Here is a 55,646-nt window from a genome sequence, read left to right as displayed (position 1 = left end):
CGGAGATCATGAACGCGGGGATGAGGGTCTGCAAAGGAACCGATTGCGGGTTGGCCGGGTTATCCAGCTTGGCGGCCCGGGTCATGAGGGCAATGTCTTCCTGCCGGGTGTGGGCCACCATGAAGTGCTGGAGTGGCGCGGATCCGGCCGAAACGGCTCCGTTGAAATCCAGCGTGCCGTTCAGGTAGGGCTGGATGCCGACGTTGTTGATCTCCGAAATCACGGGCCACATCACGAACAGGGAAAGGAAGAGCGCCAGCCCGGCCAGCACTTGGTTGGGCGGGATGGACGGGAGGGACAAGGCGTTGCGGGTCATGGCCAGCACCACGAAGATCTTGGTGAACGAGGTCATCATGAGCAGCAGGGCAGGAGCTACGGAGAGCAGCGTGATCCCGATCAGCGTCACTACCGCGGTGGATGGCTTTCCGTCCAGCCCATTGATGTTGATGCTGACGTTGCCGTTGGATGGTTGGGCAGGTGCCGTGGGAGCTGCGGGCGCCGTGGGTGGCGTGGGGCTGACCGGTGCCGCATGTCCACTTGCCGTGCCCAGCCACAGGAACAGGGCCGTCAGCACGAGGACACAGAGCACCGCTGGCAGCGTCCTGCGCACAGCCAGCAACTTCCTGCCGGTGCGGTGGGCATCGGCAGGCCCCAGAGTCGCGATCAATTCCGGCGTCCCCTGATGGCCTCGGCGGCCTGCCGCCAAGTGGAACCGGCAAGGATGGATCCGTGCATGGGCTGTGCTTTGTCGAGCCCGCTGCGCCGGTGGATCTCGCTGCGGCGGGTGTGTCCGGCAGCTTGGAGTCCACTGCCTTGGGATGACGTTTGGGGCCCGTTGTCCGGAAGCGACGTTCCTCCGGCGTCACGGAAGATATCGGCGAAGCTCTCGGGTGCCGTCGCGACTTCAGGAAGTTCCACGGGGACGTCACCACTGTGCAGGACGTTGATGGCGTGTTCGGTGACGCCCAAAAGGAATCGCTTGTCACCGGCGTCGACCACCACAACGGAGGCCTTTTGGCCGACAGTCTGCCGGCTGACCACCGTCAGGGTGGTGTTGGCCCGGCGTCGTCCCTTGGCCTTTCCTTTGAGCAGGCGGCGCTGCAGGACCCATATGAGCCCGAGCACCGCACCCAGGGCCACGAGCACGCGCAGCCCGAGGATGACGGAATCCATCTAGTAGATTCCCTCGGCGACGTCCAGGATGCGGGTGATGCGCACTGCGTAGTCCTGGTCCACGACGACGACCTCACCGTGCGCGATCAGGCGCCCGTTGAGGAGGACATCGGCGGGCGCACCGGCCGAGCGGTCCAGTTCGATCACCTTGCCCGGTTCCAGGGCGAGGGCGTCGCGCACGGACATGCGGGTGCGGCCGATTTCCACGGTGAGGGCCATTTCGACGTTGCTGATCAATCCGAGGCGGGACGAAACCGCCGCGGGTTGAATGCTTCGCGCGGCGGCAGCGTCCTGCACGGTCCCGTGTTCGCGGACCCGGACGGCGAACCAGCCAAACGCCTGCCCGCCGTCCATCGCTTGCCGCTGGCGCAGTTCAAAAACAGCGGTCTCGGGGTCGGACAGCAGCCCGGCGGCGTCTTCCTCGCGCAACTCCCCCAGCACGCCGGCGTCGAACGCGTCGGCCGCGTGTTCCATCGCGGGACGCAGGACGTCGATGGCCGACACGACGGCGGAGTGCCCTTGCTGGGTGCCGCCGGCAGCGGCCAGGAAGGAACGGTCCGTGAGGATGAGCGCGAAGTCCGCCGTCACGGCGCCCACGAACGTGGCGGTGACCGCGAGCGGTGCGTATGCCGCTGCGGCGTGGGGCGGGACAATGCCGGCGACGTGCAGCGTGGCAGGAGCCGGCAGCTGCGTGGCCAAACGCTCGGCCGCGGACTCGTGCAGGGTCAGGGTGATGCTCATCGCTGGTTCTCCTCGATTGTGACGATGACGGCGGCTGCACGGGAGCCGTTGCGGGCAGGTGCCGCGGTGGCCAGGCGGGTGCCATTGATGGCGACGTCGAACGGCCGGTTCTCCAGGTGCGGCAGCTGAATGACGTCCCCGACGGCGAGGCCCAGGATCTGTGCCGGCGTCACCGGAGTGGGGCTCAACTGGATGGCTATGTCTACCGGTACCTGGGTGACCTGGGCGCGGACCAGCGCCTCGGCGTCGCGGCTGTGGACGGTGGGGTTCACGTCGCCGAGCCCGGAAAGGAGGACGTCGGCGGGAATCGCGAGACTGGCCGCAGCAAGGCTTTCGCCCACCTTCACGGTGAATGAGGCCACGATCATGAGTTCCGCCGGAGCCGCGGCTTGGGCGAACTGGGAGTTGTACTGTATGACGTCCATGCGCACCGGGGTGGTCAGCAGGGCACCAAGCGAATAGCTCAGGTCCTCCAGCCCGTCTTCCACCATGCGGCTGATGAGGGCCTGCTCGATCTGGGTGAACTTGCGGTCCGGGACTGCCGTTTCGCTCGCCCCGCCCAGCATGCGGGTGACCCAGGACAAGGCCGCGGTGGCGGGAAACTGCATGACCAGCCGCGACTCGCTTCCGTCGATGCGGCACAACACCATCGAGGTGACGGAAGGGAGGGACGCGGCGTATTCGTCGTAGCTCTGCATGATGAGCTGTTCAAGGGTCGCGGTGGACTTCACGCGGACCTTGGCCGTGAGCTGTGTTCCCCACTGGCGGGCGAACGTCTCGAACGCGACTTCCAGGACGCGGCTGTGCTGGCGAGGCAAGGTGGTGGGCCTGCGGAAGTCATAGACGTCCACGGTGCGCTGCCGTACCGCCGATTGATCTTCCTGTTCACTCACGGTTGCCACTATCGGCAAGGAAAGTGCAGGCGTAAGTGACGAGTTTTCGGGCGGCTGGCGGGTGTGGCCCGGGGCCGCACCCACCAGCGCGGGCGCAGGCTATGCGGCCGGAGCCTGGGAATCCTCACCATGTTGCCCGAAGGATCACGGAAGGCGCAGTCGCGGGGACCCCATGGCTGGTCGATTGGCTCCTGCATGACCTCAGCGCCGGAAGCCCTGACCTTCTCGAAGAGCGTGTCGACGTCGTCGGAACGGAAGACGATCGGCCCCAGGACGCCCTTGGTGAGCAGCTCCTGGAGGGAGTCGCCGTCGGCCTTGGACCGGCCCGCGTGCGGTTCGGAAAGCACGATTTCAACACCCGGCTGGTCCGTGCTGCCGAGCGTCACCCAACGGAATCCGCCTTGTGCCACGTCGTTGAGCACCTCGAGGCCGAGGGCATCCCGATAGAAGGTGAGTGCTTCGTCGGGATCGTTAACAGTGATGTGTGAGTACTGCAGTGAAATAGTCATGGCAACGACGCTAGTCCGCTGCGCCCGCACGCGCTTCTCGAATCCTGCTCGCTTCCCGCGGGAGGCTACGGAGTCCCGAAGCCGGCGTCGCCGAGAACCTTCTTGCCTTCGCTTCCCGTCACCAATGCGATGAATGCCGCGGCCAGGTCCTTGTTCTTGCTGGTGCCCACGGTGCCGATCGGGTACGTGTTGACGGCCTTGTCCGCCTCGGGGAAGGTGATGCCCTTGACTTTGTCCCCGGCGCCCTTGACGTCGGTGACGTAGACGAGTCCGGCGTCGGCCTCGCCGGAGGCCACCTTGCCCAGGACGTCAGTCACGGATGACTCTTCACTGACGGGCTTCAAGGTTGTACCGGTGGCCTTTTCGATGGTTTGCGCCGCGGAGCCGCACGGCACTTGGCTGGCGCAGACCACCACCTTGACGCCCGGCTTGGCCAGATCCGCGAAGGAACTGATCGACGCCGGGTTCGACGGCGGGACGGCGATGGTCAGGACGTTGGTGGCGAAGTTCTTGGCCGTTCCGTCGAGCAGCTTGGCGTCGGAGAGCTTGGCCATGTTCTTGGTGTCGGCCGAGGCAAAGACGTCCGCCGGAGCGCCTTGGGTGATCTGCGTGACGAGATCAGATGACCCCGCGAAACTCAGTGCCACTTTGGTACCCGGGTTCGCTGCCTCGAATTCGCTCGCCAGCTTGGTGAATGTTGCCTTCAGCGAGGCAGCCGCGTAGACCGTCACCGTGCCCGAAAGCCTAGGCGTCGCGCTGGCGCTGTCGGATCCGCTGCTGACAGTGCTGGCGGGACTTCCTGAACCGCAGCCTGCCAGGCTGGCCGCGAGGGCGCCGGCAACGAGCAATGCGGCGAAGGGCTTGCGGGTGATCCTCATATGGCGCTCTTTCCTTGGGGTGTTTCGATCATGACTGTGGTGGCCTTGACCACGGCTGTGGCGACCGAGCCGAGTTCGAGTCCGAGCTCCCGGACGGCCTCGCTGCTCATGAGGGATACGACACGGAAGGGACCGCATTGCAGTTCCACTTTTGCCATGACCGTGTCGGCCGTGATGCCGGTGACCAGTCCGACGAAGCGGTTGCGTGCAGAGCGGCCCACCCTGGTGGGATCCTCGGGCAGCTGCGCCTGGTCCCGCGCGAGGTGGGCAAGTTCCAGCCCGTCCACGGCCAGCCGCCCGGAATCATCCTTTACCGGGGTCAGGATGCCGTTCTCGGTCCAGCGCCGGACGGTATCGTCACTGACGCCCAGGAAACGAGCTGCTTCAGATACTCGAATATTTGGCATGGCATCAGAATAATCCTCAAATGCGGTAATGACGGCATGTATCTTCCGCAAATCAAATGTGACTGTTTTCCCGCGGTGATCCCGCGGTGATGCTGTCCCGCCCGGCAAGCGTCCAGGACGCAGCAGAGGTCCCGCCCTGTCAGGACGGAACCTCTGGCGTATATCTGCCGGCTACGGCGTATCAAGCAGTCAGTCGGCGGCAACCGCAAGCGCTTCGCGGCTCTTGCTGGCTTCGTTCCGGCTGGGCCGCGTGCGTATCTTCGCCACGCACGCGGGCATGGCGGCCACGGCCAGGTGTTCGCGGGCGCGGTACGTGCTGGGCGGCACCCCCACAAGTTCGGTGAACCGCGAGCTGAAAGAGCCAAGTGACGTACAACCGACCTCCATGCACGCGTCGGTCACGCTCATTCCGCCGCGCAGCAGTGCCATCGCGCGCTCGATGCGGCGGGTCATCAGGTAGTTGTAAGGGGTCTCGCCATAAGCGGCCCGGAACTGCCGGGAGAAGTGTGCCGGTGACATGAACGCATGGCTGGCCATGGTGGGTACGTCGAGGGGTTTGGCGTACTCGCGGTCGATCAGGTCACGGGCCTTTCGCAAGTACGTGAGCCGGGCGATGTCTTCCGGGGTCATGCCACGAGCGTACCTCGGCACGCCGACCACTTCCATGGTGTCCGACGCCGTTCGGTCACCGACCGCTCATGCTACACGGCCGCTACTGGCCACCGGCCCTCGCCTTGAGCGCCTCGGGGATCAGGGCGCGGACCACTTCGGGCTTGTCCGAGAGGACGACGACGTCGACCCTGCGGTTGAGTTCCATGAGCGCCTCGGTGGAATCGTCGTTGACCTGCCGGGCGGATCCGTACGCGACTGCGCCGATGTGCCCTGCCGAAATGCCCCCGTGGTCGACGAGGTACCTGAGGACGTTGACGGAACGCGCGGACGAAAGCTCCCACGTGGAGGGATACGAGGTGACCCCGTTGGCGGCATGGCCTTCCACCATGATTTCGAGGGCCGCCTTGGCCATGGTCGGGGCAATCATGCCAAGAACCTGGCTCGCGCGGGGCGTGAGGTCCGGCCGGTCGGGTTCGAAGAAGGTCTGCGATCCTACGAGTTTCACGGTGAGCCCGCGTTCGTTGATCTGGAACTGCACATTGGCACCCAGCCCCGCGGCGTCGAGCTTGGACTTCATGTCGTCGCGCAAAGCGGTGAGCCGGGCCGCTTCCTTCAGCGCGAGGTCCAAGTTGGAGAATCCCTGGGCGTCGGCGCTGGTGTATTCCGGCGGAACGACGGTCCCGGTGGCGGTGTCCACCTTCTGGCTGACCACCGTGCCGAATCCCGTGGCCAGCGAGTTGCGGAGCTTGTCGAATTTGGCCTGGTCCACGGTGGACATTGCGAAGAGCACGATGAACATGCACATGAGCACGGTGACCATGTCCATGTAGGACGCCATCCAGCGTTCGTCGACGTGCTCTTCGGCGGGAGGTGAGCCGCGGCGGCGTCGGGACCTCATGCGGCCTTGGACGAAGCGAATTTGCCGGGGCGCGTTTCGTCGTCGTCGCCCTTGCTTGCTGTTTTCGCGTTGCCGAGCCGGTCCGGGGGAACCATGGCGCGGAGCCGTTCGGCGAGGAGGAGGGGCTGGGTCCCGTTCTGCACCGCCAGCATGCCCTCCATCAGGAGGGTCATGCGTTCGATTTCCAGCTCGGAAAGTCGCTTGAGCCTCGAGCTGAAAGGCAGCCAGATGAAGTTCGCGGACAACAAACCCCACAGGGTTGCCACGAAAGCGGAGGCGATCATCGGCCCCAGATGATCGGGCGAGGAAAGGTTCTCAAGGACGTGGGTCAGCGATACCACGGTGCCGATAATGCCGATGGTCGGCGCGTAGCCCCCCAGGCTGGCGAAGAATTTGGCGGAGACGTGGTCGCTGCGCATCTTGGAGTCGATCTCGTCTTCCATGAGGATGCGCAGCTCTTCGGCATCCGTGCCGTCGGCGATGTTCTGCAGTGCACGGGCCAGAAAGGGATCTTTCTCCTCCGTGGCCGCCTCTTCGAGGGAGAGGAGACCCTCGCTGCGCGCCTTCTCGGCGAAGCCGATCAGTTGGTCGATGCTGTCCTGGGGCTTGTCCGTCTTTCCCTTGAACGCCTTGGGGAGGTCCTTGAACGCCCGGACGGTATCGCGGAACGTGTTCCCGGCCAGTCCCACGGCCAAGGTGGCCCCGAAAACCAGGACCATGGGCGCGGGAAGCAGGAGGGCCATGAGGTTGGCGTCTTCGAGGGTCACCATGGCGACCACCGAACCGAAGGCCAGGAACAGGCCGATTATTGTCGAGGGATCCATGGCTTACCTTCCGTCCGTGTCCGGGGTGCGCACGAGGCTCAGCGGATAGCCCGTCACGATGGGGAGATCCTGTGCCCGCCGAAGAATATAGGCCCGGTAGTTCGCAATCAGGTCCACGACCTCCGAGAGGCTTTCCCGCACGACATACGTGGCGCCGTCGAGCGTCACCAGATGGGTGTCCGGGCTTTCGTGGATCCGTTCAATGATGTCCGGATTCACGGCAAAGCGGGTGCCGTTCAGGCGGGTGACAACGATCATGGGCCGTTTCTGCTTTAGGTAGGGAGGCGCTGTGAGGAGGGCGGTTCAGTCCCTACTGTCGGCCGGAGGGAGCCTCCCGTTAGGCAGTGTCAGCGCAACGTCGCTGGGCGCACGCGTACCGGGGCGAGGATTCCGATGATCATGACGGCGGTCACCGAACCTGCCGCCATGATCGCCGCGAGCACCACTATTTGGAAGCGGCCTGCCTCAAAGGGAGAAACGCCACCGAAGATGGCCCCGACAAAGGCCCCGGGCAGCGTGACAAGTCCTGTCGTCTTGGTTTGATCGGTTGACGGGATCAGAGCCGAATAGACCGTCCGCCGGGCAAGATCAAGGGTGGCCTGCCTCGGGGTGGCGCCGAGCGCAAGCCACCCCTCAACTTCCTCCCAGTGCTCGTAAACGGATTCCTTGAAGCGCCGGCCGGCCAGGACTGCGATGGTCATGCCGTTGCCGATGACGATCCCGCCAATCGCGAGCGCGTAGCGGGGAGTGAACGCGATGGCTCCCGTCGCGAAGATGACGGCAAGGGTTATTCCGATGCCCGTGGCCATTGAGCTGCTGACAAGGCCCAAATGCGGCAGGCTCCAGCCAATGCGTCGCGTGGCACTTATCGCGGCTACCGCAAACATCACCAGAAGTGCGACGGCCACCCATAGCGGGCTGGTGATCACACCCCCCAAAACAAAGCTGATCGCGGCGAGCTGTATGGCCCCGCGGAGGATGGCTAGTGCAGGCGCGAAAGGGTGCGGGGTCCGGAACACCAAGAGCAGTGCCAACGTGGCCGCCATCAGGATGCCGACGCCGAGGAAGGTCGGCAGGAATTCGGCGAGACCGGGCATGGAGCCAGCTTATCGACTGCCGCAAGGGCACCCGCCCAAGGGGCACATCCACCATCCGCGCATTAGGGCACGTAAATCTTGCGTAATGCGTGTGATTCCGGTCACGATGGGGCTTTCTGGATGGAAATTTAGGTATGGCTAACCTAAAGTTTCAAGCTGTGAGCCCGCTTTTACTTCCCCCGGGCTCCCTTGGATTTGCTCGCAGAAAGAAGCCCTCATGAAGATTCGCGCTAACGCGCTGGCCGGCATCGCACTCGCCGCCACTGCAGCCCTGAGCCTGGCCGCGTGCGGCAACGGCACCGCCTCCTCCGCAGCCCCCGAGTCTGCTGCCGCCGACGCTGCTACTTCCACTAAAGTGGCTGGCGAAATCACCGTCTACAACGCCCAGCACGACACGCTGACCAAGGAATGGGTGGACGCGTTCACCAAGCAGACCGGCGTCAAGGTCACGCTCCGCCAGGGTTCCGACTCCGAGCTCTCGAACCAGATCATCCAGGAAGGCGCGGCATCCCCGGCCGACGTCTTCCTCACGGAGAACTCCCCCGCCATGGCCCAGGTTGAGAACGCCGGCCTCTTCGCGGACATCGACAAGGCCACCGTGGACCAGGTCCCGGCCGCATACCGCCCGTCCACCAACAAGTGGACCGGCATCGCCGCCCGCTCCACCGTCCTGGTGTACGACAAGACCAAGATCAGCGACGACAAGCTGCCCAAGTCCATGCTGGACCTGGCCAAGCCGGAGTGGAAGGGCCGGTGGGCCGCTTCGCCGTCCGGGGCTGACTTCCAGGCCATCGTTGCAGCCCTCCTCGAACAAAAGGGCGAGGCAGCCACGACTGAGTGGCTCAAGGGCATGAAGGACAACTTCAAGGCCTACAAGGGCAACAGCACAGCCATGAAGGCAGTCAATGCCGGCGAAGTCGACGCCGCATTGATCTACCACTACTACTACTATGGCGACCAGGCCAAGACCGGCGAGAACTCCAACAAGGTCACCCCGTACTTCTTCAAGAACCAGGATCCGGGCGCCTTCCTGTCCGTCTCCGGCGGCGGCGTGCTGAAATCCTCCAAGAACTCGGCGGCTGCCCAGACCTTCATCAAGTTCATCACCGGCAAGCAAGGCCAGGAAGTCCTCAAGAACGGCACCTCCTACGAATACGCGATCGCTTCCAACGTGGACTCGAACGCTAAACTCGTTCCCATCAGGGATCTGCAGGCTCCCACCGTCGATCCGGCCAAATTGAACTCCGCAAAGGTCACCGACCTGATGACCAAGGCAGGACTGCTGTAATTCCGTGACCACTGATCTATCGGCTCGCATCTCTCCGGACATCCCGGAAGCTTCGGCGAGCACGACGACGGCGGGCAGGGGCAAGCGCCCCCGCCCGCCTTTCGGCGTTTCCGCAATATCCCTCCTGGCGGTGCTGATCGCACTGTTTTCGCTCATCCCGCTGGGGTACGTCGCTTACATGACGGCCGCGACCGGGTGGGACACCGCCGTCGCGCTCATCGTCCGGCCGCGCGTCGGCGAGTTGCTCCTCAATACCGTCATGCTGGTGGTCTTCACGGTGCCCATATGCCTGGTGTTGGGGGTTGGCGGAGCGTGGCTCGTGGAGCGGACCAGGCTGCGCGGGCATCGCTGGTGGGCCGTTGCCTTGGCAGCCCCGCTGGCCATCCCGGCGTTCGTCAACAGCTATGCGTGGGTGACCGCCGTTCCCTCCCTGGAGGGCATCTGGTCCGGCGTTCTCATCGCCACGCTGTCCTATTTCCCCCTCGTCTACATTCCAGCCGCGGCGACCCTGGGGCGTCTCGACCCCGCGATTGAGCAGTCGGCGGCGTCCCTTGGCTTGGGTCCGTGGGCCATCTTCTTCCGGGTGGTGCTGCCACAACTGCGGATCGCCATGACGGGTGGCGCACTCCTGGTGTCGCTGCACCTGCTGGCCGAATACGGTGCGTTCGCGATGATCCGCTTCGACACCTTCACCACCGCGATCATGACCCAGTTCCAGTCCACGTTCAACGGCACGGCCGGGAACATGTTGGCAAGCGTCCTGGTGTTCTTCTGCCTCATCCTGCTCCTCGCGGAGGTCAGGAGCAGGGGAACCGCACGCTACGCACGCGTCGGTTCCGGCGCCCAGGCCAAGCCGACCAAACTGCCCCTGGGCCTCTACGAACTTCCCTCACAGCTCGGCCTGCTTGCCCTTACGGTGTTGGCCTTCGGATTGCCGATTTTCTTCGTCCTGCGCTGGGTGATAGCTGGAGGCGCCCAGGTCTGGTCGGCCGACGAGTTCCTTCCGGCGCTGCTCCAGACCCTCGCATACGGCACCGTGGGCGCCGCGGCGACAATCGTCGTCGGCTTCCCCATGGCCTATCTGGCCGTGCGGCACCCGAGCTGGTTCACCAAGATGCTGGAACTGTCCAACTACGTCACCAGCTCCCTGCCCGGCATCGTGGTGGGCCTCGCCTTCGTCACGGTGAGCATCCGCATGGTGCCTGGGATCTACCAGACCTCCGGGGTCCTGATTGCCGCCTACGTTCTGTTGTTCCTCCCGCGGGCGCTGGTCAATATCCGCACCGGACTGGCCCAAGCCCCCAAGGAACTCGACGAAGCCGCGCAATCGCTCGGCAAGGCTCCTCTGGTGTCCTTCCTGAAAGTGACGCTCCGCCTCACGGCTCCAGCCGCCGCCGGCGGTGCCGCGCTGGTGTTCCTCGCCATCGTGAACGAACTGACGGCAACGCTGCTGCTGTCCCCCAACGGCACGCATACCCTCGCCACGGAATTCTGGAGCAAGAGCAGCGAGATCGACTATGCGGGCGCGGCACCCTATGCCCTGCTCATGATCTTGTTGTCTGCCCCCATGACGTACCTGCTTTTCCAACAGTCCAAGAAAGTAGCCGGACAGTGACTGAACAATCCCCCTCAAGGCTTCCGTCACCGCGTGTGGCGGCCTCTGTGGCTCCCACTACCAACACGCATCTGGACATCGCCGAGGTCACCAAGAACTTCGGCTCCCAGGCTGTGCTGAAGGGCGTGAACCTCTCCGTGGCCAAGGGCGGAACAACTGCCATCGTCGGGCCCTCCGGTTCCGGCAAGACCACCCTGTTGCGCCTGATCGCCGGATTCGAGCACCCGGACACCGGTTCCATCAGCCTCGGTGGAAACAAGGTAGCCGGCGACGGTATTTGGGTACCTGCCCACAAGCGGCACGTTGGCTATGTTGCCCAGGACGGCGCGCTCTTCCCGCACCTGACGGTGGGGCAGAACATCGCGTTCGGACTGGACAGGTCAGCGCTCGACGGCGGCCGCCGCGCCGTCAAGACGCGCGTCCAGGAACTGCTCGACATGGTTTCCCTCGATGCGGACATGGCGAAAAGGCGGCCCCACCAGCTCTCGGGAGGCCAGCAGCAGCGGGTGGCTCTCGCCCGTGCCTTGGCCCGCGAACCGCAACTGATGCTGCTCGACGAACCGTTCTCCGCGCTCGACGCCGGCCTCCGCGTGGCCACCCGGCGTGCCGTGGCCAAGGTCCTGAACGAAGCCGGGGTCACCACCATCCTGGTGACCCACGATCAAGCCGAGGCCCTTTCCTTCGCGGACCAGGTGGCGATCATGCGCGGCGGAAAGCTGGCGCAGATCGGCAATCCGTTCGTTGTGTACACGCGTCCCGCCGACCGGGCCACGGCCGAATTCCTCGGTGATGCGGTCATCCTGGACGCCTGGATGGAAGGCTCCCTCGCCACGTGTTCCCTGGGTGGCATCCCCGTACGCCGTCCCCCCGCGCAGGGCCTGGTGCAATTGATGCTCCGTCCGGAACAGATCCGGATTGCTCCGGATGGTCCCATCCGCGGCGTCGTGGTCGATACCGACTACTTCGGCCCGGAGACCACCGTGCGGATCAAGCTCGCTCCCCGCGTTCCCGCCGAAGGTGCCGCCAGGACCTACCCAGGAGGCGGAGAGGTCATCACCATCCGCCACTGGAACGCGTCCATCACCAGGCCAGGCACGGAACTGAGCCTCCGCGTTGTAGGCGAAGGCGTGGCCTTCCCGATGGAGGACTAGGAAGACAGCACGACGCCGATGGCGCGCCGCCGAGCGCCGTGCTAGCATCGTGGCGATCGTGATCAATCGGCAGGAGGTGAGTCCCATGAACGCAGTATCCGCAATGGGTGCTCCCCTGCAGTCCACGATCTCGCGACCGAAATAGTCGCCACTGGGAGCGCCAAACAGGCAATTCGCGAAAGGCGACTCCCATGAACACAACTTCTTCCATACCTTTGCACTCCCGCGAGCGCGCGCTGGTCCTCGGCGGCGGCGGATCGACAGGCAATGCCTGGCTGATCGGCGTCCTCGCTGGCCTCTTCGAGGCCGGGCTGGATGTGACCGATGCCGATCTGACCATCGGCACGTCGGCCGGATCGACGGCCGCGGCCCAGGTTGCAGGCGCAAGCCCGACTGAACTGTTCGCCAACATCCTTGACGCCGTCCCCCTGCAACGGCCCGCGCCGGTCGGGTCCGGAGCCGGACGCGCATCAGCCAGGCCGGTGGTGAACCACCTTGATCGGATCAACAAGATCATCGCCGATGCCCAGGACGTGGCTGACATGCGTCGGCGACTGGGCGCGGCGGCGCTCGAGATGGATGCGGCGTCGGACGGCGCCTGGTCAACTCAATGGCGCAACACGGTCGCCACGCGGCTGCCCAGCCAGCACTGGCCTGAACGGGCGGTGCTCATCACCGCGGTCGATGCGCGAACCGGTGAGCCGGTCGCATTCGACCGCCATAGTGGGGTCGATTTGGTGGACGCAATCGCCGCCAGCTGTTCGAGTGGCCTGCCCTACAAAATCGGAGACAACCTCTACCTCGACGGCGGTTACCGATCCAACGCCGAGAATGCCGATCTGGCAGCCGGATACGAGCGCGTCCTGGTGCTCTCGCCCTTCGGTGGCAGATCCCTGCAACCGTTCGAGTGGCGCACGCATCTAGCAACGCAGGTCGACGAACTCCGGGCACGCGGAAGCCGGGTCGAAACGATCTTCCCGGACAGCAACTCCGAGCACATGTTCGGTGCGAATGCCATGGATCTGTCGCTGCGTCCGCCCGCCGCCAAGGCGGGTTACGAGCAAGGCAAAACCCTTGCCGGGCAGCTCACCGTGTTCTGGAGCTGAGCGCCTTGGGTTGCTGACCCGGGAGAGGCATAGCCTTATGGCATGACCGCAAGCGACAGATACGACGTGGAGATCCTGCATCTCCTCGTGTCATCCGGCCACGCCTACTTCGGCCGGGCACGTGATGGTGCCGCCGAGGTGCCCACCACGGATGCCGGGCAGGTCGACGTCGTCAGCGGAAAGGGCATCGTCGGTGACCGGTTCTTCGGCAAGGCCGCGCACATGGATGCCGCAGTCACCCTGATAGCCATCGAGTCGCTCGAAGCGATGGCTGCTGAGCTGGGGGTCGCACCTTTTGATCCGCTCCTCACCCGCCGCAATGTAGTCCTCAGGGGAGCCCACTTGGCTCCCCTGCTGGGCGAGGAGTTCGCGTTGGAATCCGGCGGCAGCGTTGCGCGGTTCCGTGGCGGGCGGCCTGCCCATCCCTGCGCTTGGATGGACCAAGTCCTGGCTCCGGGCGCGCACGCCGCCATGCGCGGACGCGGCGGCGTGCGCTGCCAACCGCTTTCGGATGGCATCCTGCGTCGTGGCCCAGCCGTGTTAATTAGCCCTGTGCCGCTTGATCCCGACAAGGCCGGTACGGCCACGCTCCTCCGGGCTTCACGGCTTCCCTAGCTCAGTTCCTGCCGGGGGTTCCGCGTCGGAGGCAGCGATCGAGGCGTTGGCCTGATCAGCCGATGAACGCTGCCGACGACTCGCCAAGAGGAACGGCACCGCGATCAACTCGATGACCCCGCTGATCGCCAACGAGGCGGGGTAGCCGTACACATCGGCGGCCCGGCCGAGCAGCGGCTGCACCACCACTCCCCCGCTCGATCCCATGAGCGAGTCGAAGCTAAGGACTGTCGCGCGCTGCTTCGACGGGATCATGTCGTTCACGTAGGCCTGCCGCACCGGTGTGGCAGCCGAGGCGACCATGGCCCAGAACGTCAACAGCGCCAAAGCGACCAAGAAGACACCCGTGGACCCGAGCACCACCAGAATCGATGCGCTGGCCACTCCGCTCAGAATCAACACTGTGGTGCGTTTACGAACCAGGCGCCGGATGCGCGGTGCAATCCACCCGCCCAGTACCTGTGCTCCTGCCACGATGGCCGCAGCCAGGCCGGCAACGGAGTATGCGTGCGGGTCTCCGAAGAGCTGAAGCAGGTACGGCTGCAGGGCATAGAACACGTAGATCCCGACGCCGGCGCTGAACGGGGCTGCCAGCATCACGTAGCGTACGGGAGGATTCTTCAAACCGTTCTCGATCGAGGCGTCGACGACGGCGCGGCTCGCCTTGAGCGGATGGGCAGATTGCTCCGGGGTGAATCCGACGTCGCGCATGAGAAAGAAGGCCACGACGAACATAGCGAGGAGCACCCCGACGCGAATCAAGAACGGCACTCCGAGATTGGTGGCCTGCGCGATCACCCCGCCAGCCACCGAGCCCGCAAGCATGGCAGCACCTGACACCATCTGCCCGCGCCCGAGCACCGTCTCCAGGCCGCCCTCATATCCGGTGAAGCGCAACGCGTCCACGAGCCAAGCCTCCACCGCACCCGAGAAGAAGGTGAAGCCCAGGCCGAGCAGCAGCGACACCACGGCCCACCACCAGAACGGGGCCGAAAACTGCCACAGCAGATAGTAAAGGTAGGTGGAACCGGCCAGCGTCACGGTGCCCAGGAGGAACGAAACGCGGCGTCCCCAACCGTCGGCCACCACTCCGGTGGGCACTTCGAACACCACCATTCCGGCCGTGAAGAAGGCGTTCGCCGCGAAGGCCTCGAGGTTGCTGAGTCCCGCATCCAGCAGGAAGAGGGTGTTGATCCCCCAGATGAACGAGGCCGCAAGGGTATTGCCAAGGGTCAACGTGAGAAAGATGCTTTGGATCTTTCGGGCGGCAGGGTTCATCGGGGCGACGTCCCCGCCTTGACGAGGGGCAACCACGTGGCCATTCTCGTCCGCTTCGGCAGCGCGCGCCAGAGCCCGAGGAGGCTGGTCCGCTAGCCGGGCGATACCGCGAAACCCCATAGGTGCGCCCGGACGGCGGCCCCGCAAGGTCCGTTCTCGAAAAATTCCGTCGAATTCCGGGATTTTCGGCGGGCAGACGATCTTCGAGCTAATAATGTCGTAGGTCCCTGGAATGCTTTGGTTATGGTCGAGAACCGGGGAACGCAGCTGATCGGATCGGGTGCGCCTTCGGGCGGCGCGGGTCCGGAGGCTGCCGTGCCGGGCGCCCGGGTCCACGAGCTGACCGGCGCCGTTGCTTCGCTTCGGCCAGGTTCCGACCGCGCCGAATTGATTGACCAGTTGCGTGCCCTGGAGGACTTGAAGTCCGCGGCAGCGGCCGCGCAGGCCAGGATCGCCGTCGCGTTCGATGCCGTCCAGCGCAGCGCCGACGCCGCGGCCGGGGTCCCGGCCGAGGAACGCGGACGCGGCGTCGCAGCCCAGGTGGCTTTGGCCCGGCGGGAATCCCCCGCCAAAGGATCCCGGCTCCTCGGACTCGCGAAGGCGCTGGTCACCGAAATGCCACGCACCCTCGCCGCCCTCGACACCGGGCAGTTGAACGAATGGCGCGCCACCCTGCTCGTGAAGGAAACAGCCTGCCTGTCCGCCGAAGACCGCTGCGCCGTGGACGAGGAACTCGCCGCCGACACCGGAACCTTCGACGGCGCCGGAGACAAGGCCATCCTCGCGGCCGCCCGGGCCGCGGCCTACCGGCGGGACCCCCGCACCGTCACCGAACGCGCCAGCCACGCCGCCACCGAACGGCACGTCAGCCTCCGCCCGGCACCGGACACCATGACCTACCTGACCGCGCTGCTTCCCGTCGCCCACGGGGTGGCCGTGCACGCTGCCCTGTCCCGGCACGCCGACACCCTCCGCAACGCCGGAGAGGACACCCGCACCCGGGGACAGATCATGGCCGACACCTTGGTCGAACGCACCACCGGCACCCCCGCAGGAATCAGCGGCGTGGAGATCCAGCTCGTCATGACCGACCGCACCCTCTTCCAAAGCGACGCAGAACCAGCCCGGCTCCCCGGCTACGGCATCGTCCCCGCCCGCTGGGCACGGTCACTGCTCAGCGGCAGCAGCGGCCATGGAACGTCCGCTCCAGGTCAGACCGAGGACGGACAAGCAGGTCCCGGCCACAATCACGATTTGAAGGTCTGGCTCCGGCGCCTCTACACCGCCCCCGGAACCGGGGAACTGGTCGGCGTCGACTCCCGCGCCCGGCTGTACCCGCCCGGGCTGCGGCGCTTCATCCAGGCCCGCGACGACACCTGCCGCACCCCCTACTGCGACGCACCCATCAGACACATCGACCACATCATCCCCTGGCACCACGGCGGCACCACCAACCTGACCAACGGGGCAGGACTCTGCGAAGCCTGCAACCACACCAAAGAACTCCCCGGCTGGACAGCGCGAACCGGTATCGGAACACGGCACGTCCTCGACATCCGCACCCCCACCGGCCATACCTACCGATCAACAGCCCCGCCCTTGCCAGGAGACGGGATGCGGGGCACAGATCCGCCCTATACCGTCGCTTCAGATTCCAGGCGCCACCGACGCAAGGTACGGCACCACGCCAAAGCGCTCAAATACGGCCAACCCGCCAAACCGCAGGCCGCGTGAGTAAACTATGCCGGGCCCGGCGCCGTGTCTTTCGGAGAGGCGTCCTTCGCAGCCGTATCTTTCCCAGCAAGCGGCAGCGTGATCTTCATGACCGTTCCCTGTGGCCCGCTGCGTTGAACCTCCACGGCACCGCGGGCTGCCGTGATGATTTCACGGACCAACGCCAAGCCGATTCCGAAGCTGCGCTGCCCAGGTGCGGCCTCAGGACTGTGTGTCCTCACGAAGCGGTCAAAGATGCGGGTCTGGTCCACTCCCTTGATCCCGGCCCCGGAATCCGCGACCGTGACCACCGCACGGTTGCCGAGTACCGCCGTCGTAATTCCTACTTCGCCGCCGGCAGGGGTGTGCGCCAGCGCGTTGTCGGCCAGGGCAAGGAGGGCGCGGCGGAAGCCATTGCCGTCTATGAGCGCGAAAGGGCGGTCCTTTTCCGTCAGGATGACGCGGACGTTTTTCTCCCCCGCGAGTTGTTGCAGGCTCTCGACGACGGCGCGCGCCACCTTGGCGAGATCGCTCGGCTCTGCGGGGGCATCCGCGGGCGAGCCTGTCGCCGCGACAAGCAATTCGTTGACGATGCCGGTGAGGGTCGCGGTGTCATTGCGGATGCGAGCGAGTGCTTCCCCGGTTTTGGAGTCCGCGGGGGCATCGCGCTGGGCGAGCTGGACGCGTGCGTCGAGGATGGCGAGGGGTGTGCGCAATTCGTGGCTGGCGTCCTGCACGAACCTTCGTTGCAAGGCCAACGCTTCTCCCAGGGGCCTGATGGCACTCCGAGCGCTGAGCCAGCCGATGGCCCCGGCAAGAAGGATCCCCGCAATCCCGGCAACGATCATGGCCTTCAGGAGGTCCTTGGTGTCCAGATACGCGTAGACGGAGTTGGATTCGCCTGGTCCAGGCAGGGATGGATGCTGTGCTTGGTTGAAGAGGTAGATCGCCGCGGCCGCCAGCAGGCAAAGAACCAAAACCGCACACGCCGCGCTGATACGCACCGCGATCTTGAGCGACGCTTTGCGGAGCGTCGCCTGGTCCGGGTTCTCACTCATGGGAATGGTCCTCAATCATGGGGCTCGCCGATCTGGTATCCGAGGCCGTGGACCGTCCGGACCACCGATTTGGAGATCTTGCGGCGCAAGTGGTGGACGTAGGTGTCGATCACGCCGGGCTGGTCCGTGGGGTGGAACAAGGTGTTGATGAGGTCTTCACGGGTGAAGACACGTTCGGGTTCGCCCGCCAAGGTTTCGAGGAGCCCGGCTTCCTTCGCCGTCAGCGTGACGACAGAACCGTACACGGAGCGCATGGAGCGTGCACCGGCGTCGAGCTCCCAATCCCCTATTTCCAGGGTCTGGGGCGGCTGGGCGTACGTCCTGGTGAGGGCACGCAAGCGCGCGGCAAGTTCCATGGCATCGAACGGCTTGCTCATGTAGTCGTTCGCACCCGCGTCGAGGCCCCGGATCTTCTCATCGGTGGCACCGAGCGCCGTCAGGATGAGGATCGGGGTGGCAATCCCTTTGGCACGAATGGCCTTGATCAGTGCGATGCCGTCCATGACCGGCAGCCCCCGGTCGATGACCATCGCATCCCAACCCTGGGTCAACGCGAGGTGGAGCCCATCGCCCCCATTCACAGCCAAGTGGACAGCGAAGTCCGGCTCCAGGAGTTCGCTGATAAGCGGCCCCAGAGCGGCGTCGTCTTCGACCAGGAGGAGGCACGGCCGCTCAGCTGTTGTCATGCTGTCTATTGTTCCCCGGCGTGCCCGTTTGCGGCCCCCACTTTGACCTTGCGTCGCTTTTTGAGGAACTCGACTCCCCACGGAAGGACTGAGATCAGGACCATGATGACGGCGATCGCATCAATGTTCTTGGCAACGAACTCGTAGTGTCCCAGCCAGGAGCCCAGGAGTGTCACGGAGGTCGCCCAAATGACGGCACCGGCGATGTTCCATAGGGTGAAGGATTTGTAGTTGTAGCGGGCGATGCCTGCACTCAGCGGCGCGAAAGTCCGCACAATGGGGACAAAGCGGGCCAAGACGATCGCCGGGCCGCCACGGCGTTTGAAGAAATCTTCGGCCGTGTCCAGGTGGGCGGTCTTCAGCACGCGTGCGTCGTCCTTGAACCAGCGCCGTCCGAACTTGCGCCCGAGCATGTAGCCGATCTGGTCTCCGGCGATGGCGGCGGCCGATACGACGGCGATCAATACCGGCAATTCAAGCTGCAATTGCTGGTGAAGCAAGCCGGTAGTGAAGAGCAACGAGTCACCGGGCAGGAAGGGGAACAGGAGACCGGACTCGATGAAAACGATCAGCGCCACGACGCCCAGCGCCGCGGGGCCCATGCCCTGGAGGAGGGTGGTGGGATCGAGGAACGCGGGCATGGCGGAAAGTACGTGCATGGGGTCCTCCTCAGGATCCGTGTGCGTTGGTTGCGGTGGCTTCCGACGCGGTTGCTTCCGGGCGGGCTTCAGAACCCGCACCAAACGGCAACCGCGCGAAAACGCGCGGTGAGTACCGGTTCCAAAGCCCGGCCAAGACGATCACTGCGGCGCTGGTGGCCAGGAATGACGCCACAACATCGCTGGGGTAATGGACTCCGATGTAGATCCGGGACCACGCCACTACCACTGCCAGCACGGCACCGGCCCAAGCGGTGATGACTCCCCACCGGGTTCCCCGGACCAGGAAGTACAGGGCGAAGGCGAGCGCTACGGCAAAGGCGGTATGGCCGCTGGGAAAGCTGTTGGAACCCGTCTCCGGAGCCAGGGGGTCGAAAAGAAGCGCGGGGTTGGGCCGGTGGCGGGCAACGATCAGTTTGAATGCCTCGCTGGCAACCCAGCCCGAACATGCGAAGAGCACAAACATGACCGCACGCACGAAGGACTTGCGGACCAGGAGAAGGTAAAAGCCGATCACCAGGACAATGCAAGCTCCCGCTGCGGGGGCGAAAAGGAAATTCAGTGCCATGGCCACGGTGGTCAGTGCACCCACGTGATGGCGGCTGAGTTCCTGGTCCACACCGAATTCACTGGTGGTCAGGCCCGCAACAGACTGAACGCTGAAGCCAATGGCCAGTACTGCCGCGGCCAGGACAATGCCCCACAGAAGCCAGTACCTGGGCTGGGGAAGCAGCGGCACACTGTGACGGACGACGGCGGAAGGGCGGCCTTCCGTGGAAGTGTTGTGCTTGGGGTGTGATCGCATGGTGTCTCCGGTTCGGGGGTGACGGCCGTGGTGCGGCCTGCTTCCACTCTGGCGCCCAGCACTTAAGAAGCTCTTAAGAACTCCTTGTCACCGCCTTTCCCCTTGACCCGCACGTGGCTGGGCCGCAGAGTTTAGGAACCGACTGTCCGCCACATCGAAGGGTCTGGAATGTCCGAATTTGCGATCTCGAAAGACGGTACCCGCATCGGCTACGACCAACACGGCGAGGGGCCTGCCGTGATTCTGGTCGGCGGCGCGATGCAATTCAGGGGCTTCGACGCCAACACGGTGGAAATGGCCAAACTCCTGGCCGCCAAGGGATTCACGGTGCTGAACTACGATCGGCGCGGCCGAGGGGAAAGCGCCGAGGCTCCGTCATTCACCCTGAAGGACAACATCGACGATCTCGCCACGCTCATCGACATTGCGGGCGGCCAGGCCGCGCTCTTCGGGAGTTCTTCCGGCGGCTCTATTTCCCTGGCCGCCGCGGCAGCAGGCCTGCCCGTCACGAAGCTCGCGCTCTGGGAGACTCCGCTGAGCGAAGAACTCGGCACCGGCGGGGCTGAATTCTTCGCCGGGCTCCAGGAACGGGTCGCCTCCGGCGACAAGGCCGGCACCATCGAGTACTACATGAAGGACATGCCGCCGGAGTGGCTGGCCGGCGCCAAGAACAGTCCAGGATGGCCCATCATGATCGAATTGGGCCCAAGCCTTTTGGCCGACGCCGAATCCCTCGCGTGGTCCCAGTCCGCGCCTCGCGCCGAATTGTGGTCCGGCATCACCCAGCCAACCCTCGCGATCGTCGGCGAGCAAACCATTCCGATCATGCCGAAAGCGGCCGACTCCATCGTGGCCAACATCCCGAGTGCCCGAAAGGCCACCATTCCAGGCGCCAACCACGGCTGGGAACCTAGCGTCATGGCCGACGCCTTGGCCGAGTTCCTCGCCGAGTAATACTGCAACCGCTTCCACCATGGAACTGGCCGCGGTCGCCGTCGAGCTCTACACGCTGGTTCCCTCGGCCTTCACGGCAGCCCGCACGGCGCGGGCCAAGGAAGCCAAGTCCGCGGGGGACGCCGAACTGGCGAAACACATCGCCCACTTGCCCAAGCCCTCGACCGCGGCGTGGGCGGTGAACATGCTCGTCCGGCACGGCACCAAGGAATTCGCGGGGGTGTTGGAGCTGGGGGCATCGCTCGGGGAGGCACAGGAGCAGCAGGATCACGACCGTCTCCGCACTCTCGGCCAACAGCGCCCCCGCGTCCTGGGTGCCGCCGTCGAGCAGGCCCGGACAGTGGCGGAAGGCCTCGGCGTCAAGGTCAGTGGCGCTGCCGCCATGGAGATCGAGGCAACCTTGAGGGCCGCCATGACCGATCCCGGCGCTGCCGCGGCGCTCCGCAGCGGGCAGCTTGTGCGTTCGCTCGCCACGAATGGATTGGAACCCGTGGATCTCTCGGGCGCGGTGGCGATTGCGGGCACGCTTCCCGTGGTGGGCCCGGGCAAAGAAGAGCCCGACGACGGCGGGCGGCAAAGCGGGAGGGCAGACTCACAGCGGGCTCGCGCCGACTCGGAGCGCGAACGCGAGAAGGCGCAAACCGCACTCGCGGAAGCACAGCGCAGCGCGGACAAGGCCGACCTGGAACTCGCCCAGGCCGAGCGCGAAAAGTCGGAGGCCGTGCGCCGGAGCGAACAACTCGCCGTCGACGTCAAAGCCGCCAAGGACAAGCTGGCCGCATTGCAACAGGAGCTTGCCGAGACGGAGTGGGCGATCACCCTGGCCGAGCGGAACCGCAAGCTGGCAGCCCGGCTAGCCGAGCGGGAGCGTCGGGCCGCGGAGACGGCGCGGGCCCGGCTGGCGGGGTTCTCTTAGCGGGTCGAACGTCCGGTATACCAGACAATCCGAGGCGTATTCTGGGACGATGTACAGTCACTCCGTGCGGCCCAAGGCGCCGGCCGCGGCCCAGGTGCTGGCGGTTCTTAGATACGTCGCCGGCCAGGCCGGCCCGGTCAGCGCATCAATCATTGCGCGCGATGTTGGCCTGCCTCGGTCCACCACGTATCAGCTCATTGCCTCATTGATCGACGACGGCTTCCTGGTCCACCTTCCCGAGGAGCGGAAGTATGCCTTGGGGGTGACCGCCCATGAGTTGGGGACCGGGTATTCGCGGCAGGCTCCCATTCAGCGGATCGCCCGGTTCCCCCTGTCCCGGCTCGTCGCCCGGACCCGCCGGACTGCACACCTTGCCGTGATGCACGGGCGGGACGTCGTCTACGTGATCGAGGAGCGGGCCCCGCGGCAAAGCCCCTTGGTCACCGACACAGGAGTGCGCCTTCCCGCCCATCTCACGGCCAGCGGCCGGGCGATGATGGCCCAAATGGACCCCGCGCAGGTGGCCGCGCTTTTCCCAGGACCGGAGGCCTTCGCGGAGCGCCACAGCAACGGCCCGCAATCCTTGCCAGCGCTGCAGGATCTCTTGGCGCGGGCACGGTCGCTCGGATACGCCTGGGAGCAGGACGAGGTCACAGCGGGATTTTCCTCAGTGGCCGTCGCCGTCCTCGACCGGCAACGCTATCCCGTGGCCAGCGTGACATTGACGGTGTCGAACCGGGCATTCCCCGGCGGGAGCACAAGGCACAGGGCAAAGGACGCCGAGACGCCAGAGGAACGGGCGGTCCGCATCGAAGACGTCGCCAGGGAGTGGATTCCGGAAGTGACCCGGTGCGCCAGGGAGATCTCCCGCAGGCTAGGCACCCAAGCCTGATCCCGACGTCGTTCCCTCCTTGGCGTCGGGACGCCCGCTCACCTCTACGGCCAAAAGAAAGGACGCCCGCTCACCTCAGGTGAGCGAGCGTCCGCCGAAAACACCCCAAAAGTGAGCGAGCGTCGGAGGGGGCAGAGACTAAACTGACGCGGCGTTCGGCACGGAACCGGCTAGCGGAGCTTCTGCCTCCGAGGCGGGTTCCGTCGGGTAGACCATCTCGGCCGGAGCGTTGGAGTTCCTCTTGGCCAGCGGATAGAACACGATTGCCGTGACCACGAGGCCTACGAGCCAGGAGATGTCCGCCCCGCCCAGAAGGTCCGTCATCGGTCCGGTGTAGAGGGTCTGCGCCAGGAACGGGATCTGGACGACGATACCGATCGCGTAGCTGAGCAGCGCGGTCTTGTTCCAGCGCCCGTAGCGCCCGTTCAGGTCATACAGGGCCGGAATGTCCACCTTCTCCTTGGAAACCAGGTAGTAGTCCACCAGGTTAATGGAGCTCCACGGGATGAAGACCATCAGCAGGAGCAGGACGAAGTTCTTGAAGTTGGCGATGAAATCCGGGGAAGCAAGGACGGCGATGAGCACCGAGAGCCCGATAAAGCCGATCACGTAGGCAAACCGGGTCCATGAAGCTACTGCGGACTTGCGGGTGAACGCCGTGACCGAGGTGAGCATGGTCATGTAGCCGCCGTAAGCGTTCAGCGTGTTGACGGTAAGTTTTCCGGTCACGATCACCAGGTAGATGACCACCGCGATCAGTCCGCCGCCACTCAGGTTCCCGAGGAAAGCGACCTGGCCGTCCAGGAACCGTGCCCCCTTGGGCAATGCGAGGGCAGCGAAGAGCGCTCCCAGGGTCATCGACCACTGGGACCCAATCACCGTGCCGAGGTACGCCGACATGAAGGTCTTGCGTGCCGGGGTTTTGGACGGCAGGTACCGGGAGTAGTCGGCCACGTACGGGCCGTAGGTCAGCTGCCATCCGGCGCCAAGCGAGATGGCGAGCAGGAAGGTGGGGAACTCGAAACCGCCGGCACCCAGGAGTGCGCCGACGTCCTGGCTGGTCAACAACCTGATGCCCAGGTAGGTGAAGCCGAGGACACCCACGACGGTCGCAATGCGGCCCAACATGTGGATGTACTTGTAGCCCAGGGTCGCCACGACGATGGTCAGCACCCCGAAGACGACCATGCCCACCGCCGGGGTGTCCGTGTGGAGGATGAGGCTGATTGCTTGTCCTGAGAGGACCGTTCCGGTCGCCGCGAAGCCGAGGTACATCACGACCACGAGCACCAAGGGAATCACCGCCCCGAAGATCCCGAACTGCGCACGGCTGGAAATCATCTGCGGCAAGCCGAGCTTCGGCCCCTGGGCCGCATGGAGCGCCATGACCGCGCCACCCAAGAGGTTTCCGACCAGGAGGCCGATGATCGCCCACAGCGCATCGGCGCCGAACAGTACGGCCAAGGCGCCGTCGACAATGGCCGTGATCTGCATGTTCGCCCCGAACCAGAGCGTGAACTGCTGGCCCGGCGAACCATGGCGTTCATTTTCCGGGACAAAGTCGATGGAACGACGCTCAACGCGTGGCCCGCCTGATCCCGTTTTTCCTGTGGCCTGCATGCCTAATCCTCACTTTGACAACCGAAGTCCGATGTCCCCAACTGAGAATCAATCAGAGCATGCCAAGTGATACCGATCACGGAAAGGCGTCCAGGATTAGTCCGAAATCCCGGACGATAAGGCAAGAGCCGTCGTTTACCCCATTTTGCGGCCATCGCCGCCGGCTAGGCCCATGAACATCGTCTTGTGCAACACGTCCACGTGCCGCCGCGATACCTCCACGGCCGCGCGATCGTCGCCATCCCGCAGGGCGTTCACGAGCGCTATGTGGTCACGGTTGGATTCGTGGAGGAACTCGATCGGGTACGGGATGAAGTAGGCATAGAGTTCCGCCAACGCCTCGTTGTAGACGTCGACCGCCGCTCCAAGGCCCGACGACGCCGCGACCAGCCTGTGAAACCGCTCGTCGGCCTGGTGGTATTCGGACCAATTGCTTGACCCGGCCATTTCCTGGGTAAGCCGTTCCAGCTCGTCAAGTTGGGCCACCGTGGCATTGACTGCGGCGAAGTGGGTGACCGCGCATTCGAACAGCAGCCGGCGGTCCACCAACCGGTTCACGGCAAGGGATTCCGCGGGCGAAGCAGCGAGCTGCTCAAGCACCTTCTGCGGCGGCTCATCAGCGACAAAGGTTCCGCCGCCGCGCCCTCGACGGCGGACAACGACGCCCTGGTCAGCCAGACTGGCCAGGGCCCTCCGCGCGGTGATCGGACTGACCGACAGGCCCAGCGCGACGTCTTGCTGGTCGGGCAGCCTCTCCCCCGGCTGAAGCAGCCCCAAGGAGATGGCCATTCCGATCCGCAACCGTACGGCGTCGATGGCGCTCCGGCGGTCGATACCGAGCAAAGGGGCAGCATCGATGGGAGAGTCGCCGGTGGCGTCCTCGAGCTGACGGGTCATATCCGCTACTTTACGTGGCAAAATCCACCTTCCTTTTATTTGATCATTATGATCTAATATGAGGCGAGTCACAACGACAACGTGGAGAAACCAGTGCAACGCATCCTTCCCCTCATCGCCGCCCAAGCGGCACCCCGACTGATCGGCGAGCCGATCCAGGCCTTCGCGGACGAGGTCGCGGCCGCCGTCGCGATCCAACCGGAAAGCAAGCTCGTGGTCTTCCCGGAACTGCACCTTTTCGGGGATTCCAACCCGGACCTGCAGCGCACGGAAATGCTGCAGGACGCGGCCGAGCCGCTTGACGGTCCCCGCGTCAGCGAGCTACGGCAGCTCGCCGCGGACCTGGGGATCTGGCTGGTTCCGGGCAGCGTCTGCGAGCGCGGACCCGAGGGGCAATTGTTCAACACCCAGTTGGTCCTTTCCCCGGAAGGCGGCCTTGCCGGGTACTACCGCAAGATCTTCCCTTGGCGCCCCTTCGAACCCTACGACCCCGGCGACCGGTTCACGACCGTCGACCTGGAAGGGATCGGCCGGGTGGGCCTGAACATTTGCTACGACGCCTGGTTCCCCGAGGTGACCCGCCAGCTGGCGTGGATGGGCGCCGAAGTCATCCTCAACGTCGTCAAAACCACGACGCCGGACCGCAAGCAGGAACTCGTCCTCGCCAAGGCAAACGCGATTGTGAACCAGGTCTTCATGGTCAGCGTCAATTGCGCGGGCCCCACCGGCAAGGGCCTCAGCCTGATCGTCGACCCCGAGGGAAACACGATAGCCGAGGCCGACGACGACGCCCCCACCCTTCTCGCCGCGGAACTGGACCTCTCCGCCGTCGAGCATGTCCGCACGCACGGGACCGAAAACCTCAACCGTCCCTGGTCCCAATTCCGCCCCGGCGAGCCGCCCATTGACCTGCCCGTCTACCAAGGCCGCATCGACCCGACCACGTGGACCCCGCGGTCCTCCGACTCCTAAGGAACCACCGGTGACAACACAACCGAGCCTCACGCGCGCCCTGAAACTGCCCTCGCTGGTCCTGTTCGGCCTCGCTTACCTGACCCCGCTCATCGTGCTGGCGATCTTCGGGGTGATCGCCGAAACCACCGGCGGAGCATCCCCGTCGGCGTATCTGGTGGCCATGGTCGCCATGCTCTTCACCGCGCAGAGCTACGGCCGCATGGCGGTTGCCTATCCGGTGGCCGGCTCCGCGTACACCTATATCAGGCGCTCCATCGATTCCCGGATCGGCTTCCTGGCCGGTTGGGCCGTCCTGCTGGACTACCTGTTCCTGCCGATGGTCATCTGGCTCATCGGGGGCTCCTACCTCACGGCGCAGTTCCCGGATATTCCCATCGGGGTCTGGATTGTCGCGTTCATCGCAATCACCACGCTGCTCAACGTGGTTGGCGTCAAGGTGGCTGACAAGGCCAACTACCTCCTGATGGCATTTCAGCTTCTGGTGATAGTCCTTTTCGTGGCCTTGTCGGTTGGAACCTTGGTCTCGACCTCCGGCGCGAGCGCCCTGGTCAGCACCGCTCCGTTCTTCAACGACACGTCGAGCTTCGACAAGATCACGGCCGGCGCCGCCATCGCCGCGTACTCGTTCCTCGGCTTCGACGCCGTGTCCACCCTCACCGAGGAGACCATCGAGCCAAAGAAGACCGTGCCGAAGGCGATCATGCTCGTGGCACTCATCGGCGGCGCGATCTTCGTGGTCGTGTCCTACACGACCCAGCTGATCCATCCCGGCGGGGTGTTCGACGATTCGGCGTCGGCGGCGTCTGACATTGCCCTGAAGATCGGCGGGCAGTTCTTCGGCGCCGTTTTCCTGGCGGGCCTCGTGGTGTCCCAGTTTGCCTCCGGACTCGCGGCACAGGCCAGCGCCTCACGACTGCTCTACGCCATGGGCCGGGACTCCGTCCTGCCGAAGAAGATCTTCGGAGCGCTGAACAAGTCCTTCCACACGCCGGTATTCAACCTCGTCATCACCGGCGCCGTGGGACTCATCGCCATGTTCCTGGATGTCGCCACCTCGACCTCGTTCATCAACTTCGGCGCCTTCACCGCCTTCACCCTCGTCAACGTCTCGGTCATTGCCTACTACCTGCGCCAACGTCGCTCGGGGCACCGGCTCAGCGTATTGTTCTACGTGGTCATGCCGGCGGTGGGAGCCATCATCGACGGGTTCCTGCTCTCCCAGCTCGATTCGAATGCCATCACGCTGGGCCTGATCTGGCTCTGCGTCGGCGTCGTGGTGCTGGGCATCATCACCAAGGGGTTCCGGAAGGCGCCGCCGGAGATGGTGATGGAGGAAAAAGAACCCGCCCTTGTGTGAAGACTGGCCACAGTGTTTCCCGGGTCACAGCACATAGGGAGAAATGAGGAGTACGTGCGCATCACCCTAGCCCAGATCGATTCCGGCACGGACGTCAGCCGTAACCTCGACCTCATCGCGGATTACTGCGCACGGGCAGCCGACGAGGGCTCTGAACTCGTGGTGTTCCCGGAGTACTCGACGTACGAGAAAAGCCGGGTGGACCGGAGCTTCGTGGACATGGCCGAACCCCTTGACGGCCCGGTGGCCGCACGACTCTGCGCGACGGCGGCACGTGACGGGATCGCCGTCGTCGCCGGCCTCCTGGAAGCGTCCGGTGAGCCCGAAGCGTCCGGTGAGCCGGACCGGGCGTTCAACACCCTGGTGGCGATCGGTCCGGACGGTTCCCGCCTTGCCAGCTACCGGAAGATCCATCTGTTCGACTGCCAAGGCTTCCGCGAGTCGGACTACATCAAACCGGCACCTGAGCCGGTGCCCGTCACTTTTTCCTGCGGCGGCATGACCTTCGGATTGATGACCTGCTACGACCTCCGCTTCCCCGAGTTGGCGCGCGTCCTCGCCGACGCCGGCGCCGAGGTGCTCCTCGTCTGTTCCTCTTGGGTTCCCGGCACGGCCAAGACCGAGCAATGGGCAACCCTGGCCAAAGCCCGGGCCATCGAGAACGGGGTGTACGTGGCGGCAGTCTCCCAGACTCCTCCGGTGTCCATCGGCTACAGCATGCTCATCGATCCCCTGGGCACTGTCCTGCATGGCCTCGGCACGGAGCCGGCCTTCGCGACGCTTGACCTTTCACCGGATGCCGTCCAAGCAGCGCGGGACCAGTTCCCTACGTGGCGGCACCACCGGATCCCCTAGTAATCCCGCGACCTCTTCTAGGCCGCCCCACTCTGTGCTAAACCAAAGTCAAGATGCACGATGCTCCGAAGGAGAAACGCGATGAGCACTACAACGGACAAAGGATCAGGCCGAGGGCTGGAGGTCCGCTCGATCGACTATGTTCCCTTGGACGAGCGGCACGGCAAGGTCTCCCACATCGGACCGCTGTGGTTCGTCAGCAACGCCCAGATCGCCACCTTGGCGGTGGGATTGATCAGCATTACCACCGGCGGCAACCTGATCTGGTCCCTGCTCGCGATCGCCATCGGCGTGCTTGTGGGCACGCTGTTCATGGCGGCGCACTCTTCGCAGGGCCCGCAGCTCGGCTTGCCGCAGATGATCCAGTCCCGGCCTCAATTCGGGTATATCGGCGCCCTGCTGGTGTGGCTCTTTGCCTATCTTCAGTACGCTGGCTTCAACATCTTCAACACCATCCTGGCCGGCCAAGCCATCTCGGAATCAGTGAACTTCGGATCCCAAAACCTCTGGTTCTGGGTGGTCACCATTCTCGCCGTCGTCATCGCATTGTTCGGCTACGACCTCATCCATGCCTTTGAGCGATACCTCACGTACTTGACCATTGTCATGCTGGCGCTGCTCACCATTGCAGCCGTCAAACTGGTCATGCCTGCCGGCGCATACAACCTGGCTGACTTCCACTTGGTGCCGTTCCTTGGCCAGCTGGGTGTCGCGGCCGGCTACCAGATCTCCTGGGCCATCTACGTCTCGGACTACTCCCGCTACCTTCCGCCGGCCAGCGGACGGGGCACCTTCCGGTGGACGTTCTGGGGCAGCGCACTCGGCGGTATCTGGGTGATGTTCCTGGGCGCGTACATCGGTGCTGCGGCCGGGGAGAACTTCGAAACCATCGGCTCGATCAAATCCACCGCCGACCAGCTCTTCGGCGGCTTCGGTGGAATCGCCTTGTTCGTCGCCGCCCTGGGCCTGCTGTCCGTGACGGCTTTGAACATGTACGGCGGTTCGCTGACCCTGATTTCGTCCATCGACAGCGTGCGCCAGATCCGGCCGACGCTGAGGATCCGGATCATCACGATCTCCATCACCGCCCTGATTTCCGTGGTCCTGGCGAACCTTGCTTCGGCCGACTTCCTCGCCAACTTCAACGACTTCCTGCTGTTGGTGCTCTACTTCTTCATCCCGTGGACTGCCGTCAACCTGACCGACTACTTCATTGTCCGCAAGGGCCACTATGCCATCGCGGAGATCTTCAAGCCTGACGGGATCTACGGACGCTGGGGCTGGCCTGGCATCATCTCCTACCTGGTCGGCTTTGTGGTGATGATCCCCTTCTTCTCTGCCGGCAAGCTCTTCGTCGGATTCATAGCCCACGCCCTCGACGGCGCCGATATCTCGCTGTTCATCGGACTCCCCGTCTCTGCCGGGCTGTACTGGCTGATGACGCGGCGCATCGACGTCGACGCAGAGACCCGCCTGGCCAAGGCAGAAGCGGAGGAGGTAGAGGCAGCAGCGCACGAACACCTGCTGCCGTAACGCGGTCCGACAGACTCAGGCCGTTGCGATCTCAGGCGGTTGCGATGACCGTCGACCTCGCCAAAACGTTGCCGGACTTGTCCAAGGCCTCGACGGCGGCCCTCGGCGCGGCGGCCACCGCCGTCGAGGTTTCAAAGCCGCGACGCGGCACCGTCACTGCTTCGGACAGCGGCCCGGAGCCGGCTCCGGTCAGGAACCTCCACTTGGCGACCTCGGTTGCGCCATTCCAGCTCGTGTAGAGCTGCATCGTGGACCCGTTGCCCGGAACCGCGGCCAAGTCGGGGACGGTGTCCGGCCGGCCCGTCCACGGCGAGCGGTAGGTGCGGTAGGAGGCGTCACCCAGTCCGGTCGCCTCGAACACCGCTTTCCCATCGGGAGTGAATTCAGTGGCGGCCGGATCTGCGCCCCAGCCGACCAGGACATGCCCGTTATCCAGGAACTGCAGGTTCCCTTCGGCGTCGCCCCGGTGGCCGCCCCGGCTGAACTCCTGCTTCACGACGGCGGTGCGCGCCTTTTCGTCGACGGCGAGGAGCAGCCCGCGCGACGTTCCGGTGGTGCCCTGGTTGTAGTGGTTGTCGAACATGCTGATGATGCCGTTGGGCCGGCGCCGAACATCATGTTGCCAAGCGAAGACCGATTCAGGGGTCATCGAGAAGTCGCTGCGCTTCCCGCCCAGCCGCCAACGGATCTTCCCGTCGGAACGGCCGATCAAATAGGCGGTGTGCGTGTGGCGGGACGAAACCAGGAGTGCGTCCCCGCTCTCGTCCACGGAATTGAGATGGAACGGATCGAACGCTTTCGTGGCATCGGAGCCGTCGGCCTTGGGGTTGTCGGACGGGCGCAAATAGGACTCAATCAGGTCGATATGGTCCGAGGCGGTCCAATCGAAGAGGACCTTGCCGGAACGGATGGCGACTTCCTGCACATGGCAATCAAACATGTAGCCCTGCGCTGGACCGCCCACTGATGTCAGGTCATGCTGGACGGTCGGGTAGGAGATCATCAATGCCGTCCCGGCGGGGGTGATGGTGAACTCGTGCAGATCCGCTTGCAGCCCGTTGCCTGTGTTGACCTCGGCCACGGTGCGATAGTGGATGTCCTTGACGACGCCCTTCCCCGCGCCGTGTCCGCCGGTTCCGATTCCCGTCCAATAAGTCAGTACCGGCTGGCCTTCGAAGGCTTGCACGCGAAGGTCCGTCACGCCGGAGCCGGTCGGTTCCATCCATATCGGTTCCCCATGGTTGTCCATGATCAGCCCGTTCGAGCCATGGCCCATCGGTCCCACGAACAGCAGGCCCGCGCCGGTAGGTCCGGTGGCCCAGCTGGCAACGCGGGCAGCGGTCAAAGCGGTTGAGACGAAGCTACGGATCGCCGGAGCGGAAGCCGTGCTGCCCGCCGACGGCGTCGGTGACGCTGCCGGCGTCGGTGTCGCCGCGCTGACCGGGGCCGTACCGCCGGGCAACACGCCCGTCCTCGCGATGCCTAGTCCGGCGACTATTCCCGCGCCTGCCATCCCCGCCCCGGTGAGGAATCCACGCCGGCTGACCCTGAAGCGGGACCCGCGGTTTTCCCGCAAATCTGCCCGATCGCCACTCCCAGACTCCGTGTTCTGCTCCATCCCCTCAGGATAGAACTGGAATACAGCACGGGAACCGGACAGAAGCTGCAAGTTTGCTGTAAGAGCGCGGAGCGGGACCTCGATGTGTGGCGGGGTCTGTCACGGCGTCACACGGAGCAGGTTTTTGTTCCCTCTCATCCACCGCGAGCCCCGGACTCCGGGGTTTCAGCGCAGCCGCATTGCCAAAAAGTTGCCTCACGTGACGCGGGTGGAGGCGGACTATTGGCTGATGTGGGCGTGCGCGGCTTGGTAGTCCTGGTCGCTGACGGGTTCAAGCCACGTGGCGCTCATTCCGTTGTCGTGCTCCACCAAGGCCACGTGGCACATCATGTTGTCACGTGTTCCGCCGTGCCAGTGTTCCTCGCCGGGCGGGGTGTGGACCGTGTCCCCGGCACGCATGAGGATCACGCCGCCGTCGCGCGTAGCGACGAAACCGACGCCGTCGGTGCAATGCAGGGTCTGGCCAAAGGGGTGGGAATGCCAGTTGGTGCGGGCCCCGGGGGTGAAGCGGACCATCGCCGCCACGAGACGCGACGGCGCCTCGCCGTTGTGGAGGGGGTTGAGATAGACGTCTCCCGTGAACCTCTCCGTCGGGGCTTTGGCCGTGCCTGCTGAAACGGGTACTGCAAGTGCCGGTAACCCAACGGCGCACCTCCGCACCGCCGTGGCGCATGGGACCGTGGAGGTGGATGTGACATGGGTGACAATAGTGACGTTTGGTGCGAAGCTTGTCACGCGAGTTGACTATTCTGTCAACTCGGGTCTCATTTGATCCTCAGGGAGAATTCGTGAAGAAGATTCTTAGCGTTTCCGGGGCGTTGTTGCTGTTGCTGGGTGCGGTCTCAGCAACAGCGCCGGCGGCAGTTGCCCAACCATCTCCGTCCGCCAATTGGCATGCGGAGAAGGCCTGCGCCGATGTCCCAGCCGGCTCTGCCTCGTGTTTTGCGCTCAAGTACGTCGATGATTCAACGACCGCGGGCCAAGCGCATGGAGGACAAGCCAAGCCTGCTTCGAGCACGCCACCCGCCACCGGCAAGACCCCTGCGGATATACAGAGCGCTTACAACATCACCGGCCTCCAGTCCGGCGGCCGAACGGTCGCCGTCGTGGATGCCTACGGCTATCCGAACCTTGAACGCGATCTCGGCGTTTACCGCTCACAGTTCGGCCTTCCGGCATGCACGGTCAGCAACGGCTGCCTCACGATCATGGACCAAAACGGCGGGAACAAGCTCCCCAGGTTCAATTCCGGGTGGGCTGACGAGACCTCCCTCGACGTCGACGCCATCTCGGCAGCGTGCCCGGACTGCAAAATCCTGGTGGTACAGGCGACAACAGCCGGCCTCACCGATCTTGGTACAGCCGTATCGACGGCCGCCAAGCAGCCAGGCGTCGCGGCGATCTCCAACAGCTACGGTGGCGGGGATTCGGCGGACTCCAGCTACGGTGCGTACTACAACCACCCGGGCATCGCCGTGACAGCGTCAACCGGTGACAACGGGTACACCGGCTCGTCCTACCCTGCGTCCTCGAGCTACGTCACCGCGGTGGGAGGCACCTCGTTGGTCAAGAACTCCAGTTCACGCGGGTGGGGCGAATCTGCCTGGTCCGGCTCTGGATCGGGATGCTCAAGTGTCAACGCCGCGTTGCCGGCGGCTGCCACCTTCGGCACCGGCTGCAGCAAGCGCGCCTCAGCGGACGTCTCCGCCGTCGCAGATCCGCAGACCGGCTTGGCAGTGTACGCACCGAGCAGCAGCACCACCTCGTCATGGGCCCAGTACGGAGGCACTAGCCTCTCCTCGCCCCTGATCGCGGCCATGTATGCGCTTTCCGGGAACACCGGCAGCTCCTCGGCACTGGCCAACTCCCTCCCCTACACAAACTCGGGGCACTTCAATGACGTCGCCTCGGGTTCGACGGGCACTTGCTCCACGAGCCAGTGGTGCCTCTCCGGCACCGGATGGGACGGGCCCACAGGCGTCGGCACTCCGAACGGGGTCGCCGGACTCTAGATATGCGGTAATCGCCCGAAGGGTGGCCGGCGTCCAAGGGTGCCGGCCACCTTGCTTTTAAAGGGCAGCATCACTAGTGCTTAAGGTTTGTCAACTCCTGGAGAACCTCATCCGAGGTGGTGATGATGCGGGCGTTGGCCTGGAAGCCGCGCTGGGCCACGATCAGGTTGGTGAATTCCTGGGAGAGGTCCACGTTGGACATTTCCAGGGCCCCGGCAGTCAGGGTACCGAGTCCCGCGGCGCCCGGGGCACCCAACTGGGCCGCGCCCGAGTTGGCGGTAGCCACGTAAGTCGAGCTACCGGCCTTTTCAAGGCCGCCGGGGTTGGTGAAGCGGGCAAGGGCCACCTGTGCCAACACCTGCTTGGCACCATTGCTGAACGAGCCGATGAGTGAGCCGTCGCCGCCCAGGGTGAAGGACTCCAGATTCCCTGCCTCGGATCCGTTCTGGCTGCCGACCGTGAGCGTGCTCATGGAGGCAAAGCCGGTCACGGTGGACATGTCCACCGTGATGCCGCCGACGGTCATGGCACCGCCCGAGGTCAGCGCACCGTTCGCGAACGTGAGGGTCGTGTTGCCTGCGGCGCCGTTGGCGTCCGCCCCGGCCACATCCCAACCGCCCGCAGAGCGGCTGAACGTAAGCGTCAAGCTGCGGGAGGCGCCGTCGGCGTCGTAGACCTTGACTTGGCGCTCCACGCTGGTCCCCACGGCCGCGTCGGACGGCAGGTTTCCGTCCAGAGAGGCCTTGGTGGTGGCGACCGCCGCCGACGTGGTGTTGGGCGAGAGGGCGATGGGGCCGATGGGACCCCCCTGGTTCACGACGCCGTTGGCGGCGGACCAGCCCTGCAGGATGCCGCCGTCGGGACTCACGAGCCGGCCGGCCGCGTCCATGTCGAAGGCGCCGGCGCGCGTGTAGAGCTGCTGGCCGGCCTTGCTGGTGATGAAGAACCCGTCGCCGGAGATCATCATGTCGGTGGCGCGCCCGGTGCTCTGCGATGAGCCCTGGCTGAAGTTGGTGCTGATTCCCGCCACGCGCACGCCCAGGCCGATCTGGGCGGGGTTGGTGCCACCGGTTTCAGTCTGCGGGGCCCCAGCGCCCTGCGTCATCTGGGAAAGCGTGTCCTGGAACTGGGTGGAGGAAGCCTTGAAGCCGGCGGTGTTCACGTTGGCGATGTTGTTTCCCGTGACGTCCAGCATGGCCTGGTGGGCACGGAGGCCGGAAATTCCGGAGTACAGCGAACGAAGCATGGTGTTGCCTTTCTTCGGGTGGTTCGGGGAGTCTTATGGAGCGTCAGGCGGTGGGCGACGGAGCCGGTGTGGGCGACGTTGCGGCCGTCATCCCGCTGATGGAATCGAGCGGAACGTTCACTCCCCCGACCGCCACGGTGGGGGTTCCGGCAGCGAAGGAAACCGAGCTCGCGACGCCGGAGCCCTTCGTCCCGTCCGGGAGATCGTAGCTGACGTTGTGGCCGATGATCTGTGCCGCAGCGCTGCGCATCTGGAGCGAAAAGCTCTCCTTGGCGTCGGCGGTGAGTTCCGTCATTTTTTCCATCATGGACAGCTGGACGGTCTGGCTCATCATCTGGTTGGTATCCATGGGTGAGCTCGGATCCTGGTTCTTCAGTTGTGTCACCAGCAGGGACATGAACATGTTCGAGTCCATGGACTGCGCGGGCGCGGACGCGGCGGTTCCGGCTGCGGTGGTTCCAGGCTGGACTCCGCTGCTTGCCGCGATGGCTTGGATGGTCACTATTGGGTCTCCTTCATCAGACAAGAATGTCCAGGCTGCTGGTACTGCTTCGGGGAGGTACGACGGCGGTCCGCGGCAGGCGAACCGGCTCGCCGTCGCTGCCGCGCGGGAAGGCGGGGCTATCGGCCGGGCGTCGGTCCCGGGGGTCCGAGCCTCCCGCGCCGGCATCGGCCGGAGCGTTGTGTTCGGACAGGTCGAGGCTGGCGCCGAAGCCTGATTCGCCGAGTCCGCGCCGCAGTTCCGGCAGGATGCTGCGCACTGCCTCGCGGCCTGCTTCTCCGGGGGCGAACAATTCGATCCGCACCCCTGAACCGTCGATATGGGCCCGGACCGTCAGCGGGCCGAGGTCTTCCGGGGACAGCTTCAAGGTCATGACATGGGCGCCGGGCGCCGCCGAGGCCAGGGAGAACAGCGGCCCGGACACTTGTGGCACGAGTTTCGCCGGGTCTGCCTGGGGCGTGAGTGGTGCCATGCCTGCGGGGGCCGCCGAAGGAGCTTCCTGGAGCGGCGACGCTGGCTGCACCACCACCGGTATCCCAGCCGGAATCCCCGCAGGAATCCCCGCAGGAATCCCCGCAGGAAGCGCGAGTGCCGGGGCGGCGGGAGTGTCCTGCCCGAGGATCCGCTGTGGCTCCTGCTGCGTCGCAGGTTTCCCGGCGGGAAGTGCGACGGCGGTGGCGGACTCGCCTGCCGGGGCCGCGGTCGCGTTGACCCCGGGTTCGGGGCCGGCGGGCAACGGTTTAGTGGGCAGCGCGGTTCCGGGGAGGGGGCTCGCGGGCAACGGGCTCGACGGTTGAGTGCCGGCAGGCTGCAGACTGGCCGGCAATGGGCTGGCCGGGATCTGACCGGTCTGGCGTGAGCTTTGACCAGGCTTTCCGACCAGCACTGCCGGCACAGAGGGAGCAGGGACCAAAAGAGGAGGGACCACAGGCCCTTGGGCCGAAGTACCGGGGGCGTTCGAAGGCGCCGGGTTTGCCGTCAGCGCCGCCTGGATGCTGCCCGTATCCACCCCTACGGCAAGGCCTGCCGTGGCCAGCGTGCCTGCAACCACTCTGGCCGGCGCCGTACCGTCAACCACGCCGACTTTGACCGGCACAGCGCCGCCCGAGCTGCCCGTCTGCGGAGCAGCGGTCCCGGCTGCGGGACCGCCGGCTGCGGCCGCGCCCGCAACAGCACCTGCCGCAACAGCGGCAACAGCACCCGCAACGACACCTGCCGCATCCACAGCACCCGCCGCATCCACCGTGTCCTTGGGGACCTTCGTCCCCTCCGGCTTGGCGGCTCGGGCGAGCGGCACGGTACCGTCGGCTGCGGGCTTCCCCTGCGCGCCGCCGTCGGGCGCTTGCTGCGCGGGCCCATCGGAGGTCTTCGCGTCCGATGCCAGCACGCTGTTCATCACTGACTCGAAACCGGCGGAGGCGCCAAGCTGCGGCACCAGTGGAGAGCCCGGAACAGCCGGACGCGGGGAGGCCGCAACGGCGGGAGGCAACTGCATCACGAGCCTCCCGCCGGGACTATGCGGCGGATCGCGGTCAAGTTGGACTGCTGTTCCCACGCATCGCGGATCTGGATGGTCTGGCCGGGGACGGGAGCGTCGATCGCTTTGCCGTTGCCAAGGTAGATGGAGATGTGTTCGCCGCCGAAACTGACCAGGAGGTCGCCGGGCTTGGCCTGGGCCAAGGACGCCACCGGCGTGCCTTGGCGCATTTGATCGCTGACGACGCGCGGCAGATTGACGCCGAGATCCTTGAAGACGCGCTGCACGAAGCCCGAGCAATCCATGCCAACGGCCGGGTCCGTGCCGCCCCACACGTAGGGCACGCCCACGTATTTCCTGGCGTCAGCCACTACGGCATCGCCGGTGACACCGCCGGCGGCCGTGCCGGTTCCGACCCCCGAAAGCACTCCGAGGCCCGCAATGCCGGAGAGCGCGGCATTGCCGGGGAGGGCTGCAACGCCGGAGAGGCCCGCAGTTCCCGCGAGACCCGCGGTGCCGTCGAGGCCCGCGGTGCCGTCGAGGCCCGCGGTGCCGTCGAGGCCCAAGGAAGAAGCGAACTGGCTGACGTCCGGCGTCGTCGATCCCCCGACGGCGGTGCTCAGCGCTTGCGCGAAGGACGCCGCGTCCGTCGAAGAGGCCGTACCCGCGGAAGGGTCGGCCGTCGCGGAAGGGTCGGCCGTCGCGGAAGTTGCTTGCGGGCTGATGCCTTGGCTAAGTTGCTGCAACACCGATTGGATGCTTTGGATGCGCCCGATGGCCTCCGCCATGCTCATGAGGTGGCCTTCCGGTGCCACGCGGAGGACGCGATCTCGTCCAGCACGCTTTGTTCGGCGTGCAGCGCGTAAGCCTCGAAAGCGGCGCCGTGACGGGTTTCGAGTTTCTCCAGTCCCACGGCCCGGCGCTTTGCCTCGGTGTATTCGGCACGGGCCTCGGCGGCTTCAGCTTCCGCGCTGGCGGCCAAGGCGTCAAGCTCAGCCAACATGCTTTGCGCGGACGCGCGGGAGGCCGCGATGGCCAGGAGCGACGCGGAGCTTCCGGGATCTCCGGCGGATTCGGCCAGCTCTTCCCGGGCGGTAGCGCGCCGGGATCGCAAGGACGCGGTCCGGGAGTTGGCGCGCGCCAGGCCGCTGGCAGCGGCATCCTGCTGGGTCTGGCGCAGGCGCAACAGCCCGGCCAGGGAGAACTGACGGTTCACGCGGCTCCTTCGAGGCTTGCGGAGAGGCGGAAGAGTTCCGGCCACGACTCGCTGTACGGGGTGGAATCGTCCATGCTTTGCTGCAGGAACCCGTTGATGGCGGCTTCATGGTCCAGCGCCGCGTCAACCAAGGGATTGCTGCCACGGTGGTAGGCCCCAACGTCGATCAGGTCCTGCGTGCTGCGCCGCGCGGCGAGGACCCTGCGCAGGGAGGCCGCGAGCGCAGTGCGATCAGCGGAGTTGACCTTGGAAGCCACGCGGGACACCGATCCAAGGACGTCCACCGAGGGGAAGTGCCCCGTGACGGCGAGCTTCCGGTCCAGGACCACGTGTCCGTCGAGAATCGAGCGGGCGGCGTCGGCGATCGGTTCGTTGTGGTCGTCGCCGTCCACCAGCACCGTGTAGATACCGGTCACGGATCCGGTTTCGGCGGTGCCGGCGCGTTCCAGGAGCCGCGCCAGCACGGAAAAGGTCGACGGCGGGTAGCCGCGGGTGGCGGGAGGTTCTCCGGCGGAGAGGCCGATTTCGCGCTGGGCCATGGCCACACGGGTCAGCGAATCCATCATGAGCACCACGTCCTGGCCGGCCTCGCGGAAGGATTCGGCAATCCGGGTGGCCGTGACGGCGGCGCGCAAGCGCATCAGGGCAGGTTCATCGGACGTTGCAATAACCACCACTGAACGGGCCAGGCCTTCGGGACCGAGGTCATCTTCCAGGAACTCCCGCACTTCGCGCCCGCGCTCCCCCACCAAGGCAATCACGGAGACTTCGGCGTCGGTGCCGCGGGCGATCATGGACAGCAGCGAGGACTTGCCGACGCCCGAGCCTGCGAACAGCCCCATGCGCTGACCGCGGCCAAGAGTGGCCATGGTGTCCAGGACACGGACGCCCGTCTGGAGCGGGGTGTCCACCCGGGCGCGGTGCATCGCGGACGGGGCTTCGTTGTCCAGGGGGACCATGGGACTCGCGGGCAATGGGCCCTTGCCGTCGATCGGACGCCCGAGCCCATCCAATACCCGCCCGAAAAGGCCGCGGCCGGTAGGGACCAGGATCGGAGCGCCTTTGGAACGGGCCGGGTCTCCCGCGGCCACTCCGGTCAACCGTCCCAGCGGCATGCAGCGCACGGCGCCACTGACTGAGGCGACCACTTCGGCGTCGAGTCCTGGGGCCTCACCGATGGTGACCAGATCTCCCACCGCGCAGTCCAACCCGGAGACCTCCAGGCCGAGGCCGAGCACGGACGTCACAGTGCCCACCCGCTGCGGTGCCGCGGCGGCGAGGGCTGCGCGGAAACGGCCTGCGTGCGGCCGGTATGCGGTAAGGCTCATGCGTCGTTCCCCAACAGGGCTGCTTTGGCCCTGTCCACCGCGGTACCGAGCCGGGCGTCGAGCCAGCCCTGCGGATACTCCGCGATCGCATCGCCGCGGTCCAGTGCGGGATCGGCCTTGAGTTCGACGCCGGCCACGCTCCCGATGTCGACGGCGGTCAGCGCGGCGAGGTCCTCCGGGTGGAGCCGGACAGTGGTCACTGTTTGCACGTCGGAAGCCGTTGCCAGGGCCCGGGCCAAAGCGGCGCGGGCGGTGTTCGCGCCGTCGTTGAGCTCGTAGCCCAGGATGGCTTCGGCGAGTTCCATCGCACCGGCTGCCAAGACGTCCTGTGCTTCCTCCAGCACGGCGCCGCGGCGCTGCCGGGACTCGGCGGCCGCCGCTTCGAGCGCACGGACAGCGTGCCCCACGGCCAGGCGCCCGGCGTCGAGCATTGCGCGGTGTTCGGCTTGAAGCTGTTCCCGGAGACCCAGCTGTTCGGCGGCCGCTGCCCGGATTCCGGCCGCGTAGCCTGCCGCGTGTCCCTGGGTGTACCCCCGGTCCTCCTTGCGTGAGCTCGTGGCCGGCTGGATGTCCGGGAAGACCACCCTCCGGAGTCCGGCCTCAGTAGACATAGTCGTCTTCTTCGCCGCGCCGGACCACGATGGCGCCTTCGGCCTCAAGCTCACGGATGGAACGGACAATCTCTGCCCGCGCCTCTTCAACCTGGGAGGCGCGCACAGGCCCGGCGGAAGCCATCTCGGCTTCGAGGATTTCGAGGTTGCGCCCGGAAACGTTGGTGCGCACTGCCTCGAGCACCGCGGCGGGCGCACCCTTCATGGCGACGGCGAGCACTTCGGCATTAACGCCGCGCAGGATCTGCTGGATGTCGCGGCGTTCCAACTTCACGATGTCCACGAACGTCAGCATCCGGGCGCGCACTTCCGTGGCCAGCTCCGGATCGAGGGTTTCCAGGCCTTCCAACACGGAGCGCTCGGTGTTGATGTCGGATCGGTTGATGATGTCGACGAGGGGTTGGATGCCGCCCACAATCTCACTCGACTTCCTTTGCGACATGACGGCTCCGGCGCGAACCTTGAGGGTCTCGGCCACGATGCCTACGGCTTCCGGCGAAGCCATCCCCATGGTGGCGATGCAACGGGCCACCTCACTCCGTTGCACGTCGCCCAGGCCGGCCATGACGGCGGATGCCTTGCCTGGCCGCAAATGCGCCAGGATCAAGGCAATGGTCTGCGGCATTTCGCCGTCGATGAGGGCCAGGAGCTGGCCGGGATCCATCATTTCCAGGAATTCGAAGGACTTCCCGGCCATCGTGGATGCGAGACGGTCCATGAAACCGGCGGCTTTGTCCGCACCGAAGGACGCTTCCAGGAGCCCGACGGCGAATTCCTGGCCGCCGCGGGCCGTGCGGCGCCCGCTGACCGCAAGGTCGTGGAATTCTGTCAGGACATGGTCCGCCACGGCTGACGAGACGCGGCGCAAGCGCACGATCTCGCCCGCGATGTCCTCGGCCTCGGACTCTGAGAACTGGGTCATGAGGGAGGCTGCGCTGGCCGGGCTCATCTGCATCAGCACCACGGCCACCTTCTGGGCGCCGGTCAAGCCGCCGACGTCCAACTCCCCGGCCCTCATACCGGCTGCCTTTCATCCATGAGTCCCCGCAGGTAATCGGCGGTCCGTGCCGGGTTCTCGGCAACCATGGCCTCAATCTGCGCCCGCCGCCGTTCGCCGTCGAGAGCTTCGGCTCCGGACATCGGCAACGCCGGAACCGGATGCACAGGCGGCAGTTCGATCGCCGACGTGGCGGGGGGCCCTTCGAGCGCCGGAGCGGACACCGCTGGGGGCAGCATCTCGTAGTCCATCCGCTCGCCAAGGTCGACGGGCTCGCGGCGCTGGCGGCGGCGCAGGAGGATCAGCACCAGCACAATCAGCGCGACCACGGCCAGCAGGACGCTTCCGGCCAGGATGAGGGTATTCATCAAATCCGACTGTTGCTTGGCATCGGCTTGCGCTTTTGCCGCGCCCAGCGCCTGTGTCGCTGCGTCTGCAGCGGAAGTGCTGAAGGGCAGCACCTCAACCGTGACCACGTCGCCGCGGGTGGGATCGACGCCGGCCGCGGAAGTGACGAGCGCCTTGACGGAGTTGACGTTGAGTCCGGCCGCCGCGGCCTGGTTGATGGCGACGGAGATCGTCTGGCGTTTGAGGGCGCCTTGCGGAATGGTGCGGTCCTCCGTGACCTTGTTGACGGCGTTGTTCTTGGTGGTGTCGCTGGAGTCGAAGGTCCCGTTGCCGTTGGTGCCGCCCGGCACGGCAATGTTGTCCGGGCCCAGGACACCGGAGGCGCCGCCGCCGGTTCCCGTGTACTTCTCGGTCTTGGTGCTCTCGCTGAGCGGAGCGGCATCCTTGGCGGTGGAGAAGGTCTCGCTGCGCTGCTGCGCGGACTCTGCAGTCACGTCGGCCGCGACCGCGACGGTGGCGTTGCCGGGGCCGACTACCCGGTCCAGGACGGCCTTCACCGAATCGGAGGTGCGTTGCTGGTAGTCGGCGGCTTGCTTGGACGAGGACCCTGTGGCTCCCCCACCCACAGTGGAGAGGACGTTGCCTTGGGAGTCCACCACGGTCACGTTCGTTGGCTTCAGGTTTTCGATCGCCGCCGAGGTCAAGTGCACGATTGCCTGGACCTTATCTGCGGACAGGGTGATACCCGGCTGCGTTTCCACGAACACGGATGCCGTGGCGTCGGGAGTCGTAGCGGTGAACACCGTTTTTGCCGGAAGGGCGAGCTGAACGGCGGCGGTCTTGACGCCGTCCATGGCCTGGATGGTGGTGGCGAGTTCGCCCTCAAGCGCGCGCTTGTACGTCACGGTCTGCTGGAATTCGGAGGAGGTCACTCCGAGCTTGTCCAGCAGCGAATAGCCGGTGGCCGCGGCCGCCGGCAGGCCCGCCGCGGCCGCTTTCAGCCGTTCGTCGTTGACCTTGTCGTCGGGGACAAGGATGGTGGAACCGCCGTTGCTGAGCTCGTACGGGACGTTGTCCTTGCGCAGCTGCTCCACGATGCTGTTGGCGTCCGTGTCCTTCAAGCCCGAGAACAGCGGCGAGTAGGACGGCTTCCCCAACCATGCTGACAGGGCCACTCCGCCGAGCACCAGGACGGCGATGCCGATGATGGCGATGGTGCGCTGCCCGGCGGTGAAGCCCTTGAATCCATCGCCTATCTTGCGGAAGAAAGCGGCAATCTGTGGGGGCATCAGGCCTGCATCCTCATGATCTCGTTGAACGCGTCAACGCCCTTGTTCCGTACCGTGGAGACAAGCTCCATGGTGATCTGGGCGCGCGTGGCGGCGATCGTCGCTTTGTGGATGTCGTCGAGGTTGCCCGTCACCGCAGATACCGCCAGCTGGTTCGACGTCGATTGCAGTGACTGGAGGTTGTCCACGGCACCGGTCAGCGCCGTCGCAAAGCCGTTGCCGCCCGCCGCCCCGGTGGTTCCGCTGACGCTGTCTGTGCTGCCCAGGTAGCCGGTGCCGGTGACGCCCTGCACGGAAAGACCCCCGCTGCCCTGAATTGCGCCGATCGGGTCCAAAGCCATCAGGATTTTCCTATCTCGAGCGCTGCTTGGTAAGTCTCACGGGCACGGTCGACAACTTGCGCGTTGGCCTGGTAGCCGCGTTGCGCCACAATCAGCGCACCCATTTGTTCGGAGAGGTCGATGTCCGGGTAACGCACGTACCCCTGGGCGTCGGCAAGGGGATGGTCCGGTTGGTACACCAGCCTGCCGGTGGCACTGCCCTGGGGGGTGCTCTTGACGTACACACCGTTTCCATCGCTGCCTTCGGCGGCTTCGACGTAGCGGGCTTGGAAGGCCTTGCCGCTGGTGCGGGACACGTCGTTGATGTTCGCGAGGTTGTCCGAGACGGCATCGAGCCACTTGCGGTGGACAGTCAGGGCGGAGCCGGCAATGCCGATCGCGTCGAAAGTCATCAGCTGGTCCTCAGGGCCGTGCGGATCGCGGTGAATTCGTCTCCGACGGCCCGGGCCGCGAACTGGTAGCGCAGGACGGTGTCCACGTTGGAGAGGGTTTCCGTGTCCAGGTTCACGTTGTTGCCGTTGAGCTGGGTGGGTTCCTGCGACGTAGACACCGTGGGTGCAGCGTAACCATTACCGGCGCTCACCGAGGCCGCGAGCGCGTCTTCGAACTGCACCCTTTTGGCGTGGTAGTTCGGGGTATTGATGTTCGCGATGTTGTTGGCGATGGTGTTCTGGCGCAAGGAGAGCCCATCCAGGGCGCTGCCAAGCGCAACAGAAGTCACTGAGTCGAACACGTCGGCCTGCCTTCGCGAATAGATATGAAGAGGCCGATCCGTGGCCGTGCATCGAGCAATCCCTGCTCAACTTCCACCATCGGCACGCGCCGAGGATCCGTTAGTCGATTCAGGGATAGTTTTCGGTACTTTTCTTCAGCCTTGGACGTCGAGGATCAACGGACGCGAGGCATCGCGGCTTCCAGGGACTGTGCTGAGTGCGTCCAGGTGGGCAAGGGCGTCGTTCCGGATTTTGCCGAGGATGTTCACGGATTCCAGCTGCGCGTCAAGGAGCCTCCGTGCCCTGTCCACCAGAGCCGGCGGAAGGGGCCCGGCCTCGGCAGGGGGATTCCAGGGCACCGGCTCTCCCCCGGAGACCGCGACGGCGATATCGGCTTCCAGCCGGTCCAGGATGTCGGACCATTCCCGCATCGGGTCAGCCGACACCGAGGGTCCCGATCGTGCTGGCGGTCGCGCCCTGGGCAGGAAGCTGCGAAGAGGCGTCATGCCAGCCTTGCCGCAGCGGTTCCAGCAGCGCGATACATTCCTTGGTCCGGTTGACGTCGCGGTAGATGTTGGCCCCGATCAAGGCTTCCATCGAGTACTGGTAGATGCTCAGCAGTCCGGGGGCGCCATCCCAAGCGTCGGTCTTCAAGGTGGAGGACAACTCCGTGACGATCGCCTGGGCATGCAGGAGGTTTTCCCTGGCGACGCCCCAATCGGCGTTCTCCTGGGCGAATTGGGCGCGGCCCAGGTCCAGCAGGAGGCGGTCGTACAGCATGGTGAGGAGCCTGGCCGGTGGGGCCGAGAGGATCGCGTCGGTGTTGTACTTGCTGAGCTGGCTGGCTCGAAGTGCTGTGGCTGTCACGGTCTAGTTTCCTGACGACGAGGAGGATGAGGACGAGCTGGACAGGGCGGAGATCTGGCCGGTGAGCCACGATGCCTGGGACTTCAGGCCACCGAGCAGGACCTCCATGTTGGTGTAGACAGCCTTGAGGGAGGCGCGGCGGTCCGCGAGCCTGACATCCCAATCGGCGATCTGGGAGGTCAGATCCGTCACTTCGGACTGCTGCCCCTTGATCAGCTGCGGTATGGAGCCGCTCACCGGGTCCGAGGCGTTCGTCGCGGCCGAGGCGACCCTCGTGGCGATCTGCGACAAGGCGGACTGGGTTCCGGCCGGGTCGGCCGCCATCGCCGAGGCGAACTTGCCGCTGTCGAAGGTGAAGGTGCCGTCCTTTTCGATGACGATGCCGTATTCGGAGGGCGATTTGCCGTTCACCGGGGCCACCACCGCTTCGGTAACGGCGTCGCTGATACCCCGCACGGAGCTGTTTCCGGTGAAGATACCGCCCTGGGCGCTGGCGACACCGGCGGCGCTCGTGGTCGTGCTCACCGCGCTGCTGGTCGCGATGTAGCCCAAAAGATCGTTCACCGATGAGACCAGGTCGCTGGCCTTCTTTGTGATGCCGGCGGTGTCGCTTGCGACAGTGACGGTGACCGGTGAGGAGCTCACGGCCGTTGCGGTCACCGAAACCCCGGGAAGGATCTCGCTGAACGTGTTGTTGGACGAAGTGATGGTCTGCTGCGCTGCGGTTCCGGCATACAGGACAGCCTGGGCATCCGCAGCCGGTTTGACGATGGCGGCAGTGGGCGCGGCAAACAGGTCCGTTGCAGTCCCTGCGGTGACATCGGCGGCAGTGCCCTGATAGGCCTGGAAGTCGCCCGCTGCGCCGCTCGTGCTGGAGGTCAGTTGCAGGCGATAAGTGCCGTTGCCGGCCGGGACCTTCACCGCGGTCGCTCCCCCGGCGGCGGCATTAACGGCCTTGACCACATCGTCAAGGCTCGTGGAAGCGGGGGTGATTTCGGTGGCCTTGCCGCTCTTGTCAACCAGCGTGAGGTGTGCCGGGTTGCCGGACGCATCGGTGGGCCACGTGGTGAGGGCTTCGGTGACACCGACTTTCGTGGACGCCAACTGGGTCACCGTCACATCGATCGAGCCCGTGGTCGCCGTGGTGGACGCGGTGGCCGTGACGGCCGGGTTGTTCGTGGTGGCCGTGAACAGATTGGTCGCGCCCGGCGCTGAGATGGACGTGGCAAGGGAGTTCAACACTGTCACGCGGGTGTTGAGGCTGTTGAGCGCGTTGATCATCGACTGGTCGGAGGTGACCTTGGCCTGCAGCTGCTGCTGGGGCAGTGCTTCCACGGCCATCTGCGCGTCGATCATCGAGGTGGTGTTCAGGCCGCTGGCGAGGCCGTCAATCGATGTTCCCACTCGGGGGTTCCTTCCAAAGTTATGCTGCTGCGCTAACGGCCAATGGCGGCCAGTCGGGTACAGGACCCGAGCTGACCGCCACCGGCGATGGATCCGCTAGGCGGTCCGGTTCTAGCCGAGGAGCTTGAGGACACCCTGGCCGGACTGGTTGGCCTGTGCCAGCATGGCCGTACCGGCCTGCTGCAGGATGTTGGCCTTGGTGAACTTGACCATTTCCTGGGCCATGTCGACGTCGGTGATGTGGGACTGTGCGGCCTGCAGGTTCTCACCGGAGACGTTCAGGGTGTTGATCGCGTGCTGCAGGCGGTTCTGGGTGGCACCCAGACCTGCCTGCTGGGTGGTGATGTTCTTGATCGCCGTGTCGATCTTGGCGATCGTCGCCTGAGCGTTTGCGCTAGCTGTACCGTCGCCAGCCACCGTGTCGGTGACGTTGAAGTCGGTGGCCCCGGCTGCGCCGGACAGGTTGCCGACCGCCGTGGCTACGTCGCCGACCTTGATGTCGATCTTGTCGTTGCCGGTGCTGCCGGTGCCGACCTGGATGCTCAGGGTGCCGGTGGCGGAAACGCCGGTGCCGGTGTTGCCCTTGAGCAGGTCGATGCCGTTGAAGTTCGTACCCTTGGTCAGGCGGTCGAGTTCCTGGCCGAGGGAGTCGCCTTCGGTCTTGATGGCTGCACGCGCATTGGCGTTGTTCGTGTCAGACGAGCCCTGGACGGCAAGGTCGCGCATGCGCTGCAGGATCGAGGTGACTTCGCCGAGTGCGCCTTCCGTGGTCTGGATGACCGAGATGCCGTCCTGGGCGTTGCGGGCTGCAACGGCAGAACCGGAAACCTGGGACTTGAGGCCTTCGGAGATGGTCAGGCCGGCAGCGTCGTCAGCTGCACTGTTGATGCGCAGGCCGCTGGAAAGCTTCTGCATCGAGCTGGCCACGTCGTTCTGGGTGTTGCTGAGGTTGCGGTAGGCGTTGTTCGCCATCAGGTTTGTGTTGATTGCCATGCCCATGGTGTTTCCTCCGTGATTGGGTCTGCTGGTACTCCAGGCCGTCCGTGGCCTGTCACTTCTGGTTATCGGAACAACGTTCCTTTTGGTTAGCAAAAATCCGCAGGGAAATTTTGCGGCAGCCCACAAAATCCGCAGGGCGCCGCTTGACTGGACAAAGCAGACAAATCATGTATGAACAACGCCTAACGCGTGGGCGACTGCAGCCGATAGTTGTCATTGGCGCGGCGAAGGCACAGGGGAAAGTGCCTTCTCGCGGCAATGCACCCGAAAAACCAACCCGGAACTGGAGTTGACCCGACATGGCCATCCATGAACTGTCGGCCCTGCTGTGGCGGGAACGTGAGCTATTGGACCTGCTGACGTTCAAGCTGGAGGAAGAGCAGCTGCTCCTCACAGCGGGCAAATCCCGATGGTTGCCGCATGGCACGCGGGAAGTCGAGCAAGTACTGGAACATTTGTCCAAGGCAGGCCTTGCCAGGGCGGTGGAAGTGGCTGCCGTGGCAGAGGAATGGGGCCTGCCAGCGGAGTCCTCGCTGGGCACGCTTGCCTCGTCCGCGCCGGAAGCGGCCTGGGCCGACGTCTTGTCCTCGCACCTGAATGCGATGCAGCAGCAGACCGCCACCATCAAGCAGTTGCGTGATTCAAACGAGCAGTTCCTCCGCGCTGCCGTCCGTTCCACCCAGGAAACCATGGCGGATCTGAAGCCGGCCGCCGGGACCTACGACTCCCATGGCCGGACAGGGGTCCAAGGCAGGACCCCGGACTCAACCCCGTCCCGTCTTTTCGACCAGCAATTCTGACCGGAACTCATCAAACACGGACGGCTAAGCAAAGGCCGGACCACCCGAGGTCCGGATCACCCAAAGGACAAAGCAGTGAGCACATTCGGCGGACTCAATACGGCCTACTTGGGCCTCACCGCAGCGCAGCAGGCGATCAACGTGGCGGGGCAGAACATCGCCAACGCCGGCACGGACGGCTACACAAGGCAACGCATCGAACAATCGGCCCTCAGCGCGCCGGTCCGGACGGGCCTTGTCGCGGCCGGGGTCCAGCCGGGCCAAGGCGTATCCGTCGATGGAATCGCCCGTCTGGGCAATAGCTTCCTCGACGCCGGCGTCCGTTCCACGGCTGCCCAGGCCGGCTACGCCGGATACCGTTCCACCGAGCTCCAGCAGCTCGAAGGCTCGCTGAACGAGCCGGGGCCTTCCGGGATATCCACGGCGCTGCAGACTTTCTGGTCCTCCTGGCAAGGCATCTCCAACAACCCGGGAGAAGCCGCGCCCGCCGGCATGCTGCTTCAGGCAGGTACAACCCTCGCCAATGCTGTTTCGAACGGTTACAAGGCCGTGGACGCGCAGTGGACCCGCGTCCACGGAGAAGCCCAAAGCACCGTCTCTACCCTGAACGACGCCGCCGCCCGCGTGGCCAACTTCAACGCGACCATCCGCTCTGTGACGGCCTCGGGAGGCTCCGCCAACGAACTTATTGATGCCCGCAACCAGGTGACCGAGACCATCTCGTCCTTGGCCGGAGGCACTGTCCGGGACAACGCCGACGGCACGGTGGACGTTTTCGTCGGAGGGAACGCCATCGTCTCCGGCACCTCGCACCGCGACCTCGCGCTGGCAGGCCAGACAAGCATGGGCGCGCCCGGCGCGCCAGTCCAGTTGGAGTGGGCGGACCGCCCCGGTGTCGCGGTACCGCTCGACGGCGGAAAGCTCGCCGGTGCGGTCTCCCTCCTCGCCCCGGCCGCTCCGGGAGGTGCCGGCGGGGCCATCGCCGAAGCCGCCGCGTCCTACAACGCCTTCGCCACCAAACTGATGAACGACGTCAATGCCGTGCACCGTACCGGACAGTCCACCACTGGTGCCACCAACCTCGACTTCTTCGCCACCAACCCCGGCGCTCCGGCTGCGTTGTCCCTCAGCGTCGTCCCGACGAGCGCCGCAGGAATCGCCACCGGCAGCCCCGGCTCCGGCGCCCTCGACGGCAGCATCGCGGACGCCGTGGCCCAAATCGGCACCGGGCAGGGCTCCCCCGACGTTCTATGGTCCGGAATTGTCACAGGAATCGGCACAACGTCGCGTTCGGCACAGCAGCACCAGCAGCTCGCCGACGCGGCGAGCGCTGCCGCCGTCGGGCAGCGTTCCTCAGGAGCCTCCGTAAGCCTCGACGAGGAGAACATCAGCCTCCTCACCAACCAACACGCCTACCAGGCGGCCGCCCGGGCATTGACTGCGGTGGACGAGACCCTCGACGTCCTGATCAACCACACCGGATTGGTGGGAAGGTAAGCCATGCTCAACAGAGTCACCACTCAGACGATGGCCGCCGCCGCGCAGCTGAATCTCCAGGCGGGTTCGGCCAAGCTCGCAGCCCTGCAGGACAAGGCCACCAACCTTACCAACATCACCCGGCCCTCCGACGACCCAACGGGCTTGGCGAATTCCTTTGCCGTGCGGGGACAGATCAGCGCCGCCGGACAGTATTCGAACAACATCAACGACGGCAATGGTTGGCTGACAACCGCCGATTCGGCCCTCGGCCAGGCCACCAACATCCTCAATCAGGTCCGTGACCTCACAGTGCAGGCTGGCAACGGTTCCCTGAACAGCACCGCCAAGGAGGCGATCGCCGTCGAAATCGAAGGACTCAACAACGACCTCCTCGCGCAGGCGAACACGCAGTACCTTGGCCGCAATGTCTTCGCGGGAAGTTCCGATTCGGCCGGCGCCTTCAGCAATGCCACGCCACCCGTCTTCAATGGAACGCCGGGCAGTACGGTGCAGCGGCGCGTCGATGCGAACCAGACGGTGCGCGTAGACGCCGACGGCGGTGCGATCTTCGGGAGCGGCGCCACCTCGGTCTTCGCCTTGGTGAGCAACGTCGTCGCCGACATCCGCTCCGGTGCCGACGTCGGGAGCCGCTTGACCGCCCTCAGCGACAGCATCAAAACTGTCATCAGCGGACGGGCAGACGTCGGAGTGCGGCAGACGAAGCTGATGAGCGCGCAGAACTCCGTGGACGGGCTGAAGGCCTCGCTTGAGGTCCAACGCTCCGGCATTGAAGACGCAGACATAGGAAAGGCGGTCATGGACTTGAAGCTGCAGGAAACCAACTACCAGGTTGCCCTCGCTGTCACTGCCAAGACGTTGCAGCCCACGCTCATGGATTTCCTGAAATGAGCACGGCACAGGCTTCCCGCGAATTGAGCTTCACGGCGCCCATGCCGGGGCTCGAAGCCTCTGCCGGCTTCGCCTTGCGGGGAATCGACGGCGCCCCCGGGCTCTACGCTATGGAATCGGCCAGTCCGCGCATCCGGATGTTCCTGGCCGAGGCCGCCGTCTATCTTCCGGACTACGCGCCAGCCATCCCCCGCACGACATTGGAAGACCTCGGGCTGGACCGGGCCGAGCTGGCAACCACCCTGGTAGTGGTCAACCCGACTCCCGAAAAGACAACGGTCAATCTCGCGGCCCCCATCGTACTCAACCCGGAAACCGGACGCTGCACGCAACTGCTCCTCGACAGCAAGGAATACCCTCTCCGGGCCGAGCTGAGCGCCTAAGCAAACGCGCGCTCACCTTTAGGCCCCTCCCGGCAGACGCCCGCTCAGATGATCTGAGCGGGCGTCTGCGCTTTTGACCGCATATCCGAGCGAGCGTCGCCGGTTTTTACTGCATATGTGAGCGAGCGTCCTGTCTTGCGCTGCGGGATCGTCGCCCGACCCATCGGCCCTCCACAACGCCCGCTCACCTTTGGGCCATTTCCGGCGAACGCGAGCTCACCTTTGGGCCATTTCCGGCAAACGCCAGCTCAGATGATCCACTCCCACACCAAAATTGTTTCGGCAAACCACTTGCGCCCAGGCTTCCGCGCGTTCATACTAAATGAACGTCATTCATTTAGTGACTCCCGTCTCACCGGAAAACAGCCATCATGATCCACACCACCAACCCGGGCGCCCCAACCTCTCCCGCCCACCATCAGCTTCGATGACCCCACAGACGGCTTTCACTGCATCACCCAGCAACAATCTTCGGCCCATCTAGAAAGAGCCAGGCACATGACTCAAATAACCCGCCCAAGCGCCAGGAAAACCGTGGAGGCCCACGATCCCGCCGGCACCGAACACGGCATCAGCGGCAAAGGACTCAAGACGGGGCAGCTGGGGCTCCTCGCCGTCGTCGTCCTCGGTATTTCCTCCGTGGCACCCGCCTACAGCCTGACCAGCTCACTCGGCCCGGCGGTCAACGCGGTGGGCCTTCAGCTGCCTGCGATCTTCATCGTCGCCTTCATCCCGATGATCCTCGTGGCGTTCGCCTACCGGGAGCTCAACGCGGACTCCCCGGACAGCGGCACCACCTTCACGTGGGCCACCAAGGCATTCGGCCCGTTCATCGGCTGGATGGGCGGTTGGGGGCTGCTCGCGGCGAACATCATCGTCCTGTCCAACTTGGCAGGCGTCGCGGTGGACTTCTTCTACCTCTTCCTCGCCCAGGTGTTCGGCAATCCCGATCTTGCCGACCTCACCTCCAACAAAGCCTTGAACATCGCCACGTGCCTGGCTTTCGTCGCGCTGGCTGTCTGGGTCAGCTACCGGGGCCTGCATGCCACCAAACTGGTGCAGTACGCCATGGTGGGATTCCAGGTTGTGGTGTTGGGCGTCTTCGTCGTCATGGCACTCACCCACGCTTCCTCCGGTGACACCCCCACGGCCATTGCTTTCAGCTGGGACTGGTTCGACCCCACGAAGATCAGCAGCTTTGAGCAATTCGCTGCCGGCATGTCCCTGGCGGTCTTCGTCTACTGGGGCTGGGACGTCTGCTTGACGGTCAATGAAGAGACCAAAGGCGGCAAAGGCACTGCCGGCAAAGCGGGCACCACGACGGCGATCGCCGTGCTGGGACTCTACGTCGCCGTGATCGTCGCGACCATGATGGTGGCAGGCGTCGGTGGAGACGGCATCGGGCTCAACAACCCGGACAACCAGTCCAACATCTTCGCCGCACTCGCTTCACCGGTGATGGGCCCCCTGGCCATCCTCATGTCCTTGGCCGTACTCGCAGGCACAGCGTCGTCCCTGCAGTCCACCATGGCCTCACCGGCCCGAAGCCTTCTCGCCATGGGTCACTACGGCGCCCTCCCGCACAAGTTCTCCACCGTGAGCAAGCGCTTCGGTTCCCCCGGATTCGCAACCATCATGGCCGGGGCTATCTCCGGCGGGTTCTACGCCATCATGAAGGTGGTCAGCGAGAACGTCCTCAACGACACCATCCTGGCTTTGGGCTTGATGATCTGCTTCTACTACGGAATGACCGCCTTTGCCTGCGCTTGGTACTTCCGGCACAGCGTGTTCAGCAGCGTCCGCAACTTCTTCATGCGCCTGCTCTTCCCGGTGGTCGGCGGCGTCGTGCTGACCCTCGTCTTCATCCAGACTGCAGTGGACAGCTGGTCCCCGTCGTTCGGCAGCGGTTCCGAGATCTTCGGCGTCGGCCTCGTTTTCATCATCGGCGTGGGCATCCTGGTCCTCGGAGCGGTGGTCATGGTGATCATGGCCCGCGTCCGGCCCGGCTTCTTCCGCGGCGAAACCCTCCGCAAGGACACTCCGGCCCTCGTGGTTCCGGAGTAACCCTCCAGCGCGCCAGAAGCCCTGTTCCGGAATCACCCGGGGCAGGGCTTCTCTTGTGGTTGCTTCACCACATGTGCGCGACGTCGATCACCAGGCGCGATCCCGTTCCCGGACCGGCCAGAGTGACGACCCTGAACGGGAGGCGGGCGCGAAGACCCAGGCCAAGGCTGGTGTATCCCTCGAAGCTGCCCGCGAAGGCCAGCTGACGGAAGGTCCTGTAGCTTGAGACGTTCGTCAGTTCGTTCTTGTCGGCCGGGGTGTACGTGGCATTGCCGCCGGCGGAGTACGCCGGTGCGTTGACTGTGATTTGCAGGAACGCATTGCCTCTCAGGTCAACGGGAAGTCCCGAGCCGTCCTGCAGTACCTGTGGAACGTAACGGATCGAGTAGCCGGCAACGGCGCCGTTCAGGTCGATCACCAGGCGGTCAAAGCATGGTTGCGGGCCCGTCCTGACATTGACCACTTGTGCCTGGGCCAGCGCCGGGTTGGACTTCGCCAGCGATCCCCACACAATCCCGCAATACGGAGCGGCGGACGCTGGTCCCGGAGCCACGAGGCCGAGCCCGACGGCCACTAACACTGTTCCCAACCACGCGTGAAACCTTCTCACCGGGACCCACTCCCCTTAGATACTTGAGAGATCCGATACCTCAAAGCGTAGGAGTGTCCGGGACCTTTCGGTGGCTTCGTTTCCGCTTCGGCCCCCAACCGTTAGTGGAGATCGCGAAGGGTCACGGGGACGTGATGACGCAGCCTGGATTCTGCGTCTTTCCCGGGCTTTGGCGCTGTTTCGCGCCCCCGTTCGTTATCCCGGATAACGACGCCGGATGGGTTACTGCTGAGGGGTCGCGAGGTGCGGGCACGATCTGCCAAAAGTCTGCTGGGCGTGACATGCAAAAGCCCCACCCGGCTGGTGTGGTGTTGCTGGATTCCAGTCGTGCGGGGCTGCTTTGCGTGCGGGGTTTAGCCTTCGCACTCGCGGCAGTACTTGAGGCCGTTCTTTTCCAGCGCGATCTGCGACCGGTGACGGACCAGGAAGCACGATGAACACGTAAATTCATCGGACTGCTCCGGGACAACGATGACGGTCAGTTCTTCACCGGACAGATCGGCGCCCGGAAGGTCGATGCCTTCGGCTGTGTCGTTCTCGTCGATGTCGATCACAGCAGTCTGGGCACCGGAGCCGCGCGATGCCTGAAGGGCCTCGAGCGATTCGGCGGGAGACTCTTCTTCGGTCTTGCGTGGGGCGTCGTAATCGGTAGCCATTGTTGTGGTTCACTTTCGTTGCTGCATAGTGCCATTTCAGGCACCTCAGTGAAGCAGTTTAGGGCATAGTACACGCCATCAACGAATAGTGTGTCCAACGAGACATTTGGCCACGTAAAAACCCCGGAATCCCGGGGTTTTCGCTACTCCCCAGCCCGCATTTTCCTGGCCTGAGCGTCCGCGATGGCCACACCGCTGAGGGCCGGGAGCCAGCCGTAGCGGGTGGTTTCGGTAGCTCCGGAGGCCCCCAGCTCGGCGGCGTCGTAGAAGTAGGCAGCTTCGATCCAGGCGCTCACCTTGGACATGATGGAGACGATCATGCGGCCAAACTACCGAGGCCGCATTCAGGACCCGTTTCCGCCCTGTCACAGCCGTGTTAAATGATCCTGTAGCTCAGTATCCGCGTGCCGCCGTCGTCGTGGCCGTCATCCGGAGCAGCGTGAATCAGCAGTCCGGATTCATCCGAGGTGACGGTGACAGGGTTGCGGGTGATGACGTGACCCGCGCCGCTGAACACGCTGATGGGCACGTCCCGACTGACTCTTCTCCGAACCGGTTCCACCAGCGCCAGTCCTCCGAGTTCAAGGACACCGCCATCGGCCTCCGGCAAGAGGGAAATACCGCTGCACAGCAGGAGTCCCGGGCCCAGGAGTTGGGCATCCTGGTAGTCGACGAAGTGCCCGGGGTTCTCCCACTGATCCAGCAGCCGCCCGTCCGTGTCCCAGGTGTAGAGCTGCCGGGAACCCCAGCTTCCGCCGAACACCAGGTCCAGTCCGGGATCGCGGAGGATCCAACCGATGTGGTCGTCCACACGGAACCGCTCGCTGACCTCGAAGGTGTCCGGATCGATCGTATAGACGATGCTTCTGCTCGCGGCCCGGTACTCGGCGACGGAAACCCACACGTGGTCGCCGTCGAAATCGATACCACCGGGGTGATACGCGGCGTCCTCTCCCACGGGAATATCGCGCAGCAGCCCGCCGTCCGGTCCGAGGACGAACACGTGCCCGCTCCCCCGTCCGGGAGTGCGCAGTGCGGGATCCGCCGCGGGGCGCGGCGCATCGAGGATCTCAACGGAGGACAAGAACGTCAGTCCCCTGGCGAACGCCATGCCCTGCGGGTGGTGGGTCGGAAAATCGAGGCGGATCTCCCCGAGCGGTTCGAAGCGGCTCCGCCGGTCGAGCGCGGAGAGGAGCTCAGTCTCCCGCATCGGCATGCGCCTGCCTCCACAATTCGTAAAGCTCGGCTGCGTATTCCGGACGGGCGGCAAGGACCCCGCCCTGTTCCGGGAACGTGTCCATCTCGCCTTCGGAGTTGAGCACGACGCCTCCAGCCTCCTGAACAATAAGCGTCGCCGCCAGGTGGTCGATCGGGCTGAAACTCCCGATGATCGCCCCCGCGCCGCGCCCGGCGGCTACGCCCACCACCGTCATGGTCGCCGAACCCATGATCCGCATGATGCAGTGCCGCTCGCCCAGCTCCGCGAGCAGTTCCAGCATCCCGGGCCACGGCAGGTGTCCCGCGAGTTCGGTCGCCACCACGGTTCCGGCCAGGGCCGCCGTCGAACTCCCCCCGGGAGCCAGTGCTAGCGGTATTCCGTTGAGCCAGGCGCCGTGACCCGCCCACCCCTCGAAAATCTCGCCTCGCCAGGGATCAACGACGACGGCGACAGCTGGCTTGCGGTCCACAGCCAAGGCAAGCGAGAAGGCCGTCCACGGAATCCGGTTTACGTAATTGGTCGTCCCGTCGACCGGGTCAAGGTACCAACATGG

The 55,646-nt window shown here is 65.2% G+C and carries 60 protein-coding genes and 1 pseudogene (2 of these 61 cut by a window edge); 19 read left to right on the top strand and 42 right to left on the bottom strand.

The features are described 5' to 3' along the window. The 12 genes and pseudogenes from fliP to KNN17_RS07260 form a co-directional block, all read right to left on the bottom strand. Positions 1-619 carry the 5' portion of a flagellar type III secretion system pore protein FliP gene (gene fliP, locus KNN17_RS07315; protein WP_372489638.1) on the bottom strand. It extends 209 nt beyond the left edge of the window, so the window shows 619 of its 828 coding nt (coding positions 1-619); its start codon is at positions 617-619; its stop codon lies beyond the left edge, outside the window. A gap of 44 nt (positions 620-663) precedes the next feature. After that, on the bottom strand, positions 664-1,173 hold the full coding sequence (gene fliO / locus KNN17_RS07310) for a flagellar biosynthetic protein FliO (protein WP_078106308.1): 510 nt from the start codon (positions 1,171-1,173) through the stop codon (positions 664-666). After that, positions 1,174-1,914, bottom strand: coding sequence for a flagellar motor switch protein FliN (gene fliN, locus KNN17_RS07305; RefSeq protein WP_241708126.1), 741 nt, complete (start codon positions 1,912-1,914; stop codon positions 1,174-1,176). After that, a complete protein-coding gene (locus KNN17_RS07300) occupies positions 1,911-2,807 on the bottom strand; it encodes a flagellar motor switch protein FliM (protein WP_078106310.1) in 897 nt (298 codons plus the stop codon). Before KNN17_RS07300 ends, fliN begins: the two co-directional genes overlap by 4 nt. A gap of 119 nt (positions 2,808-2,926) precedes the next feature. Further along, positions 2,927-3,316: pseudogene (locus KNN17_RS07295) on the bottom strand (VOC family protein); the annotation flags it as partial. Between the two features lie 65 nt (positions 3,317-3,381). After that, positions 3,382-4,194 (bottom strand): molybdate ABC transporter substrate-binding protein, encoded by an 813-nt coding sequence (gene modA / locus KNN17_RS07290; RefSeq protein ID WP_241708125.1) that lies wholly within the window; start codon positions 4,192-4,194, stop codon positions 3,382-3,384. Next, complete coding sequence (locus tag KNN17_RS07285) at positions 4,191-4,601, bottom strand: TOBE domain-containing protein (protein ID WP_241708124.1); 411 nt, start codon at positions 4,599-4,601, stop codon at positions 4,191-4,193. The genes modA and KNN17_RS07285 overlap by 4 nt, the downstream gene beginning before the upstream one ends. Before the next feature lie 189 nt (positions 4,602-4,790). Beyond that, complete coding sequence (locus tag KNN17_RS07280; protein ID WP_241708123.1) at positions 4,791-5,231, bottom strand: helix-turn-helix transcriptional regulator; 441 nt, start codon at positions 5,229-5,231, stop codon at positions 4,791-4,793. An 82-nt stretch (positions 5,232-5,313) separates the two neighbouring features. Then, positions 5,314-6,111: an OmpA/MotB family protein gene (locus KNN17_RS07275; protein WP_078106314.1), complete on the bottom strand. Its 798-nt coding sequence runs from the start codon at positions 6,109-6,111 to the stop codon at positions 5,314-5,316. Continuing rightward, positions 6,108-6,935, bottom strand: a complete 828-nt coding sequence (locus KNN17_RS07270) for a motility protein A (RefSeq protein ID WP_241708122.1) — start codon at positions 6,933-6,935, stop codon at positions 6,108-6,110. Before KNN17_RS07270 ends, KNN17_RS07275 begins: the two co-directional genes overlap by 4 nt. Positions 6,936-6,938: 3 nt before the next feature. Continuing rightward, positions 6,939-7,193 (bottom strand): flagellar FlbD family protein, encoded by a 255-nt coding sequence (locus KNN17_RS07265; RefSeq protein WP_241708121.1) that lies wholly within the window; start codon positions 7,191-7,193, stop codon positions 6,939-6,941. Positions 7,194-7,282: 89 nt separating this feature from the next. Continuing rightward, the gene (locus tag KNN17_RS07260; RefSeq protein ID WP_241708120.1) at positions 7,283-8,032 is read right to left on the bottom strand and encodes an ABC transporter permease; all 750 of its coding nucleotides are present in this window, start codon (positions 8,030-8,032) and stop codon (positions 7,283-7,285) included. Positions 8,033-8,249: 217 nt separating this feature from the next. On the opposite strand from KNN17_RS07260, the gene KNN17_RS07255 reads away from it, so the two are divergent. The 5 genes from KNN17_RS07255 (at position 8,250) to KNN17_RS07235 (ending at position 13,807) form a co-directional block, all read left to right on the top strand. Then, a complete protein-coding gene (locus KNN17_RS07255; RefSeq protein WP_241708119.1) occupies positions 8,250-9,320 on the top strand; it encodes an iron ABC transporter substrate-binding protein in 1,071 nt (356 codons plus the stop codon). Positions 9,321-9,324: 4 nt separating this feature from the next. Then, complete coding sequence (locus KNN17_RS07250) at positions 9,325-10,935, top strand: ABC transporter permease (protein WP_241708118.1); 1,611 nt, start codon at positions 9,325-9,327, stop codon at positions 10,933-10,935. 47 nt (positions 10,936-10,982) lie between these two features. Beyond that, the gene (locus KNN17_RS07245) at positions 10,983-12,086 is read left to right on the top strand and encodes an ABC transporter ATP-binding protein (protein WP_241708117.1); all 1,104 of its coding nucleotides are present in this window, start codon (positions 10,983-10,985) and stop codon (positions 12,084-12,086) included. A 191-nt stretch (positions 12,087-12,277) separates the two neighbouring features. Next, the gene (locus KNN17_RS07240) at positions 12,278-13,192 is read left to right on the top strand and encodes a patatin-like phospholipase family protein (RefSeq protein WP_241708116.1); all 915 of its coding nucleotides are present in this window, start codon (positions 12,278-12,280) and stop codon (positions 13,190-13,192) included. Between the two features lie 42 nt (positions 13,193-13,234). Then, the gene (locus KNN17_RS07235) at positions 13,235-13,807 is read left to right on the top strand and encodes an MOSC domain-containing protein (protein ID WP_241708115.1); all 573 of its coding nucleotides are present in this window, start codon (positions 13,235-13,237) and stop codon (positions 13,805-13,807) included. Here KNN17_RS07235 and KNN17_RS07230 read toward each other — a convergent pair. After that, entirely contained in the window at positions 13,793-15,085 is a 1,293-nt protein-coding gene (locus KNN17_RS07230) for an MFS transporter (protein ID WP_241708138.1), read from the bottom strand. The two genes, KNN17_RS07235 and KNN17_RS07230, sit on opposite strands and share 15 nt — an antisense overlap. 243 nt (positions 15,086-15,328) lie before the next feature. Here KNN17_RS07230 and KNN17_RS07225 point away from each other — a divergent pair, with 243 nt between their 5' ends. Beyond that, entirely contained in the window at positions 15,329-16,819 is a 1,491-nt protein-coding gene (locus tag KNN17_RS07225) for an HNH endonuclease (RefSeq protein WP_241708114.1), read from the top strand. A 5-nt stretch (positions 16,820-16,824) separates the two neighbouring features. Here KNN17_RS07225 and KNN17_RS07220 read toward each other — a convergent pair whose 3' ends face one another. From KNN17_RS07220 to KNN17_RS07205, 4 genes are read right to left on the bottom strand one after another with little or no spacing between them, the layout of a single operon-like run. Further along, positions 16,825-17,856, bottom strand: coding sequence for a sensor histidine kinase (locus tag KNN17_RS07220; RefSeq protein WP_241708113.1), 1,032 nt, complete (start codon positions 17,854-17,856; stop codon positions 16,825-16,827). A gap of 11 nt (positions 17,857-17,867) precedes the next feature. Continuing rightward, entirely contained in the window at positions 17,868-18,542 is a 675-nt protein-coding gene (locus KNN17_RS07215) for a response regulator transcription factor (RefSeq protein ID WP_241708112.1), read from the bottom strand. A gap of 5 nt (positions 18,543-18,547) precedes the next feature. Beyond that, positions 18,548-19,201 carry a DedA family protein gene (locus KNN17_RS07210; protein WP_078106327.1) on the bottom strand — a complete coding sequence of 218 codons (654 nt, stop codon included), beginning with the start codon at positions 19,199-19,201 and terminating at the stop codon, positions 18,548-18,550. A 10-nt stretch (positions 19,202-19,211) separates the two neighbouring features. After that, positions 19,212-20,006, bottom strand: coding sequence for a phosphatase PAP2 family protein (locus tag KNN17_RS07205; protein WP_241708111.1), 795 nt, complete (start codon positions 20,004-20,006; stop codon positions 19,212-19,214). Positions 20,007-20,174: 168 nt separating this feature from the next. Here KNN17_RS07205 and KNN17_RS07200 point away from each other — a divergent pair, with 168 nt between their 5' ends. From KNN17_RS07200 to KNN17_RS07190, 3 genes are read left to right on the top strand one after another with little or no spacing between them, the layout of a single operon-like run. Further along, complete coding sequence (locus tag KNN17_RS07200) at positions 20,175-20,960, top strand: alpha/beta fold hydrolase (protein ID WP_241708110.1); 786 nt, start codon at positions 20,175-20,177, stop codon at positions 20,958-20,960. A gap of 19 nt (positions 20,961-20,979) precedes the next feature. Further along, positions 20,980-21,876, top strand: coding sequence for a hypothetical protein (locus tag KNN17_RS07195; protein WP_241708109.1), 897 nt, complete (start codon positions 20,980-20,982; stop codon positions 21,874-21,876). 49 nt (positions 21,877-21,925) lie between these two features. Next, positions 21,926-22,768, top strand: a complete 843-nt coding sequence (locus KNN17_RS07190; RefSeq protein ID WP_078106331.1) for an IclR family transcriptional regulator — start codon at positions 21,926-21,928, stop codon at positions 22,766-22,768. A gap of 138 nt (positions 22,769-22,906) precedes the next feature. On the opposite strand, the gene KNN17_RS07185 is transcribed toward KNN17_RS07190, so the two are convergent. Both KNN17_RS07185 and KNN17_RS07180 read right to left on the bottom strand, forming a co-directional pair. Beyond that, complete coding sequence (locus KNN17_RS07185) at positions 22,907-24,388, bottom strand: purine-cytosine permease family protein (RefSeq protein WP_241708108.1); 1,482 nt, start codon at positions 24,386-24,388, stop codon at positions 22,907-22,909. 135 nt (positions 24,389-24,523) lie between these two features. After that, positions 24,524-25,285 (bottom strand): FadR/GntR family transcriptional regulator, encoded by a 762-nt coding sequence (locus tag KNN17_RS07180; RefSeq protein WP_241708107.1) that lies wholly within the window; start codon positions 25,283-25,285, stop codon positions 24,524-24,526. Between the two features lie 93 nt (positions 25,286-25,378). Here KNN17_RS07180 and KNN17_RS07175 point away from each other — a divergent pair, with 93 nt between their 5' ends. The 4 genes from KNN17_RS07175 to KNN17_RS07160 all read left to right on the top strand — a co-directional run bounded on the left by KNN17_RS07175 (position 25,379) and on the right by KNN17_RS07160 (position 30,005). After that, positions 25,379-26,257 carry a carbon-nitrogen hydrolase family protein gene (locus KNN17_RS07175; RefSeq protein ID WP_241708106.1) on the top strand — a complete coding sequence of 293 codons (879 nt, stop codon included), beginning with the start codon at positions 25,379-25,381 and terminating at the stop codon, positions 26,255-26,257. Between the two features lie 10 nt (positions 26,258-26,267). Continuing rightward, positions 26,268-27,617: an APC family permease gene (locus tag KNN17_RS07170; protein WP_139359579.1), complete on the top strand. Its 1,350-nt coding sequence runs from the start codon at positions 26,268-26,270 to the stop codon at positions 27,615-27,617. Positions 27,618-27,671: 54 nt separating this feature from the next. Next, positions 27,672-28,472 carry a carbon-nitrogen hydrolase family protein gene (locus tag KNN17_RS07165; RefSeq protein ID WP_241708105.1) on the top strand — a complete coding sequence of 267 codons (801 nt, stop codon included), beginning with the start codon at positions 27,672-27,674 and terminating at the stop codon, positions 28,470-28,472. A gap of 81 nt (positions 28,473-28,553) precedes the next feature. Continuing rightward, the gene (locus KNN17_RS07160; protein WP_241708104.1) at positions 28,554-30,005 is read left to right on the top strand and encodes a purine-cytosine permease family protein; all 1,452 of its coding nucleotides are present in this window, start codon (positions 28,554-28,556) and stop codon (positions 30,003-30,005) included. A 31-nt stretch (positions 30,006-30,036) separates the two neighbouring features. On the opposite strand, the gene KNN17_RS07155 is transcribed toward KNN17_RS07160, so the two are convergent. Together KNN17_RS07155 and KNN17_RS07150 are read right to left on the bottom strand one after the other, a co-directional pair. Continuing rightward, entirely contained in the window at positions 30,037-31,623 is a 1,587-nt protein-coding gene (locus KNN17_RS07155; protein ID WP_241708103.1) for an arylsulfotransferase family protein, read from the bottom strand. Positions 31,624-31,842: 219 nt separating this feature from the next. Further along, positions 31,843-32,358: a (R)-mandelonitrile lyase gene (locus tag KNN17_RS07150; protein WP_308196778.1), complete on the bottom strand. Its 516-nt coding sequence runs from the start codon at positions 32,356-32,358 to the stop codon at positions 31,843-31,845. Between the two features lie 53 nt (positions 32,359-32,411). Here KNN17_RS07150 and KNN17_RS07145 point away from each other — a divergent pair, with 53 nt between their 5' ends. Then, complete coding sequence (locus tag KNN17_RS07145; RefSeq protein WP_241708102.1) at positions 32,412-33,635, top strand: S53 family peptidase; 1,224 nt, start codon at positions 32,412-32,414, stop codon at positions 33,633-33,635. 73 nt (positions 33,636-33,708) lie between these two features. On the opposite strand, the gene KNN17_RS07140 is transcribed toward KNN17_RS07145, so the two are convergent. The 16 genes from KNN17_RS07140 to KNN17_RS07065 form a co-directional block, all read right to left on the bottom strand. Next, positions 33,709-34,881 (bottom strand): flagellar hook protein FlgE, encoded by a 1,173-nt coding sequence (locus tag KNN17_RS07140; RefSeq protein ID WP_241708101.1) that lies wholly within the window; start codon positions 34,879-34,881, stop codon positions 33,709-33,711. 43 nt (positions 34,882-34,924) lie between these two features. After that, positions 34,925-35,383: a flagellar hook assembly protein FlgD gene (locus KNN17_RS07135; RefSeq protein ID WP_241708100.1), complete on the bottom strand. Its 459-nt coding sequence runs from the start codon at positions 35,381-35,383 to the stop codon at positions 34,925-34,927. Positions 35,384-35,399: 16 nt separating this feature from the next. Continuing rightward, positions 35,400-36,878, bottom strand: coding sequence for a flagellar hook-length control protein FliK (locus tag KNN17_RS07130; protein ID WP_241708099.1), 1,479 nt, complete (start codon positions 36,876-36,878; stop codon positions 35,400-35,402). Further along, positions 36,878-37,654 carry a C40 family peptidase gene (locus KNN17_RS22400; RefSeq protein WP_274619672.1) on the bottom strand — a complete coding sequence of 259 codons (777 nt, stop codon included), beginning with the start codon at positions 37,652-37,654 and terminating at the stop codon, positions 36,878-36,880. The genes KNN17_RS07130 and KNN17_RS22400 overlap by 1 nt, the downstream gene beginning before the upstream one ends. Beyond that, positions 37,651-38,076: a flagellar FliJ family protein gene (locus KNN17_RS07120; protein WP_078106343.1), complete on the bottom strand. Its 426-nt coding sequence runs from the start codon at positions 38,074-38,076 to the stop codon at positions 37,651-37,653. The genes KNN17_RS22400 and KNN17_RS07120 overlap by 4 nt, the downstream gene beginning before the upstream one ends. Then, positions 38,073-39,404, bottom strand: coding sequence for a FliI/YscN family ATPase (locus KNN17_RS07115; protein ID WP_241708098.1), 1,332 nt, complete (start codon positions 39,402-39,404; stop codon positions 38,073-38,075). The genes KNN17_RS07120 and KNN17_RS07115 overlap by 4 nt, the downstream gene beginning before the upstream one ends. Next, positions 39,401-40,015 carry a FliH/SctL family protein gene (locus KNN17_RS07110; protein WP_241708097.1) on the bottom strand — a complete coding sequence of 205 codons (615 nt, stop codon included), beginning with the start codon at positions 40,013-40,015 and terminating at the stop codon, positions 39,401-39,403. The genes KNN17_RS07115 and KNN17_RS07110 overlap by 4 nt, the downstream gene beginning before the upstream one ends. Next, entirely contained in the window at positions 40,005-41,033 is a 1,029-nt protein-coding gene (fliG, locus tag KNN17_RS07105) for a flagellar motor switch protein FliG (RefSeq protein ID WP_241708096.1), read from the bottom strand. Before fliG ends, KNN17_RS07110 begins: the two co-directional genes overlap by 11 nt. Next, entirely contained in the window at positions 41,030-42,649 is a 1,620-nt protein-coding gene (fliF, locus tag KNN17_RS07100; protein ID WP_241708095.1) for a flagellar basal-body MS-ring/collar protein FliF, read from the bottom strand. Before fliF ends, fliG begins: the two co-directional genes overlap by 4 nt. Further along, on the bottom strand, positions 42,649-42,990 hold the full coding sequence (fliE, locus tag KNN17_RS07095) for a flagellar hook-basal body complex protein FliE (RefSeq protein ID WP_241708094.1): 342 nt from the start codon (positions 42,988-42,990) through the stop codon (positions 42,649-42,651). Before fliE ends, fliF begins: the two co-directional genes overlap by 1 nt. Beyond that, positions 42,990-43,382 (bottom strand): flagellar basal body rod protein FlgC, encoded by a 393-nt coding sequence (locus tag KNN17_RS07090; RefSeq protein WP_241708093.1) that lies wholly within the window; start codon positions 43,380-43,382, stop codon positions 42,990-42,992. The genes fliE and KNN17_RS07090 overlap by 1 nt, the downstream gene beginning before the upstream one ends. Continuing rightward, on the bottom strand, positions 43,382-43,723 hold the full coding sequence (locus KNN17_RS07085; protein WP_078106350.1) for a flagellar basal body rod protein FlgB: 342 nt from the start codon (positions 43,721-43,723) through the stop codon (positions 43,382-43,384). Before KNN17_RS07085 ends, KNN17_RS07090 begins: the two co-directional genes overlap by 1 nt. A gap of 135 nt (positions 43,724-43,858) precedes the next feature. After that, positions 43,859-44,134: a hypothetical protein gene (locus tag KNN17_RS07080; RefSeq protein ID WP_241708092.1), complete on the bottom strand. Its 276-nt coding sequence runs from the start codon at positions 44,132-44,134 to the stop codon at positions 43,859-43,861. Positions 44,135-44,138: 4 nt separating this feature from the next. Then, positions 44,139-44,570, bottom strand: a complete 432-nt coding sequence (fliS, locus tag KNN17_RS07075) for a flagellar export chaperone FliS (protein WP_241708091.1) — start codon at positions 44,568-44,570, stop codon at positions 44,139-44,141. 3 nt (positions 44,571-44,573) lie between these two features. Continuing rightward, positions 44,574-45,974 carry a flagellar filament capping protein FliD gene (gene fliD / locus KNN17_RS07070; protein WP_241708090.1) on the bottom strand — a complete coding sequence of 467 codons (1,401 nt, stop codon included), beginning with the start codon at positions 45,972-45,974 and terminating at the stop codon, positions 44,574-44,576. Between the two features lie 111 nt (positions 45,975-46,085). Beyond that, positions 46,086-46,973 (bottom strand): flagellin N-terminal helical domain-containing protein, encoded by an 888-nt coding sequence (locus KNN17_RS07065; RefSeq protein ID WP_241708089.1) that lies wholly within the window; start codon positions 46,971-46,973, stop codon positions 46,086-46,088. A gap of 299 nt (positions 46,974-47,272) precedes the next feature. Between KNN17_RS07065 and KNN17_RS07060 the strand changes: the two genes are divergently transcribed. From KNN17_RS07060 to KNN17_RS07040, 5 genes are all read left to right on the top strand, one after another. Then, on the top strand, positions 47,273-47,773 hold the full coding sequence (locus KNN17_RS07060; protein ID WP_241708088.1) for a flagellar protein FlgN: 501 nt from the start codon (positions 47,273-47,275) through the stop codon (positions 47,771-47,773). A 75-nt stretch (positions 47,774-47,848) separates the two neighbouring features. Beyond that, the gene (gene flgK, locus KNN17_RS07055; RefSeq protein WP_241708087.1) at positions 47,849-49,270 is read left to right on the top strand and encodes a flagellar hook-associated protein FlgK; all 1,422 of its coding nucleotides are present in this window, start codon (positions 47,849-47,851) and stop codon (positions 49,268-49,270) included. A gap of 3 nt (positions 49,271-49,273) precedes the next feature. Then, positions 49,274-50,161 (top strand): flagellin N-terminal helical domain-containing protein, encoded by an 888-nt coding sequence (locus tag KNN17_RS07050; protein WP_241708086.1) that lies wholly within the window; start codon positions 49,274-49,276, stop codon positions 50,159-50,161. Further along, complete coding sequence (gene fliW, locus KNN17_RS07045; protein ID WP_241708085.1) at positions 50,158-50,544, top strand: flagellar assembly protein FliW; 387 nt, start codon at positions 50,158-50,160, stop codon at positions 50,542-50,544. Before KNN17_RS07050 ends, fliW begins: the two co-directional genes overlap by 4 nt. A 498-nt stretch (positions 50,545-51,042) precedes the next feature. After that, complete coding sequence (locus KNN17_RS07040; protein WP_241708084.1) at positions 51,043-52,608, top strand: APC family permease; 1,566 nt, start codon at positions 51,043-51,045, stop codon at positions 52,606-52,608. Between the two features lie 64 nt (positions 52,609-52,672). Here the strand turns inward: KNN17_RS07040 and KNN17_RS07035 are convergent, their stop codons facing one another. The 5 genes from KNN17_RS07035 to KNN17_RS07015 all read right to left on the bottom strand — a co-directional run. Next, positions 52,673-53,218: an AMIN-like domain-containing (lipo)protein gene (locus KNN17_RS07035; protein WP_241708083.1), complete on the bottom strand. Its 546-nt coding sequence runs from the start codon at positions 53,216-53,218 to the stop codon at positions 52,673-52,675. Between the two features lie 353 nt (positions 53,219-53,571). Next, the gene (locus tag KNN17_RS07030) at positions 53,572-53,874 is read right to left on the bottom strand and encodes a DUF4193 domain-containing protein (RefSeq protein WP_078106360.1); all 303 of its coding nucleotides are present in this window, start codon (positions 53,872-53,874) and stop codon (positions 53,572-53,574) included. 143 nt (positions 53,875-54,017) lie between these two features. After that, complete coding sequence (locus KNN17_RS07025; protein ID WP_171983423.1) at positions 54,018-54,194, bottom strand: hypothetical protein; 177 nt, start codon at positions 54,192-54,194, stop codon at positions 54,018-54,020. Between the two features lie 56 nt (positions 54,195-54,250). Beyond that, positions 54,251-55,084, bottom strand: coding sequence for a DUF6454 family protein (locus KNN17_RS07020; RefSeq protein WP_241708082.1), 834 nt, complete (start codon positions 55,082-55,084; stop codon positions 54,251-54,253). Beyond that, on the bottom strand, positions 55,071-55,646 hold the final stretch of the coding sequence (locus KNN17_RS07015; RefSeq protein ID WP_241708081.1) for an inositol monophosphatase family protein. It continues 972 nt past the right edge of the window; 576 of the gene's 1,548 nt are visible here — the last part of the coding sequence; its start codon lies beyond the right edge, outside the window; the stop codon is at positions 55,071-55,073. Before KNN17_RS07015 ends, KNN17_RS07020 begins: the two co-directional genes overlap by 14 nt.

Origin of the sequence: Arthrobacter bambusae (genome assembly GCF_022606295.1) — a bacterium.
GTDB classification, from domain to species: Bacteria; Actinomycetota; Actinomycetes; order Actinomycetales; family Micrococcaceae; genus Arthrobacter; species Arthrobacter bambusae_A.
The sequence above is the reverse complement of the archived record's forward strand: the minus strand, read 5'-3'. Positions and strand labels throughout refer to the sequence as shown.

Bases quoted from the DNA above. Each gene is read 5' to 3' on its own strand.
- KNN17_RS07190 (WP_078106331.1), top strand. From the start codon at position 21,926: ATGTACAGTCACTCCGTGCGGCCCAAGGCGCCGGCCGCGGCCCAGGTG.
- KNN17_RS07025 (WP_171983423.1), bottom strand. From the start codon at position 54,194: ATGATCGTCTCCATCATGTCCAAGGTGAGCGCCTGGATCGAAGCTGCC.
- fliW (WP_241708085.1), top strand. From the start codon at position 50,158: ATGAGCACGGCACAGGCTTCCCGCGAATTGAGCTTCACGGCGCCCATG.
- KNN17_RS07090 (WP_241708093.1), bottom strand. From the start codon at position 43,382: ATGACTTTCGACGCGATCGGCATTGCCGGCTCCGCCCTGACTGTCCAC.
- KNN17_RS07215 (WP_241708112.1), bottom strand. From the start codon at position 18,542: ATGACAACAGCTGAGCGGCCGTGCCTCCTCCTGGTCGAAGACGACGCC.
- fliF (WP_241708095.1), bottom strand. From the start codon at position 42,649: ATGCCCCCACAGATTGCCGCTTTCTTCCGCAAGATAGGCGATGGATTC.
- KNN17_RS07255 (WP_241708119.1), top strand. From the start codon at position 8,250: ATGAAGATTCGCGCTAACGCGCTGGCCGGCATCGCACTCGCCGCCACT.
- KNN17_RS07265 (WP_241708121.1), bottom strand. From the start codon at position 7,193: ATGATCGTTGTCACCCGCCTGAACGGCACCCGCTTTGCCGTGAATCCG.
- KNN17_RS07020 (WP_241708082.1), bottom strand. From the start codon at position 55,084: ATGCGGGAGACTGAGCTCCTCTCCGCGCTCGACCGGCGGAGCCGCTTC.
- KNN17_RS07205 (WP_241708111.1), bottom strand. From the start codon at position 20,006: ATGCGATCACACCCCAAGCACAACACTTCCACGGAAGGCCGCCCTTCC.
- KNN17_RS07240 (WP_241708116.1), top strand. From the start codon at position 12,278: ATGAACACAACTTCTTCCATACCTTTGCACTCCCGCGAGCGCGCGCTG.
- KNN17_RS07060 (WP_241708088.1), top strand. From the start codon at position 47,273: ATGGCCATCCATGAACTGTCGGCCCTGCTGTGGCGGGAACGTGAGCTA.
- KNN17_RS07040 (WP_241708084.1), top strand. From the start codon at position 51,043: ATGACTCAAATAACCCGCCCAAGCGCCAGGAAAACCGTGGAGGCCCAC.
- KNN17_RS07080 (WP_241708092.1), bottom strand. From the start codon at position 44,134: ATGCGGGAATGGTCCGACATCCTGGACCGGCTGGAAGCCGATATCGCC.
- KNN17_RS07260 (WP_241708120.1), bottom strand. From the start codon at position 8,032: ATGCCCGGTCTCGCCGAATTCCTGCCGACCTTCCTCGGCGTCGGCATC.
- KNN17_RS07275 (WP_078106314.1), bottom strand. From the start codon at position 6,111: ATGAGGTCCCGACGCCGCCGCGGCTCACCTCCCGCCGAAGAGCACGTC.
- KNN17_RS07200 (WP_241708110.1), top strand. From the start codon at position 20,175: ATGTCCGAATTTGCGATCTCGAAAGACGGTACCCGCATCGGCTACGAC.
- KNN17_RS07115 (WP_241708098.1), bottom strand. From the start codon at position 39,404: ATGAGCCTTACCGCATACCGGCCGCACGCAGGCCGTTTCCGCGCAGCC.
- KNN17_RS07235 (WP_241708115.1), top strand. From the start codon at position 13,235: ATGACCGCAAGCGACAGATACGACGTGGAGATCCTGCATCTCCTCGTG.
- KNN17_RS07155 (WP_241708103.1), bottom strand. From the start codon at position 31,623: ATGGAGCAGAACACGGAGTCTGGGAGTGGCGATCGGGCAGATTTGCGG.
- fliO (WP_078106308.1), bottom strand. From the start codon at position 1,173: ATGGATTCCGTCATCCTCGGGCTGCGCGTGCTCGTGGCCCTGGGTGCG.
- KNN17_RS07185 (WP_241708108.1), bottom strand. From the start codon at position 24,388: ATGCAGGCCACAGGAAAAACGGGATCAGGCGGGCCACGCGTTGAGCGT.
- KNN17_RS07285 (WP_241708124.1), bottom strand. From the start codon at position 4,601: ATGCCAAATATTCGAGTATCTGAAGCAGCTCGTTTCCTGGGCGTCAGT.
- KNN17_RS07065 (WP_241708089.1), bottom strand. From the start codon at position 46,973: ATGGGCATGGCAATCAACACAAACCTGATGGCGAACAACGCCTACCGC.
- KNN17_RS07030 (WP_078106360.1), bottom strand. From the start codon at position 53,874: ATGGCTACCGATTACGACGCCCCACGCAAGACCGAAGAAGAGTCTCCC.
- KNN17_RS07110 (WP_241708097.1), bottom strand. From the start codon at position 40,015: ATGTCTACTGAGGCCGGACTCCGGAGGGTGGTCTTCCCGGACATCCAG.
- KNN17_RS07220 (WP_241708113.1), bottom strand. From the start codon at position 17,856: ATGAGTGAGAACCCGGACCAGGCGACGCTCCGCAAAGCGTCGCTCAAG.
- KNN17_RS07180 (WP_241708107.1), bottom strand. From the start codon at position 25,285: ATGACCCGTCAGCTCGAGGACGCCACCGGCGACTCTCCCATCGATGCT.
- KNN17_RS07225 (WP_241708114.1), top strand. From the start codon at position 15,329: ATGGTCGAGAACCGGGGAACGCAGCTGATCGGATCGGGTGCGCCTTCG.
- KNN17_RS07270 (WP_241708122.1), bottom strand. From the start codon at position 6,935: ATGGATCCCTCGACAATAATCGGCCTGTTCCTGGCCTTCGGTTCGGTG.
- KNN17_RS07160 (WP_241708104.1), top strand. From the start codon at position 28,554: ATGAGCACTACAACGGACAAAGGATCAGGCCGAGGGCTGGAGGTCCGC.
- KNN17_RS07280 (WP_241708123.1), bottom strand. From the start codon at position 5,231: ATGACCCCGGAAGACATCGCCCGGCTCACGTACTTGCGAAAGGCCCGT.
- KNN17_RS07050 (WP_241708086.1), top strand. From the start codon at position 49,274: ATGCTCAACAGAGTCACCACTCAGACGATGGCCGCCGCCGCGCAGCTG.
- fliE (WP_241708094.1), bottom strand. From the start codon at position 42,990: ATGGCTTTGGACCCGATCGGCGCAATTCAGGGCAGCGGGGGTCTTTCC.
- modA (WP_241708125.1), bottom strand. From the start codon at position 4,194: ATGAGGATCACCCGCAAGCCCTTCGCCGCATTGCTCGTTGCCGGCGCC.
- fliN (WP_241708126.1), bottom strand. From the start codon at position 1,914: ATGAGCATCACCCTGACCCTGCACGAGTCCGCGGCCGAGCGTTTGGCC.
- KNN17_RS07210 (WP_078106327.1), bottom strand. From the start codon at position 19,201: ATGCACGTACTTTCCGCCATGCCCGCGTTCCTCGATCCCACCACCCTC.
- KNN17_RS22400 (WP_274619672.1), bottom strand. From the start codon at position 37,654: ATGAGCATGGCGGAGGCCATCGGGCGCATCCAAAGCATCCAATCGGTG.
- KNN17_RS07195 (WP_241708109.1), top strand. From the start codon at position 20,980: ATGGAACTGGCCGCGGTCGCCGTCGAGCTCTACACGCTGGTTCCCTCG.
- fliG (WP_241708096.1), bottom strand. From the start codon at position 41,033: ATGAGGGCCGGGGAGTTGGACGTCGGCGGCTTGACCGGCGCCCAGAAG.
- KNN17_RS07130 (WP_241708099.1), bottom strand. From the start codon at position 36,878: ATGCAGTTGCCTCCCGCCGTTGCGGCCTCCCCGCGTCCGGCTGTTCCG.
- KNN17_RS07230 (WP_241708138.1), bottom strand. From the start codon at position 15,085: ATGAACCCTGCCGCCCGAAAGATCCAAAGCATCTTTCTCACGTTGACC.
- KNN17_RS07140 (WP_241708101.1), bottom strand. From the start codon at position 34,881: ATGCTTCGTTCGCTGTACTCCGGAATTTCCGGCCTCCGTGCCCACCAG.